Origin of the sequence: Streptomyces cyaneofuscatus, assembly GCF_042718795.1 — a bacterium.
GTDB lineage: Bacteria > Actinomycetota > Actinomycetes > Streptomycetales > Streptomycetaceae > Streptomyces > Streptomyces cyaneofuscatus_A.
Genome location: NZ_JBHXOX010000033.1, coordinates 1 through 55908, shown reverse-complemented (window position 1 = coordinate 55908; position 55908 = coordinate 1). Strand labels below are relative to the sequence as shown.

Sequence of the window (55908 nt, the reverse complement as noted above, 5' to 3'; positions counted from 1 at the left end):
AGCGGAAACGCGGACCGGGCGGGCACCCCCGACTGCCTCGGAGCGGTCCTCTCGGAGGAAGTGCCTGGCCTGGTGGATCACGCGCAGATCGGCGTACGGGATGCGTCCGGCGAGCGTCTCGCCGTCGTCGCGGTCAGGACGGCCCGGTGGCCGGCGCACCGCACTCGAGTTCTGAACGCTCCGAGCCTGACAGCCGTCTGTTTTTCGAGGCGGCGGCTGCGTGAGCAGCACCCACGGGCTACCGTGAGTATCGGCTCCGCGCATCGCTCCACAGCTTCCTGGGGGAAAAATGATCAAGCTGGGTCTACGTGTGGCGCATGCGGGGGTGTGGGCGTTAGGGAGCCTGTTCGCCGTGGTGGGTTGTTCAACGCCGGAAGCCGAGCAGACGGCAGCGAAGCCCTCCCCGTCACCCAGCCGTACGGTGCAGGCATGTTCTCTGCTCGACGTCGAGTTCGTCGGAGAAACCTTCATCCAGACCTACGAGCCTTTTGTCGGTACTCCTTTGGAGGAGGAGGTCGGCAAGCGGCCGTGGGGGTGCACCTGGGGCAGCCGCCTGAACTACGCCGCCGTCAGGGAAGTCGATCAGTCGCTCTATCTCAGCGTGGTCAAGGACCCGAAGGCAGAGCTTGTGTCTCAAGGCATGGCCGAACAGGATTCATACGGGGTGTGGCCGAAGGACGAGGAACAGGACATGCGGTTCGCCTTCACGGTGAAGTCCCGCTACTTCCTCTTCGACGTCGTCCCCTCCCGAGACGGCGAATACCTCCGAAACGAACAGAACCGCATAGGCCAGGACCTCCTGCGTGTCCTCATTCCCGGCATGGAAGAGGCACTGTGACACCACAAGATCGCATTCGTGGCTGGGGTCCACACGGCCTCAGGGGGCGGGGACGACGCTCCTGGCCCAGGTCGGTACCACGCCCACCACCTGGCAGACCATCAGGAAGAGCGGGATCGGCGGGGTGTACGGGGTGAGGCCGTCCGGCGAGTGGATCAGGCGGGGGCGCACGGCGGGGACGTCGGCGCCGTGGGCGTACGTCACCTGCTCGGGCCAGTCCAGGTCCAGGTCGGAGCCGGCCGGGACGATCCACCACCAGCGGTCCGCGTCGGCGAACACACAGCCGGCGCGCGGGAGATGGGACATCAGCCGGAAGCCGTGGAGCGCGGGTACGCCGACCGCGTCGCAGCCCAGGCTGGCCGTCATCGACGGCGGCAGCGACAACCGGACCCGGCCGCCCCGCGATTCCTCGGCGGCCTGCGGGCGCGGCGTGCCGAGCAGCCGGGACAGCGCGTTCCTCAGCATGGCTGCTCCACGCCGTGCGGGAGCTCCGCCCACACGATGCGCCCCGAGTCGTCCCCGGCGTCATGGGAGCCCCACGCGCTGCTCATCGTGTCCACCAGCAGCAGGCCACGCCCGTGCTCGTCGTCGGAACAGCGGCGCAGCCGGGGGCCGCCGGGCTGGTGCCCCTGGTCCTGCACGGCTATCCGCAGCCTTCTGCCGAGACAGCGCAGCTCACACACCACACGGGTGCTCGCGGTGTGCACGACCGCGTTGGTGACCAGCTCGGACACGATGAGAACGGCCGCGTCGTACACATCGCCGCCCAGCTTCCAGCTCTCCAGCCGAGCCCGGGTGAGCTGCCGCGCGCCGGCCACCGACTCGGGGTGCGCGGGCAGCGCGAAGCAGTAACGGAGCGCTTCCGTCCCGGGGCTGAGGTCCGTGAGCCGGGGGATGAGCGCACTGCCAGGTGCCACGACCGATTCCTCACAGTGGGGGCTGCGTCACGCTTCGTTCCCCGGTGTGCGAGGGAGCGGTCATGACTGAGCGAACTGGATCGACACCCAACTCTCCCCCTGACGGGGACACTTGGCAAGGGGCACTCTGAAATTTTCAGAGTGACTGTGTCGTTGGGGGCGCACGCGTGGCACACTGCTCGCAAAACAGCGCATGGGGAGGTCTGAAGTGAGCGAACCGCGGTCCGCCCCGACCGTGGGCCAGGTCGTGCTCGGCAAGCGCCTGCAGGATCTGCGGGAGCGCGTCGGCCTGACCCGCGACCAGGCGGCGAAGGTGCTCAGGGTCGCTCCCGCGACGATACGGAGGATGGAGACGGCCGAGGTCGGCCTCAAGATCCCCTACGTCCAACTGCTGCTGAAGGCCTACGGCATCGCCGACGACGAGGCCGAGGCCTTCGTCGACCTGGCCGAGGAGGCGAACAAGCCCGGCTGGTGGCAGCGGTTCCACGACGTCCTGCCCGACTGGTTCAGCATGTACGTCAGCCTGGAGGGCGCCGCGAGCCTCCTGCGCATGTACGAGCCGCACTTCGTCCCCGGGCTGCTCCAGACCGAGGACTACGCGCGCTCCGTGATGCGCACCGGAGCCGTCGGCCAGACCCGGCCCGAGGACATCGAACGCCATGTGGCCCTGCGCATGGAGCGCCAGTCGCTGCTCACCAAGGACGGCGCCCCCCGGCTCTGGGTGATCATGGACGAGACCGTCCTGCGGCGGCCGGTGGGCAGCCCCCAGGTGATGCGCGACCAGATCGACAAGCTGCTCGCATCCACCGAGCTGCCCCATGTCACCGTGCAGATCGCGGAGTTCGCGAGCGGCCACCACCCGGGCACCTACGGCCCCTTCGTCCTCTTCCGGTTCGCCGTACCCGAACTTCCGGACATGGTCTTCAGCGAGTACCTCACCGGAGCGGTCTACTTCGACGCCCGGCCCGAGGTGGCCTCGTACCTCGAAGTCATGGACCGTATGGCGGCTCAGGCCGCGACTGCACCACGCACGAAGGAAATCCTCCGGGACTTCCGCAAGGAGCTGTGATGAACCACATATACAACGGCATGCCGGCCGCCGACCTCGGCTCCGAAGGCTGGTACAAGCCCTGGAGCGGTGGCAACGGGGGCAACTGCATCGAGGCCATGAAGCTCGCGGACGGCCGGGTCGCGGTGCGCCAGTCCGCCGATCCGGACGGCCCCGCGCTCATCTACTCCAACGGCGAGATCGCCGCGTTCATCCAGGGTGCCAAGGCGGGCCAGGCGGATTTCCTTCTCACCTGAAGCAGCCACCTGGCGAAGCCACCTGAAGCAGCCACCTGGCAAAGCCATCTGACGCGCCACCACTTATCCTGTCCGACCCCAATCCATGGAGTGCGCCATGACCGGGCTAGACCCCCAGGCCATCGAGATCGACACGAGCAAGCCGCATCCCGCCCGGATGTACGACTGGTTCCTGGGCGGCAAGGACAACTACCCGGTCGACGAGCAGATGGCCCGCCAGCTTCTCCAACTGGACGCCCGGGGGCGGGACATGGCCCGGGTCAACCGCGCCTTCATGCACCGGGCCACCCGCTGGCTCGCCGAGAGGGGCGTACGCCAGTTCCTGGACATCGGCACCGGCATACCCACCGAGCCGAACCTCCACCAGGTCGCCCAGCAGACCGCCCCCGACGCGCGGATCGTCTACTGCGACAACGACCCGATCGTCCTCGCCCACGCGGCGGCCCTGCTGCGCTCCACCCCCGAGGGCGCCACCGAGTACATCCAGGCCGACGCCCGCAAGCCCGAGACCATCCTGGCCGAGGCCGGCAAGGTCCTGGACTTCGAGAAGCCGATCGCGCTCTCCCTGCTGGCCCTGCTGCACTTCATCGACGACGAGGACGGCGCGGCCGAGCTGGTCGACAAGCTCGTCGGCCAGCTCCCCTCCGGCAGCTACCTGGTGCTCTCGCACACCACCGGCGACTTCAACCCGGAGGGCGCCGCGCAGGCACGGGCCATGTACAAGGAGCGCGGGATGACCCTGCGCCCCCGCTCGCGCGCCGAGCTCACCGCCTTCTTCGACGGCCTGGAGCTCGTGGAGCCGGGCGTCTCGCTCTCCGCCGACTGGCGGCCGGAGCTCGGCGAGGTCATCGACGTACCGGGTGACGAGCCGATCCCGGGCTACGCGGGAGTGGCGCGCAAGCCCTGACCGCCCACCGGGCCGACACGCCCGTCAAGGGCGGCTGACGGACCGGGTGACGCCCGCGGCGATCGTCGTCGCGAGCAGCCACCCGGTCACGATCAGCAGATACGCCAGCCACTGGTACCACCCCTGCGGGTTGAACGCCTTCTCCTGGCCGAAGTCGACGATGGGCAGCAGCAGGTCCAGCGTGTAGAACAAGGGGCTGAATCCGGGAGCCTCGTCGTCCTTCAACGGGGCGGGGTGGTGCGCCGCGTATGCCACCGTCCCCACGAGCAGCAGCGAGAGCAGCCAGCCCGCCGCCCGCACCGGCCGGAAGCCGTAGCCCACGGCCGCGTCCTGGAGGTGCCCCCAGAGCCGGGCATAGGCCGGCAGGGTGCCGCGCCGCCTGCGCTCCTTGGCCAGGAGCACCGTACGGGCCGCGTCGTCGTCACCGATCCGCCGGTACGCCGCTGTCAACTGCTCGTACGCGAACGGCACATAGCCCTCCTCCTCCCGCTCCAGGAGCGGCAGCCGCCGGGCGGCGGGCAGATGGGGGAGGAGCGAGGTGTAGGTGAGCCCCTCCAGCCGGACCACCGACGGCCAGACCGACGGATCGGCGTGCAGGACGTCGATCTGCGAACGCCGCAGGTTCACCACGCCCTCGACCGGGGCCGCCTCCCGCAGCCACAGCTCACCCACGGTCATGCCGCTCGCCCGCAGGGCGATCCCGCCCGGGTGCGAGAGGCGGGCGTAGGCGAAGTTGAGCTGGCCCGGTATCCGGCAGCCCCGCAGGTTCACCCGTCCCCGTACCCGGACGCGCATGGCGTGCAGGTCCGAGCCGACCGTGAGGTTCTCCGCCTGGAGCGCGGTGCCGCCGGGGTTCCCCAGCGCGGAGTCGTCCAGCCGGATCTGCCCGGTGACGGCTGCCCCGTCGAGCCTGGTCTCGCCGTGCACCACCAGCCGGGGCCACCACAGGTCGTCCTCGACCACCGCGTGGTTCAGCCGCAGGACCGGCTCGTCCCGCTCGCCGGCCCCTCCGTCCTCGGGCACCCCGATCCGGGCGCCCTCCAGGACCAGGGCACCGGCGATCCGCGCGCCGCCGAGCCGCACCGGTCCGGCGATCCGGCAGCCGGCCAGCCGTACCGCCCCGTCGACCCGGACCGCCGTCGCGTCCAGCCCGGGGAGCACCGAACCGCTCAGGTCGAGCTGGCGCAACTGCGCCCCGTACAGGTCGGGCGTCTCGTCGAAGTGGCAGCCGGTCAGCAGCACCGCGCACTCCGCCACCGCGTAGCGCCCTCGGAGCGTCCCGGTGATCCGCGCCCCCGTCACCCGTAACGCCGCGACCTCGCCCGGCGTCCGCTCCTCGCCGAGCAGCAGGGAGCGCAGCACCTCGGCCCGTACCGTCCGCCCGGCGCCCCAGCCGGCGACGTTCTCGGGGTCGTCCGCCGATCCCGTACGGAAGTCGACGGGGGCGCCGCTCGCGAAGGCCTCCCGGACCCGGCGTTCGGCGGGTGTCAGCTCGTTGATCTCCACCGCCGGACCTTCACCCGTGGCCCCGAGGGGTGTCAACCCCCACCGTGAGCGGCCGTGTGGGGCCGGTGACGCGGGTCCCCGCCGACGCACGAGCGGGCCCGCCGCGGGGTCGAGGGGTGCGGGCCACCCGCCGACCGGGCCCCAGGCCACAATGGACCCATGTCACGACGCCCCTCCCGCCCCCGGCAGCCCGCCGCCCCGCAGGCCCCGCGCATCACCCCCGCCTCGCCCTGCCCCTGCGGCCTGACCGCGACGTACGGGGAGTGCTGCGGCCGCTTCCACTCCGGCAGCGCCGCCGCCCCGACCTGCGAGGCCCTGATGCGCTCCCGGTACGCGGCCTTCGTCGTCCAGGACGCGGCGTATCTCCTGCGCACCTGGCACCCCGAGACCCGGCCGCCGGGCGTCGACTTCGACCCCGCGATGCGCTGGATGGGGCTGGAGATCCTGGAGACCACCGAGGGCACCGCCTTCCACACCACGGGGACCGTCACCTTCCGCGCCCACTACACCGACGACGGGCGCCCCGACTCCCTCCGCGAGCACAGCCGCTTCGTCCGCCACGAGGGCGCCTGGGTCTACGCGACGGCGGTCTTCGTCGACTGAGACCGGGCGGCCGGCACGACCCCGTAAACCCTTTCCCACCAGGGCGGACGGTCTCGTACGATCCGCGCATGAACGACGACGAAGCGGCGGCGCCGTACGCCGTGCGGGAACGGTTCTGGCGCGGCGAGCACCTGGCCTTCACCCCCATGGAGCCGGACGACGCAGAGCTGATCCAGCACTGGCGCGCCGACCCGGTCGCCGCCCAGGGGATCGGGGTCTGGCCCGGACCGCTCCACGATCTCCGCGAACGGCTCGTCTCCTACATCGAGGACCGGGACCGCGACGACTTCCTCATCCTGCTCCCGGACGACACCCCCATCGGCCACGTAGCCCTCACCGACGAGGACTTCGTCGACGGCACCGCCGAGGCCTACCTCCTGCTCGCCCCCGAGCACCGCGGTCAGGGCCTCGGCGCCGACGCGCTCACCGCCCTCACCGACCTGGCCTTCGGCGAGCTGCCCCTGCACCGCGTGGAAGCCGTCACCCACACCGGCAACGCCGCCTCCCTCGCCACCTTGAAGAAGGCGGGGTTCACGCAGGAGGGCGTACGCCGGTCCTCCTGCCTGCACCGGGGCCGCCGTCACGACAACGCGCTCCTCGGCCTGCTCCGTACGGAGTGGGAGGCGCAGACCCGCCCCCGGGCCTGGGACCACGTCTGACCCGAGGGATCAGGCCGGTGCCCCCACCCGGGCGGAGCCGCCCGGGTGCGGGGCCGGAGACAGCTCCTGGGCCAGGTCCTCCGCCAGGAGCCGCTTCGCGATCATGTCCACGGCGATGCGGAGCTGGGCGTCGTCGGGCCGGGCTCCGTCCTCCGCGAGCCGCTCGTTGAGCCAGCGGCCCCAGGCGTCGGAGATCACGGCCGCCTCGCGCCGGCCCGCCGCCGTATGGGAGAAGATCCGGCCGTCCCCCGACAGATAGCCCTCCTCGATCATCCGGTCGAAGACGGGCACCAGCACCTCCGGCGGGATGCGGTGCCGGGCCGCGATGAGCCGGAGCCCCGCGTGGCCGACCAGCCGGGTGAAGAGGTCCACCTGCATAACCGCCCACGCCCCCGCCATGTCCAGCCGGGTGTCGGAACCGGCGGTGATCCGCCGGGCCGTGTCCGGACCGGCGCCGTGCAGGATCTGGGCCACCGCGATCTCCAGGAGCTTCTCCGAGTCGCCGCTGCCGGGCTGGGCGAAGCCGTCACCCATGTCCGTGGAGGCGAGCCGGGCCGAGTCCCGCAGCTTCACCTCCTTGAGGAACAGCGCGACGACGAAGCCGATCAGCGCCACCGGCACCGTCCACAGGAACACGGTGTGCAGCGTCTGCGCGTACGCCTGGGCCAGCGGCTCCACCTGGGCGGCCGGCAGCGCGTGCAGGGCCTGCGGGCTCTCCGAGGCCCGGGCCAGGACCGCCGGGTCGCCGCCCGCCGCCACCGCCTGGCCGACCCCGTCGGCGAGGTTGGGCTTGAGGGCGTTGGCGTAGATCGTCCCGAACACGGCCGTGCCGAAGGCGCTGCCGAGCGTACGGAAGAACGTCACGCCCGAGGTCGCCGTACCCAGGTCCGCGTAGTCGACGGTGTTCTGCACGGCGATCGTCAGCACCTGCATGGCCAGCCCGATCCCGAGCCCCAGCACCACCATGTAGAGCGACTCCACCCACACCCCGCTCTCCGGCCCCATCCGGGACAGCAGGAACAGCCCGGCCGCCATGACCAGCGTCCCGACGATGGGGAAGACGCGGTAGCGGCCCGTCCTGCTGACCACGGTCCCGCTGAAGATCGAGGCGACCAGCAGGGCGGCGACCAGCGGCAGGGTCCGCACGCCCGAGAGCGTCGCCGAGTCCCCGTCCACGTACTGGAGGTAGGTCGGCAGGAAGATCATCGAACCCAGCATCGCGAAGCCCACGATGAAGCTGAGGATGGAGCAGACGGTGAAGACCGGGTTCCGGAACAGCCGCATCGGCAGCATCGGTTCCTTCGACCGCGTCTCCACCCGGCAGAACAGCGCCAGGGCGATGATCCCGGCGAGGAACAGGCCGATGATCATGGGCGAGCCCCAGGCGTACTCGTTCCCGCCCCAGCTCGTCGCGAGGATCAGCGCGCTCGCCCCGACGGCGACCAGCGCGATACCGGAGTAGTCGATGACCGGCCGTCCGGCGGCCTTCACCGACGGGATGTTACGGGCGGCGGCGATCACCACCACGATGGCGATCGGTACGTTGACGTAGAACGCCCACCGCCAGGTCAGATGGTCGGTGAAGAGCCCGCCGAGCAGCGGCCCGATCACCGTCGAGATCCCGAAGACCGCCCCGATCGCGCCCTGGTACTTGCCGCGCTCGCGCAGCGGGATCACATCGGCGATCAGCGCCATTGACGTGACCATGAGGCCGCCGGCGCCGATGCCCTGCATCCCGCGCCAGATGATCAGCAGCAGCATGTCCGAGGCGAGGCCGCAGAGGAACGAGCCGGTGATGAAGACGACCGCCGAAACCTGGAAGACCAGCTTCCGCCCGAACAGGTCACCGAACTTGCCGACCAGCACGGTGGCGACCGTCTCGGCGAGCAGATACGCGGTGACCACCCACGACATGTGCTCGGCCCCGCCCAGGTCCGAGACGATCGTCGGCAGGGCCGTGCCGACGATCGTCTGGTCCAGCGCCGCCAGCAGCATGCCGAGCACGATCGTGGCGAAGACGATGTTGCGCCGCCGCCGGTCGAGGACGGGCGGCGGCGCGGCGGCACTCTGCGCGGCGGGGGCTTGCTCGCTGGCAGTGGTCACCTCTGCACCCTCACACCGCCGTCCGCCGCCCGCATGCGGGGACCGTCCGGACGGGCGTCAGCCGATCAGCGAGGCGACCGACGCCTTCAGCCGCGCCACGAACGCCTCCCGGACCTCCGCGTCCACCCGGTCGAGCGAGAGGTAGGGGTTGAGGTCCTCCAGTTCCACGAGGAGCAGCTCACCCTCCTCCGTACGGCAGGCATCGACCCGCTGGATGCCGTGGTCGAGCGCGTTCCACTCGATGAAGCGCCGTGCGAACGCCAGGTCCTCGGCGCTCGCCGCGTACGGCTCCAGCACCCACCGCCGCTCGGGGTCCGGCGCGTACAGCGCGTACTGGAAGTCGGCGTCCACGAAGTAGAAGGACACCTCGTAGCGGAAGTCGATCCGGGGCTGCACGAGCAGCACCCCCTCGCCCTCCCCCTCCAGCTCGCCCGCGACCTCCTCCCCGCCGACGAACCGCAGCCCCACCGAGTCCGCCCCCAGCCTCGGCTTGACCGCGTACGCCCCGGCCTCGGGCAGCAGCCCCAGATCCGCCGCCCGGTCCACCGTCGGGATCACCGGGAACCCGGCCGAGCTCAGCTCCACCAGATACCCCTTGCCCGCCATGTCCCCGCGCCCGTCCAGCGGGTTGTGGACCGGCACCCCCAGCTCCAGCGCCCGCGCGCGGAACGCGTCGTACGCCTCCCGGTAGTGCAGGACGGGCCCGCTGTTGCGTACGAGGGCGAGGTCGAAGCGGTCCAGCAGCGCGGCCGCGTCCCGGGGGTGGCAGAGCGCGACGTCGAACGCCTCGCGCAGCCGGGACGCCAGGAAGATGTCCTCGTCGCAGTAGCGCCGGCCGCGCGCCTCGTAGCCGAGGTCGGTGACGAGGAGGACGGCGGGGCGGCGGGCGCCGGCGGGGGCGGTCATGGCTTCTCCGGGGTGAGCGCTGGGACGGACGCCCACTATCCCCGACGCCTGTCCACGGGCCGCCGCCGGGCTACGAGAACGACCCCGGCCCCACCGCCAGCCGCGGGTGGTGAGCGGCCAGGACCTTGTTGGCGCGGGCCAGCTCGGCGAGGGCCTGCTCGCGGTCGGCCTGGTCCTCGATGCCCAGCCGGGGTCCCCGGAACCTGCGGACCTCACGGGCCGCGCAGTCGGCCTCGAACTCCGTCTCCAGGATGTGCGGCGGGATGCACGAGCCGATCAGCGCGGCGACCCGGTCCGGGATCGGCACGGGGACGAGGAGGTGCGAGGCGGTCATACGGTGTTCCCTCTCGGATGGTCTGCCAGGAGGCGGTACGTGGGTGCTGCCGCCGGATGAGCGGCAGACCCCTCCTTGTGTACGGGACGCGGTTCCGGGTTTCTCGTCGGAGACGTCTCCGTGTCGCAACCGTTTGGGACTGACCGTCTATTTCGCCTTACGCGCGAGTAAGTTGACCTGTCGCGCCGAACATGATCCGGATCAGGAGGATGAGTCGGCCGAGCGCGTGCGCAGCCGTAACGCACGCAGCACGGCCTCGGTCGCGAAACGGCTTTCCGGGTCGACGAGTTGATCACCGAAGATGGTCTCCAGGCTGCGCATGCGGTAGCGCACGGTCTGCGGGTGCACATCGAGCAGTTCGCCCATCTGGGCCGCCGTGCCCCGGGTGTCCAGCCAGATCCGCAGCGTCTCGATCAGCCGCTCACGGCGGGTGGTGCTGATGCCCGCCACGGCAGCCAACTCCCGCTGGGCGAGCTGGTCGAGCAGGGCGGGGTCGGAGAGCAGCCACAGGGTGATGAGGTGGTCCTCGCAGCGGATCAGCGGGGCGTCGTCGATCACGCCGGAGTCGACGAGCTCCAGCACCCGGCGGGCCCAGCGGATCGAGTCGCAGGCCAGGGCGGTCGGGACGGTCAGCCCGATCGCCGCGCGGGCGGCCGGGAGGGCCTGTTCCAGCATGGATCTTCGGGCGTCGTTCAGGGGGCCGGGCACGAGTAAGTGCGGCTGGGGGTCGCTGAGATCGAGGAGGAGGTCCCGGTCGGCGCCGAGCCGGTCGAGGGCGGCCGGGGCACGGAGGGCGACCAGGGTGACCTCGTCGGGCAGCGTCCAGCCGGTCTGCTCGCAGAGGTCGGCGATGGCGCTGCGGGGGGCGGGGCGCCCGGCGAGGATGAGGTGGAGCAGGCGCCGGCGCAGCGCCTCGCCCTGCTCCCCGGACTGCGACTGGACCTCCAGGAAGCCCTCGCGGGACAGCGATTCCAGTTCGTCGACATAGGCGAAGAGCGCGTCGGCGAAGCTGAGCATCAGGGTGGGGGAGAGGTGGTAGCTCTGCCCCACCTTCTTGGCCCGCCGCAGCGCCACCCGCGCGCCGAGCCGGTAGGCGCCCTGGAGGGTGTCCATCGTCCGCCCCTCGTACGCCTCGAACCGCCCGAACCGCCGGCACATGTCGTCCCGCAGGGTGGTGGAGGCGGTGGGCTCGGCCACCAGGTCGACGAAGGAGGCGAGGCTCTGCTCGACGCCCACCCGGATGGCCTGGCCGTTGGGGCCGTCCAGCAGCCGGGCGTATTCCGGATAGGCGCGGGTGACCTCCACACCGATTTCCTTGATGAGGCTGGGGAGTTCGGGCCGCATGATCGCGGCGAATTCCTGGGGGAGCGGCCCCAGGGGGTCATCGGTGTCCAACGGCTGTATGAGGTGTGCCATGCCAGGTCCCCTCTGCTCTCGGCGCCCGGTGGTAGGGGTGAGACGGCGAGGGAAAGCGCTCCCACGAACCGACAGGTGTGTACCAAGTCCGCGACGAAGATAGACCACGGAACAGGCACTGCACACCACTTGGACAAGATCGGGGTGCAGGGGGCACGCATCGTGTCGACGCGGTGGGACTGACGCGCAGGTCGGACGGTACTGCGCGCTTTCGGACAATGAATTTCGGCCGCATGCTCCGGCGGTGACAAGAGCCGCGACCAGGGTCATCGCGTCGGCCGGGGCCGCTCCCGACGGGCACGGGGGGCCGGGTTCCGGTGGCCGATCCGTATTTCGGCGCCCGCGGATGCGCATTCCTTGATAAAGGGGTGACCCTCGGTTACTCACTTACGGATCAAAAGCAGGGCCACGCAAAAATTCTTGGCCGGACGGATTGTGTGGCTGTGTTTCCCGCGAGTAACATCACGCTTCGTTCAATTCGGACATGAAATCTGCCCGAAATTTGACGCTCAGATCTTCCTCCCCCGGATCCACCCCGCGGCTCCATCACCGCCGACGAATGCGTCGTGGTGCGGGCAGGCGTCGGAGAACCGGTCAACTTCGCGCACGAGGCCGCAACCCGGCGGCCCAAAGAGGGGACGACATGAGATCCGTTTCCAACCGCACCCGCATAGGGCTGCTCGCGGCATTCACCGCCTTCAGCGCCGTGCTCTCCACCGGTTCGGCCGCCGCGGCGACCGAACTCAACGGCGACTGGGCGCCGTTCGACCGCTGCCCGGTGGACGCGCCCGCCATGCTCGCGGCGGACGGCATCACGAATATCGCCACCTGTATCTCGTCCAGCTCGGTCACCGGCTCCATCACGCTGGGCAAGAGCCAGGTCCCCACCGGCAACAGCGATCTGCAGCTCGGCGTCATCCAGCACAGCAACGGCACCACCACCCTGGTGGCGCCCCCTGAGGGCGCGCTCACCGCCGACCCGGCCGTGGTCCCCGGGGGGCTGCTCGGGCTGATGTGCCCGAGCGCCATCCCCTTCGTCTCCGCGATCTGCCGCCAGTTGACGGACAACAACCTCAACCGGATCACGGCCACGATCGAACCGGCCGGTGCGCCGAGGGACTTCAACATGGTGGCGGCCTTCTCCACCGGTGAGCCCATCCTCACCCTGCCGGTCCGCATCCACCTGAGGAACCCGTTCCTCGGCGACAAGTGCTACATCGGCACCACCGCCAACCCCGTGCTCCTGAAGCCGCAGAACCTCAACGCGCCGACCCTCTCCCTCCAGCGGTTCGCGGCCGACGGAACCCCGGACGAGGAGGGCGAGATGGGCCGTTACACCTTCGCCGGCGCCGACCAGGGCGATGCCACGTTCGCCGTCCCGGGGGCGAGCGGCTGCGGAGCCGGACTCCTGGACTGGGCGGTGAACCTCAAGACCGGTATCCCCTCGGCCGCCGGGAAGAACGGCGTGAAGCTCAACGACACCTCGACCTACTTCGGCAGCCCCTACGACCCGGCCGGCCTGGCGCCGAACGAGGGCAGGAAGCTGTCGGAATTCTGGCACTCCGCGAAGCGGTAGCGGCCGACGCCCTCCATTACCCCGAGGGCCTTGCGGAAACGGCAGAAGGAGGTGGTGAGACAGCCGCCCGACCGCTCCTCGGCGAAGGCGGGAAAGAAGGAGCCGCGCCTTCTCCAGTCCAGTTCGAAGCGTGCCGCCCGGATTTCCCGGGCGCGCGTCCACTCGTATCCCCAACGGGACAAGAAAAGGGAGTCATTCCATGATCAAGCGATCCGGTGTACTGACCGCCATAGGTGCCGCCGTGGCATCCGTCGCGCTTGCCGCTCCGTCGGCCATCGCCGCCCCGACGAGCTGGACCATCACGCCGACCGGTGCCTTCACCGGCAGCGCCGGCGTGACCGTCCTGACCGACAACAACGGCAACAAGATCCAGTGTGCGACCTCCGCCGCGTCGGGCTCGGCCCCCACGTCCCCGGTGGCCGGCTCCCCGGCGCAGCTCGCGTCCATCTCGGCGATCTCGTTCAACTCGCCCTGCACCGGGCCGTTCAGCTCGACGTGGACCGTGACCACCACGGTCCCGTGGCAGATCTGGGGTCTCGACTACGCGGCGGGTGCCGGCACCAACTCCACCGGCCAGGTGACCGGTGAGATCAGGGCGATCAAGGCGAAGGTGACCGGGAGCAGCCTGCTGGGCCCGTGCACCTTCGACGTCACCGGCAAGGTGGCGGCCAAGTACAACAACCCGAGCGCCGGCGGGAGCAACGGCACGCTGAACACGGCGGGCGGCGGTCTCACGCTGGCCATCGCCAACAAGGTCGGCGGTGGCTGCGGCATCGTCGGCGCCACCGCCAGCTTCCAGGGCCTCTACACCATCAAGAACACGGCCACCGGCAAGTCCCCGGTCATCAGCGGCTGATCCACCGCCCCTGATGCGCAGTACGTGAGCGTGGTGCCCGGCCGTGCGCCCTCGGCGGCCGGGCACCTCCGTGCTTTTCCACTCACTCGCCGACAACGCCGCGGCCCGGAATTTATCATCACCTGCCAAGAACCGTGCCCGGGTGAAATCTTGGAATTCCCGGCTCTTCCCAGGCGGCCGATCACGTGCGTACCGTACCGGTCGGTAGGAGGATCATTCCGCGTCCGCCCGAAAGGCCGTTGTCGAGAAGTGGACCCCATGTGGCGGCCATCGAACCGATGGGCCCGCGCGCGCCGGAAGGACACCATCCGCATGACCGTCGATGTACGCGCCGCGGCGAGACGACCTCTCCATCTCGCCGTGGGCGGGGCGCTCGTCGTCGCCACCGCGCTCATTCCGAGCGCCGAATCGGTGGCGGCCGATCAGACCTCCGAGGTCACCCTTCCCTATACCTGTCCATTCCCTTCCGGCCCGGAGAAGGTGGAGGTCGCCGTCAAGGCGGTCCTCCCCGTCTCGGCCCGGACGGAGGAGACGATCCGTCCCGGTGACGTCTCCGTCGACGTGAGCCTGGCGCGATCGGCGCTGACCCAGTTCACCGCACTGGAGGCCGCCACCCTGTCGGCCGTCGCCGAGCTGACCGTACGCAACACCGTCGGCGAGCACACCGCCGACGCCTCCTGGCAGCAGCTCGAAGCGCCCGCGGTCACCCTGCCGTCGGAAGGCTCGGAAGGCTCGGAAGGTTCGGAAGGTTCGGAAGGCTCGGAAGATTCGGAGGGTGAGGACGAGGACGGCGTGGTGCTCGCCGCCACCGGAGACGTCCCCACCGTCGCGTTCGGCAGCCCCGGACGCGCGACGATCACACCGGCCGCGCTCAGCCTCACCCTCGCCTCCTTCACCGAGGACGGCGCCCCGACCACGCCCCCGGAGCTCACCGTCCTCTGCGAGAGGGCCGACGACGAGGAGCGGCCTCTCGCCGAGATCACCGTCCGCGACAGCGTCGGCCCGACGGCCCCCTCGCCCGGCCCGACCGGTCCCGTGCCCGGGAAGGAGGCGCCGACCGAACCGCCCGAGCAGCCGTCCCCGCCGGCCCCCGGCCTCGACCCGGACGCCCACCGTAAGATCGACGACCTCACCGAGGAGCGGCTCGACGCCCTCGACGACGCGGACCCCGGAAGCTGCCCGATCGAGATCCCGCCCGAGTGGGTGATGACCACCGCGGAGACGTACGCCGCCGGGTACGCCAACGCCGTGAAGCTGGACGGGGCGGCGGCGCTCGGGCCCGCGTTCATGAAGGTCGTCCTGAACAAGCGGTACATCAACGACTCCTGCGCCTCGACCGTGGACGTCACCTCCGAGGTGGAGTTCGCATACGAGGGCAAACGGCAGCTCCCGCCCACGCAGGCGACCTTCCTCAGTTACGGGTTCATGCCGACGACCGCCACGATGGTCCTTGAGCAGGTGGGGCCACCCGCCGTCGTCCAGACCCACACGGTCACCAACACCCCGACCTACCCCGAGGAATCGACGGTCACCGCCCAGCTCTCCATGCGCCTGTACGACGTGAAGGTGAACGGCGTACCGCTGGACGTCGGCCCGAACTGCCGCACGGAACGCTCCTTCGAGCAGGTCCTCAAGGGGTACGGCCAGAGCTATCCGCCGGCCGGCTACCTCGTGGCGACCGGCGGGAATCTGACCGGTTACGCGCACATCCCGCCGTTCAAGGGGTGCGGTGTCGGCGAGAACCTCGACCCGCTCTTCACCTCGGCCATCTCCAGCGTCGGCAAGAAGGCCGACAACTACACCAAGATGACGCAGGCCCCGCTCTGCGTGGCGACCAACCCGGACGGGCCCGACTGCCCGCCGAAGGTGCCCAAGCCCGAGCGGTGAGACGTACCGCCGGTGAGACGTACCGCCGGTGATCTGAGCCGACCCCCGCAGCCCTTCCGGTTCTCACCCGGCCGGAAGGGCTGTTCGGCACGGAATGATGCCGTCCGTCGCGCGGAGAACTCATCACCGATTAATAGGTTTGGCACCCGGACCACTCACTCGGAAACAAGTAATCCGGACACCGCGATCACGCCGGAGAAAGTTTCGTATCCAGTATTGCGAACTAAGGTTACCGAGCCGTAGCGTCCCGGGTGAGCGGCCCGAAACCCCTCCGTACCTGCTTGTTTTCCGACCGTCGGAGCGCTGACAGATGACAGAAGTCACCACCACTTCGAAGGAGGGCCGATGGGAATCGAAGTAGTCGTCGAGGGCCTGACGAAGTCCTTCGGCAAGCAGAACATCTGGCAGGACGTCAGCCTCACCCTGCCCGCCGGTGAAGTGAGTGTCATGCTCGGCCCTTCCGGCACCGGAAAGACCGTGTTCCTGAAATCCATCATCGGACTGCTGAAGCCGGAACAGGGCCGCGTCCTCATCAACGGCGTGGACATGGTGAACAGCTCCGAGCGCGACATCATGGAGACACGGAAGCTGTTCGGCCTCATGTTCCAGGACGGGGCCCTCTTCGGTTCGATGTCCCTCTTCGACAACATCGCCTTCCCGCTGCGCGAGCACACCCGCAAGAAGGAATCCGAGATCCGCCGCATCGTCATGGAGCGGATCGACATCGTCGGACTGCTCGGCGCCGAGGGGAAGCTCCCCGGCGAGATATCCGGCGGCATGCGCAAACGCGCCGGCCTCGCCCGCGCCCTCGTCCTGGACCCGCAGATCATCCTCTGCGACGAACCGGACTCCGGACTCGACCCGGTGCGCACCGCGTACCTCTCGCAGCTCCTCATCGACCTGAACGCGCAGATCGACGCGACGATGCTGATCGTCACCCACAACCTCGACATCGCGGCGACCGTCCCCGACAACATGGGGATGCTGTTCTGCCGCAACCTCGTCACCTTCGGGCCGCGCGAGGTGCTCCTCACCAGCGACACCCCGGTCGTCTCGCAGTTCCTCGCCGGACGCCGCGAGGGACCCATCGGGATGTCCGAGGAGAAGGACGCCGCCACCCTCGCGGCCGAGCAGCAACGTAGCGACTCCCTCGGCACCACGGCCACGATCGCCGCACCCCGCACCGTCGTCCCGCAGTTGGAGCCCTCGCCCGGCATGCCGGTACGCCAGGGGGCGCTGCGCCGCCGTGAGCGGGTCATGGCGATGATGGGCCAACTGCCGGAGGCCGCCCGTACGGCCATCCTCAACAGCTACGCCCCGGCCGCAGGGGGTGCGCGAGCGTGACCGCCCCGATGCCGGTGCGGCCGCCCGAGCCGCCGGAGAAGACCCCACCGACTCCCAGGGTTCCGGAGCAGCGGCGCCCCAGCCGGCTGCTCGCCCCGCTCCGGGAGACCGGGAAGCTGTTCGCGCTCGGCATCGCGGTGGGCCGCGCCATCTTCCGCAGGCCCTTCCAGTTACGCGAGTTCATCGAGCAGTTCTGGTTCGTCGCCAGCGTCACGATCCTGCCCGCCGCCCTCGTCTCCATCCCGTTCGGCGCGGTCATCGCCCTCCAGGTCGGCTCGCTCACCCAGCAGCTCGGCGCCCAGTCCTTCACCGGCGGCGCCAGCGTCCTCGCCGTGATCCAGCAGGCCAGCCCGATCATCGTGGCGCTGCTCATCTCCGGCGCCGCGGGCTCCGCGATCTGCGCCGACCTCGGCTCCCGCAAGATCCGCGAGGAGCTCGACGCGATGGAGGTCATGGGCGTCTCGCCCATCCAGCGCCTCGTCGTCCCCCGGGTCCTCGCCACCATGCTCGTCGCCGTCCTGCTCAACGGCCTGATCTCCGTGGTCGGCACGCTCGGCGGCTACTTCTTCAACGTGATCATGCAGGACGGCACCCCGGGCGCCTACCTCGCCAGCTTCTCCGCCCTCGCCCAACTGCCCGACCTGTACGTGAGCGAGCTCAAGGCCCTCATCTTCGGCTTCATCGCGGGCATCGTCGCCGCCCACCGCGGCCTCAACCCGCGCGGCGGCCCCAAGGGAGTCGGCGACGCGGTCAACCAGTCCGTCGTCATCACCTTCATGCTCCTGTTCTTCGTGAACATGGTCCTCACGGCGATCTACCTCCAGATCGTCCCCGCGAAGGGCGGCTGAGACAGATGGCGATGCTCAGCTGGCTCGACCGATCGGGTGACCAACTCACCTTCTACATCAGGGCCCTGGTCTGGATCCCACGCACCCTGCGCCGCTACCTCAAGGAGGTGCAGCGGCTGCTGGCCGAGGTCGCCTTCGGCAGCGGCGGACTCGGCGTCATCGGCGGCACCATCGGCGTGATGGTCGCGATGACGCTCTTCACCGGCACGGTCGTCGGCCTCCAGGGGTACGCGGCGCTCGACCAGATCGGCACCTCGGCGTTCACCGGGTTCATCTCCGCCTACTTCAACACCCGCGAGATCGCGCCTCTGGTCGCCGGGCTCGCCCTCTCCGCCACCGTCGGCGCGGGCTTCACCGCCCAGCTCGGCGCGATGCGCATCAACGAGGAGGTCGACGCCCTGGAGGCGATGGGCGTGCGCTCGATGCCCTACCTCGTCACCACCCGGATCATCGCCGGGGTCGTCGCGATCATCCCGCTGTACGCGATCGGGCTGCTCTCCTCGTACATCGCCTCCCGCTACATCACCATCCTCTTCAACGGCCAGTCGGCGGGCACCTACGACCACTACTTCAACCTCTTCCTCTCCCCGGACGACGTGCTGCTGTCCGTGCTCAAGGTGCTGATCTTCAGCGTGCTGGTGATCCTCGCCCATTGCTACTACGGCTTCCACGCCACCGGCGGCCCCGCCGGGGTGGGGGTGGCGGTCGGCCGGTCGGTGCGCAACGCGATCGTGCTCATCAGCGTCACCGACTTCTTCCTCTCCCTCGCCATCTGGGGCGCCACGACGACGGTGAAGGTGGCCGGCTGATGAGTCCACGTGGCACGCGAACCGTCCGCCGCAGAGCCGCCGGAGTCGCCTTCCTGCTGGTCCCCGCCCTCCTGGTGTGGGTCTCGGTATCCGTGTACGACAAGGACTTCACCGACGACGCCACCGTCACCGTCCGCACGGGCCCGGTCGGCAACGAGATGCACGACAACGCCGATGTGAAGCTGCGCGGAGTCGTCATCGGGCAGGTCAGGTCCATCGCCACCGACGCCGAAGGCGCCCGCCTCACCCTGGCCATCGACCCGGACAAGCTGGACCGCATCCCCGCCGACGTCACCGCGCAGATGCTGCCCACCACCCTCTTCGGCCAGCGGTTCGTCGCCCTCGTCCCGCCCCGCACCCCCTCCACCCGCACCCTGAGCGCCGGCGCGGTGATCCCGCAGGACCGCTCCAGCAACGCCATCGAGCTGGAGGAGGTGCTGAACAACGTCCTGCCGCTGCTCACCGCCGTGAAGCCGGAGAAGCTCTCCGCCACCCTGAGCGCTGTCTCCACGGCGCTCGAAGGGCGCGGCGAGAAGCTCGGCGAGACGCTGACCACGCTGGACGCCCACCTGAAGAAGTTCAACCCCCAACTCCCCACGCTCAACGAGGACATCAAGCAGCTCGTCAAGGTCAGCACGCTCTACGCGGAAGCGGCCCCGGACGTCCTCGACGCCCTCACCGACGCCACCACCACGAGCGGCACCCTCGCCGAACAGGAGTCCCAGCTAGCCGCGTTGTACGGAACGACCACCGCTTCCGCGCGCGATGTCACCTCCTTCCTGCGGGAGAACAAGGAGAACCTCATCCGGATCTCCTCCTCCGGCCGCCCCACGCTCGAACTCCTCGCCCGGTACGCCGACTCGTTCCCCTGCACGCTGCGTACGGTCGCCGGCTTCGTGCCCGCCATGGACAAGGCGCTCGGCAAGGGCACGAACGAGCCAGGCCTGCACGTGAGCGTCAAGTCCGTTCCCTCGCAAGGGAAGTACGTCCCCGGGAAGGACACTCCGGTCTACAACGCCACCGGCGGCCCGCGCTGCTACTCGGTGCCGTACGTCGGCAAGGGCGGCGCCCCGACCGCCGACAACCGCCGGGCCACCGACGTCACCGCACCGCCCCCGGCCGCCCAGGACCCCGCGCTCGGCCTGCCCAACTCGCCCCAGGAGTCCCAGCTCGTCAACGAGTTGGTCGCCCCGTCACTGAAAGTCCAGCCGCAGACCCTGCCCGACTGGAGCAGCGTGCTCATCGGTCCGGCCTTCCGCGGTGCGGAGGTGAAGCTCAAGTGAAACGCCGCTCTCTCGCGGGACCGCTCACCAAGTCCCTCGTCTTCGTCCTGGTGACCGTCCTCGCCACCACCGTCCTCGGGCTCTCCATCGCCAACACGGGCGTCGGCGACACCACCACGTACAAGGCGCGGTTCACCGACGCCACCGGGCTCATCCCCGGCGACAGCGTCCGCGTCGCCGGGGTGAAGGTCGGCCAGGTCGAGTCCGTACGGGTCGCGGACCGCAGGGTCGCCGAGGTCACCTTCGGCGTACGGAAGGGGCGTACGCTCCCCGCCTCGGTGACGGCCTCCATCAAGTACCTCAACATGGTCGGCCAGCGCTATGTCGACCTGGACCGGGGCGCCGGGCCGGTCGGCCGGACCTTCGCGGCCGGGGCCACCATCCCGCTCGACCGCACCACCCCGGCCCTCGACCTCACCCAGCTCTTCAACGGCTTCCAGCCGCTCTTCGAGGGCCTGTCCCCTCCGGACGTCAACCAGCTCGCCGGCTCCATCGTCCAGGTCCTCCAGGGCGAGGGCGGCACGGTGGACTCCATCCTGCGCCACGTCGGCTCGCTCACCAGCACCGTCGCCGCGAAGGACAAGGTGATCGGCGAGGTGATCAAGAACCTCAACACGGTCCTCAGGACGGTCAACGACCGGGAGGCCGGGTTCGACGACCTCGTCGTCACCCTGGAGAAGCTGGTGTCCGGCTTCTCCGGCGACCGCAAACCGCTCGGTGAGGCCGTGACGGCGATGGGCGCCCTCACCACGGTCACCGCGGACCTCTTCCAGGACGGCAGGAAGCCCCTCAAGGAGAACATCCGCCAACTGGGTCGACTGAGCGACCAGTTGGACAAGGGGACACCCCAGATCGAGAACTTCCTCGACAAGACCCCGGCCAAGATGGAGGCGATCAGCCGCCTCACCTCCTACGGCTCCTGGCTCAACCTCTACCTCTGCGAGGCCACGGTCGGCGGGGTGGCCACCGACGACGGCTCCACGCCCCCCACCGGCATCGCCATCACCCAGCCGAGGTGCCTCGCATGAGCCGCACCCCCATCCGGGAACGCAACCCGGTCGCCGTCGCCCTCGTCGGACTCCTCGTCCTCACGCTGCTGGCCCTCGCCGCCTGGCGCGCCGACTCCCTGCCCTTCATCGGCGGCGGCACGACGTACAGCGCCGACTTCACCGAATCCGCCGGGCTCTCCGACGGCGACGAGGTGCGCATCGCCGGAGTGAAGGTCGGCGAGGTCACCGGGGTCTCGCTCGACGGGCCCCGTGTGAAGGTCGACTTCAAGGTCGAGGACGCCTGGATCGGCAACGCCTCCACCGTGGGCATCGCCATCAAGACCCTGCTCGGCGAGAAGTACCTCGCCGTCGACCCGCTCGGCAACGCCCCGCAGGACCCCGGCTCCCGCATCGCCGCGAGCCGCACGACCTCCCCGTACGACGTCACCCAGGCGTTCGACGGGCTCGGCGAGACCATCGAGGAGATCGACACCGAGCAGCTCGCCAAGAGCTTCGAGACCATCTCCGCGACCTTCAAGGACTCCCCGCCGCACGTCCGCAGCGCGGCGGAGGGGCTCTCCGCCCTCTCCCGTACGGTCTCCCAGCGCGATGCCCAACTGGCAACCCTCCTCCAGGGCAGCAAGCGCCTCACGAAGACCCTCGCGGGCAGGAAGAGCAGTTTCGAGACCCTTCTGGAGGACGGGAACCTGTTGCTCGGCGAACTCCAGGCCCGCCGCGACGCCATCCACCTCCTGCTCACCGGCACCCGCAGCCTCGGCACCCAGCTCACCGGCCTCGTCGAGGACAACGACCGGCAGCTCGGGCCGACGCTGGCCTCCCTCGGCCGGGTCACCGCCGTCCTCGCGAAGAACCGGAAGAGTCTGGACAAGGTGCTCGCCATGACCGGCACCTACAGCCGGCTCGTCGGCAACACCCTGGGCAACGGCCGCTGGTTCGACACGTACGCCTGCGGAGTCGTGCCCCGGAACTACCTCCCCGCCGGTACGCCACCGACCACCGGATGCATGCCACCGAAGCAAGGCGGCCGCTGACATGAGACGCACACGCATCATCGGCATCGGCGCCGGACTCGCGGTGGTCGCCGTCGCCGCCACCACCGGGGTCAGCGCCGTGCAGGAGGACTCCCGGACCACCGTCACCGCCTACTTCGAGCGGGCGACGGGCGTCTACGCCGGGTCCGACCTGCGCGTCCTCGGCGTCCGGGTCGGCACGGTCGAGTCCGTCACGCCCGCGGGCCGGGAGGTGAAGGTCGTCCTCCGCCTGGACCAGGGCGTCAAGGTGCCCGAAGACGCCCACGCGGTCGTCGTCGCCCCCAGCCTCGTCGCCGACCGGTACGTCCAGCTCGCCCCCGCCTACGACGGCGGACCCCTCCTCGCGGACGGCGCCCAGCTCCCCGCCGCCCGCAACGCGACCCCCGTGGAGGTCGACCAGCTGTACGCCTCCATCACCGAGATCACCACGGCGCTCGGCCCGAACGGGGCCAACGCGGACGGGGCGCTGGCCCGGCTGCTGGAGACCGGGGCGAAGAACATGGACGGCAACGGAAAGGCCATCGGGGACTCCGTCGAACAGTTCGGCAAGGCCGCCAAGACGCTGGACAGGAGCAGCGGCGACCTGTTCGACACCCTCGCCTACCTCCAGTCCTTCACCACCATGCTCAAGGAGAACGACAGCGAGGTCCGCACCGCCGAGCAGCAGCTCAACTCGGTCACCTCGTTCCTCGCGGACGACAAGAAGAACCTCAGCGCGGCACTCAAGGAGCTCGGCGCCGCACTCGGCCAGGTCAAGACGTTCATCGCCAAGAACCGGGGCGCCCTGAAGAAGAATGTGGACGCCCTGGTCCCCATCACCCAGGCCCTGGTCGACCAACGTGCCTCGCTGGCCGAGGCGATGGACACCCTGCCGCTGGCGGCGGGCAACGTCCTGAACGCGTACGACCCGGCCAACCGCACCCTGAACGGCCGGGCCAACCTCAACGAGCTCTCCATGGGCGGCCCCCTCGTCGACCCGGACGCCGCCTCCGGCCCGCCGCCCGGGCTGGCGCCCGTCGACGCGAACCGCCGGAAGGCGCTGCCGGTCCTGCCGCTGCCGGAGGTCGGGACGGTCTTCGGGACCCCGGAGAAACAGCCGGCGAAGCGGAAGCCGGACGACAGGAAGGGGGCGGAAAGATGAGCGGCTCCACGAGCACCACCGGCCCGCGCACCACCGGCCCGCGCACCACCGGCCCGCGCACCACCGGCCCGCGCACGACCGGCACGCGCACCGCCGTCCGGGCGGCCACCGGGGCCGTGGCCCTGCTGGCCACCGGCGCCCTGATCGCCCTCGTCGTGGTCCGTACCGACGGCCCGGTCTTCACCGGCATCGAGCAGATCCCGCTGCCCGGCGGCGCCGACCTCGGCGAGGACCCGTACGAGATCACCGCCGAGTTCGGCGACGTCCTCAGCCTGGCCCCGCAGTCCTCGGTCAAGGTCAACGACGTCTCCGTCGGACGCGTCACCAAGATCGACCTCGCCGCCGACGGCTGGAGCGCCAAGGTCACCATGCGGGTCAACGGGGACATCGCCCTCCCCGCCAACGCCTACGCCCGCCTCGAACAGTCCAGCCTCCTCGGCGAGAAGTTCATCCAGCTCACCCCGCCCGCCGAGGGCACCGCGCGCGGCTCCCTGGCGGAGAGCGGCCGCATCCCGCTCACCCGGACGAACCGCAACCCGGAGGTCGAAGAGGTCTTCGGAGCCCTCTCCCTGCTGCTCAACGGAGGCGGGATCAACCAGCTCAAGACCATCACCACCGAACTGAACAAGGCCCTCACCGGCCAGGAACCGCAGATCCGCTCCATGCTGAACCGGGTCGACACCCTCGTCACCAACCTGGACAGCAACAAGGGCGACATCACCCGGGCCCTGGACGGCGTCAACCGGCTCGCCGCCACCCTCGCCACCCGCAAACAGGACGTCGGAACGGTCCTTACCGGGCTCAGCCCCGGGCTGAAGGTCCTGGAGAAACAGCGCGGCTCGCTGCTCACCATGCTGCGCAGCCTGGACACCCTCTCCACCGTGGCCGTCGACACGATCAACCGGAGCAAGGCGGACATGATCGCCGACCTGAAGGCGCTCGCCCCGACCCTGAAGGCGCTCGCCGACTCCGGCAAAAACCTTCCCGACGCGCTCCAGGCCTCGCTGACCTACCCGTTCACGGACGAGGTGCTGCGCGGGGTGAAGGGCGACTACCTGAACGTCTACCTGGACGTGACGGCCGCGCCCGGCACCCGGATCATCCCGGCGCTCACCCCGGACGACCCGACGCTGCCCCCGCCGCCGCACGAGCCGCCCGGCGAGGACGGCGGAGACACCGGGGATGGCGGAGACGGTACGGAGGGCGCGGCGCCGGCCCGTGACGCGCTGCCGCTCCCGCTCCCGCTGCCGGCCGTGACAGGGACCTCGCAGCCCGAACAGGGGGGCACCCCGTGATCACTCCCGCCATCCGGCTCAAGAACATCGCCTTCCTCGTGATCGCCGTGCTGGTCCTCGGCTACCTCGGCGTGCGGTACGCCGGCCTCGGCCACTACGTCGGCCTGCGCAGCTACTACACGGTCACCGTCCAACTCCCGCAGACGGGCGGCCTCTACACCCACTCCAACGTCACCTACCGGGGCGTCTCGGTCGGCCGGGTCGGCCCCATCGAGCTGACCGACGACGGGGTGGAGGCCGAGCTGCGGATCGAGAAGGACGCCCCGCCCATCCCGGACGGCCTGAAGGCCGTCGTCGCCAACCTCTCGGCGGTCGGCGAGCAGTACGTCGACCTGCGCCCGTCCCGCTCGCACGGCCCCTACCTGGGCAACGGTTCGGTGATCGACGCGGCCGACACCACCCTCCCGGCCCCGCCGACCGAAGTCCTCACCAGCGTCAACGACTTCGCGAGCTCGGTCGACCTGGAGCATCTGCGCACGGTCGTCGAGGAGTTCGGCACCGCCTTCGAAGGACGCGGCGACGACCTCCAGGTGCTGCTGGACAGCGGCGGCGAGTTCATCGACGCGGCCGACCGGGCCCTCCCGACGACCACCCGGCTGATGGCCGACGGCGAGATTGTGCTGCGCACCCAGGCCGAACAGGGCGCGGCACTCAAGGGGTTCGCCTCCGGAGCCAAGGAGCTGGCCGCCGAACTCAAGGGCTCCGACGGCGACCTGAGGCGGCTGATCGCGACCACTCCGGACGCCGCCGTGCAGATCAGCGGGCTGCTGCGTGACCTCGACCCCGCCTTCGGTGTCGTCGTCGCCAACCTGCTCACCACGTCGGAGGTCGCCGTCACCCGCCAACGAGGCCTGGAGGAACTGCTGGTGAAGCTTCCGGCGGTGGTGGCGGCCGGAGCGAGCGCGGTCGACGAGGGCGGGGCCCGGTTCGGGATGTCGGTCACCTTCTTCGAACCGCTGCCCTGCACCTCCGGGTACGGCGCCACGACGTACCGCAACGGACTCGACACCTCGCCCGCGCCTGCCCTCAACTCCGCTGCCCGGTGCGCCTCTTCGCCCGGTACGGGGATCAACGTCCGGGGCAGCGCCAACGCCCCGAAGGGCGGCCCGGTCCCGGCGCCCGCCCAGCCCGGCTCGATGCTGCTGGGCGACGGCGACGGCGACGGCGACGGCGACGGCGCCGGCGCCGGCACCGGCACCGGCACCGGCGCGGACGCGGACGCCGACATGAAGGACCGGCTCCCCGGCGCGCTCGGCACCGCACCCCGGACCGCGCCGCCCGCCCCCGGCATGGCCGGACTCCTGGGCCTGGGAGGCGGTGGCTCATGACGCTCCGTACCCGACGCCTCGGCGGCTGGGCCGTCCTGCTGGCCGCCGCCCTCGTCTGCGGACTCGGCACCTGGTCGTACGCCCAGGCGCGCGGCGACCGCACCCTCGCCTACGCCAAGGCCCGCGATACGGCCCTGGCCCAGGGCAAGCGCCACCTCGCCACCCTGAACAGCCTGGACGGCAAGGACGCCACCAGCGTCGCCGCCGGGCTGCGGGCGTGGCGCGAATCCGCGACCGGTCCGCTCCACGACCAGTTGAAGCGGACGTCGGCGGCCGACGCGAAGACGCTCACGACGGCGGGCGACACCGCCGACTCCAAGGTGACCTCGGCCGCGCTCACCGCCCTGGACGACCGCACCGGCACGGCGGAGCTGATCGCCACCGTGGACGTCGAGGTCACCCCGCGCACGGGCGCCCCTGGCACCCAGCGCAAACGCTTCACGGCGACGCTCGCCCGTACGGGCGACGGCTGGAAGGTCAAGGCGCTCACGGCGATGGCGGCGGGAGACGGCGGATGAGCGGGCGAACAGCGTTGGCGGAAACGGAAACGGAAACGGAAATCGGGAACGCGGAACCCATCGACGGCACCGAACCTGACCGCACCGACGATCCCGGCCGCCGCCCCCGGTGGCCCCGCGTCCTCGGTGCCCTCCTGGCCGTCGTCCTGCTCGCGACCGGCGGCCTCCTCTTCGCCGAGGGCCGGGAGCTGCGCGACACCCCGGCCACCGGCAACCTCGCCCTCACGGACGCCGAGGCCACCACCCGGGTCACCGGCGACGTCAGCAACGCGCTCGGCAGGATCTTCTCGTACGGCCCCGACGCCACCGCCCTTGCCAAGGACGCGGCGCAGGAAGTCCTCGCGGGCAAGGCTCTCCAGCAGTACGCGGCACTGTTCGGCCAGGTCGAGAAGCAGGCCGCCGACCAGAAGCTGACGCTGACCACTCACGTCGTACGGGCCGGAGTCACCCGGCTGACCGCTACCGGCGCCCACCTCCTGGTCTTCCTCGACCAGGTCTACGAACGCCGTGGCCGGCCCGCCACCACCGCCTCCGCCCAGCTCTCCGTCACCGCCGAACTGCGGGGCGAACGCTGGCGGATCGTCGAGATCAGCTCCATATGACGGCAGGGGAGAGGCAGCACATGGCACGCGCAGGGAAGACGAGGAACCCCCTGGTCATCGCGGCGACGGCGCTCGCGGTCGTCGCGGCCGGGGCGGCGGGATGGGGCGGCTGGCAGCGCTACGACGCCGCCCATGACGACGCGGCCTCCTACGCGCAGGCGCGGGACGACGCACTGGCGGCGGGGGAGCAGGCGGTGCAGAACATGAACACCCTGGACCACCGCACGCTGGAGAAGGGCCTCGACAGCTGGGAGGAGTCCACCACCGGCGATCTGCACCGCCAACTCGTGGACGGCCGGGACGCGTTCGCGAAGCAGATCGTGGCGGCGAAGACCGTCAGTACGGCGAAGGTCCTCTCCGGAGCGGTGACCGAACTCGACGAACGGGCGGGCCGGGCCGGGGTCATGGTGGCGCTACGGGTCACGGTCGCCGCACCCAAGGGTGACCCGGCGGTGAAGGAGAGCCGGATGCTCGGCACCCTCACCCGGACCTCCGAGGGGTGGAAGCTCAGCGCGCTCGGCCAGGCCCCCGTCGGCTCCACGGCCGGCTGAACCCGCGCCCCGAACCCGCTGCCGACGCCCCGCCCCACCCCGCCCCGCATCCGAGAGGCCCCCCATGTCGACGACCCGCCACCTGGTCAACCGCCGCCGCAGACTGGCCACGTCACCGTCGCGCGCGGCGGTGGCCCCGGTCCCGGATGAGGGTCCCACGGAGGAGGCCACCGCACCACCGGGCCTGCGAAAGCCGGAAGCAGAGCCGGAATCAGAGCCGGAAGCAGAGCCGGAGACAGAGCCGGAAACAGAGCTGGGAACAGAGCCGGAGCAGGGCCGGGAGCCCGCACCTGAGTCGGATGTGACCACACCCCCACGGCGGCGTCTCCGGCCCCGCCTCCCCGCCCTCCTCTGCGCCCTCACCGTCCTCCTCGGAGCCTTCGCCGCCTGGGCGTTCACCTCGGCCGCGAGCCTGCGCGAGGAGCCCGCGCGGCAGAACACCGCGCTCACCGACATCGCCGCGACCAGCGAGGTGAAGGGGCGGATCAGCGAGGCGGTCGGCGCGGTGTTCTCGTACGACTACGCCTCGCCCGCCCGCTCCGACCGCGCCGCGAAGACCCATCTGACCGGCAGGGCCGTGGAGCAGCACCAGGACATGCTCGCGGAGGTCCGGGCCCAGGCGCCGCAGCAGAAGCTCGTCCTCACCACGACCGTCACCGCGAGCGGCGTGGAGTATCTGGACGGCGACCGCGCCCGGCTGCTGATCTTCGCCGACCAGAGCAACACCCGTACCGGCAAGGACGAGGAGACCACCTACGCGGCGGCCATGTTCGCCGTGGACGCCGTCCGTAACGGGGACACCTGGCGGATCGCCGCCATCGACACGTTCACCCGCTGAACCGCCAGGCCCGGACAGCCGGGGAGAGGGGACCAGCTATGAAGTTCCACGGCACGGTACGCCGTCAGTTCACCGGCACGGTCACGGCGGTCGCCGCGATGGCCGCGCTCACCGCGTCCCAGGCGCCCGGCTTCGGGGACGCGGTGGCGGTGTCGCGCGAGGAGCGGGCCGCCGCGGGCGCGGAGGACGTGGTGTGGAGCGAGGTGGAGGGCGACGACGCGTACCACACCGAACTGCCGCCGCTGGAGAGCCCGCGGCCGCCCGCGCCGCTGAAGCCGCCACGGGCCACGGTGGAACCCTCGATTCCGCTGTTGGCCCGCGCCCGGTCCGAGGCCGGTATCCCGGCGACCGTGCTCGCCGCGTACCGGAACGCCGAGCGGTCCCTACGCCGCAGCGACTCCGGCTGCCGGCTGCCGTGGCAACTGCTCGCGGCGATCGGCAAGGTGGAGTCCGGGCAGGCGGCGGGCGGCCGGGTCGACGCGCGGGGGACCACGCTCACCCCGATCCTGGGGCCGGCCCTCGACGGGGTGGGCTTCGCGCTGATCCGGGACACCGACAACGGGGTGCACGACGGCGACCGTACGTACGACCGGGCCGTCGGGCCGATGCAGTTCATCCCGTCCACCTGGGCGAACTGGGCCATGGACGGCAACGGCGACGGCCGCAAGGACCCGGACAACATCTACGACGCCGCCCTCGCCGCCGGGCACTACCTCTGTGCCGGGGGCCGTGACCTGGGCGTCCGCGCCGACCTGGACCGGGCGATCCTCAGCTACAACCGGTCCGACGTCTATCTGCGTACGGTGCTGTCCTGGCTGGAGTTCTACCGCCAGGGCACCCACCCGGTTGCCGACGGCCAGGGGGTCATCCCCGTCAGCCCCGGACCGGGGGGCACCGACCGCGCCAAGGCACCCGTCGGCTCCGGCCCCGCCGAGAAGCCCGGCAAGGGAGGCGGCGGCATCGTCATCGGCCCGCAGCCCCCACGCCCGCCCGGCCCGGGGCCCACACCCGGCCCCTCGAAGCCCGGCTCCCCGAGCCCGAGCCCCTCCGAGCCGGGCACCCCGAGCCCGACCCCGACCGACCCGACCCCGACGCCCGGCCCGACGGATCCCCAGCCCGGCCCGACCGACCCCGGCCCCACACCCACCGACCCGACCCCCACCGACCCGACCCCCACAGATCCCGGTCCCGGTCCCGATCCCACGGACCCAGGTCCCACGGACCCAGGTCCCACGGACCCAGGTCCCACGGACCCAGGTCCCACGGACCCCGATCCCACCGACCCAGGCCCGACCGATCCCACCCCCACCGAAACCCCCACCCCCACCGAAACCCCCGACCCCACCGACCCCGGAACCACCGATCCCACCCCCACCGACCCGTCCACGACCTGAGCCGGCGATGTGTGAAGGCCTCGAAAGAGTGACGTGACCGTCCTGTGTTCTCAAGGGCCCGCACGGTGGACAGGCGCGGGACCGGGTTGATATTTCGGGCGCCCTTCGAGATCTTTGCCCGAGGGAAACAGTTCGTTCCGACCGGAAGGTGGTGCGACTCGCCACAGGCGGGTCCCCCCTCATGGGTTCACCCAAGACAGAGACCGGCACGTCCACGAAGGAGCGGTTCGACCCGGCCGACTGGGGCCGGCCGCCGTACGCCGTGATCCTCGTGGACCGGGCCGGGACGGCCGTACGCACCGAGGGGGAGACGCGTCTGCTCCCGGGCGTGGAGCAGGGCGTTCCGCTGCCGGAGGGCCTCTCCTGGCTGGCCGGGGCCACCGCCCTGGTGGCCGACGACGCCGTCCACCAGGGCGGCTCGCCGCGGCCCGCCGTCGAGGGGGAGTTCGCGGGGCACCGCTTCGAGGCCCACCCGACCCGGCGTGCGGACGGCGAGGTGGTGTGGTGGCTGGTCGACCAGACGGCCCGGTACGCCGCCGAGGAGGCCCTGACCGCCGAGCGCGAGCGCACCACGTTCCTCGCCGAGGCGTCCAACGTCCTGCTGTCCTCGCTGAACTTCGAGCGGTGCATGGACTCCACCGCCCGGCTGGCCGCCGGATTCCTGGCCGACGCGGCCGTCGTGGTGGCCCCGGCGGCGGGCCGCCGGCTGCCCGTGACCCGTGCCGTGAAGGGCCAGGGCGTCACGCAGGAGCTGATCGTGGCCGACCCCTCCGACGTACCGGGTCTCGCCGAGGCGCTGCGGGGCTTCCCGCCCGTCCCGTCCCGGTGGATCGACCCGACGTCCCTGCCCGAGTGGCTGGTGCCCGACGGCTTCGGTACGACGGTCGGCTCGGTCGTCGTCACCCCACTGCCCGGGCACGGTGTTCCGGCCGGGGCGCTGATCCTGCTCCGCGCGGACAGGTGCAAGGGGTTCAGCGAGACCGAGGAGACGTTCCCCCGGCTCTTCGCCGCCCGTGCCGGAGCCGCCCTCTCCGCGGCCCGCCTGTACGCGGAACAGCACAGCATCACCCGGACCCTGATGCGCGATCTGCTGCCGCCCCGTCTCCACCGGGTGCACGGGGTGGAGTTCGCCGGCGGTTACCGCCCCTCCAGCTCCCACGAGCGGGTCGGCGGCGACTTCTACGACGTCCACGCCGGGCCCACGCCACGTGACCCGTCCCTCGTGGTGCTCGGGGACGTCTGCGGCAAGGGGCTGGACGCGGCGGTCCTCACCGGCAAGATCCGCAACACCCTCCAGGCGCTGATGCCGATGGCCGACGACCACGAGCGGGTGCTGCAACTCCTCAACGGGGCCCTGCTGAACGCGGACAACACCCGGTTCGCGACCCTGGTCCTGGCGTCCGTCCTGCGCACCGAGAACCAGGTGCACCTGAGGCTCACCTCGGCCGGCCACCCCGCGCCCATCGTGGTGCGCGACGACGGCCGGGTCGAGGAGGTCCCCACCCGCGGCAGTCTGGTCGGGGCCCTGGACCAGGTGTCGGCCCGCACCGTCGAGACCTCCCTGCTCCCCGGCGACACCTGCCTGCTCTACACCGACGGGATCACCGAGGCGCGCGGCGGCCCGCTCGGCGGTGAACTCTTCGGCGAGGAGCGGCTGAAGCGGGCCCTGGCCGAGTGCGGCGGCATGCCCGGCGACGCGGTGGTGGAGCACATCCGGATGCTCACCGCGCAGTGGCTGGGCGACGGCGGCCACGACGATCTGGCGGTCGTCGCCATCACCGCACCGCGCACCACCCATCTGAGTGCGGTGGACGGGCACACACGGGGCAGGTACACCGCATGACCACCACTGTCGAAGCTCCCGGTCTCGACATACTGCGCAGCGATCTGTGGACCGCGGTGACCGGCCGGGAGGAGTACCGGGCCGCGGACATCGTGCTCCGGGCCCTGGACGCCGGGACACCCGCCGAATCGGTCCTGCTGGACGTGATCGCCCCCGTCCAGGCCCGGGTCGGCCACGCCTGGCAGGCCGACCGGCTGACCGTCGCCCAGGAGCACGCCGCGACCGCGATCGCCGAACGGGTGATCGCCGCGCTCGCCCACCACCCCGCGCACCGGCCCGCCCCCTACGGCGGCCGGATCACCGTCGCCTGCGTGGACCAGGAGTGGCACGCCCTGCCGGCCCGGCTGCTCGCCGAGGTCCTCACCCTGCGGGGCTGGCGGGTCGACTTCCTCGGCGCGCAGGTGCCCACCCCGCACCTGGTGACCCACCTGCACAACACCGGGGCGGACGCGGTGGCCCTCTCCTCGTCCATCGCCACCCGGCTGCCCACGGCCCACACCGCGATCACCGCGTGCCAGGCCGTGGGCGTGCCCGTGCTGGCGGGCGGTGCCGCGTTCGGCCCGGACGGCCGGTACGCCCGGCTGCTCGGCGCCGACGCCTGGGCCCCCGACGCGCGCGCCGCGGCCCGGCGGCTGGCCGACGGCATACCGCCCCCCGACCTCGCGGTGGGCCGGCCGATCGAGGAGGGCCTGGCGCACCTCACCGACCAGGAGTACACCCTCGTCGTACGGGCCAGGGCCCGGCTCGTCCGGGTGGTGCTGGCGGACCTGGAGCGGAACTACCCGGCGATGGCCGGCTACTCCGCCCCGCAGCGTGAGCGCACGGCCGAGGACATCGCCCACATCGTGGAGTTCCTCGGCGTCGCCCTCTACACCGACAGCGACGACCTCTTCACCGACTTCATCCGGTGGACCGCCGCCGTCCTGACCGCCCGCGACGTCCCCGCCGCCTCCCTGCGCCCCGCGCTGGACGCCCTGGGCACCGAGCTCAAGGACTTCCCGCGGGCCAGCCGCATGCTCGACCGAGCCCGCCTCCACCTCGACGAGGCCGTGCCCATCACCGACCAGCCACCCGGAGCCTCCGCATGACCGCCCTGCCCACTCCCCTCCTCACCGTCACCGCCGAGGAGGGCCGGGGCTGGGTCCGGCTGCGCCTCACCGGTGACCTGGACTTCGACACCAGCCACGAGCTGGTGGTGCGGGCGGGGGACTGGCTGGCCGTCCGGCCCGACCTGCGCGACCTCCGCCTGAGCTGCGCGGAGCTGGAGCTGTGCGACTCCATGGGTGTCTCCGCCCTGCTCCAGATCCACCGCGACGCGGCGGCCCAGGGCGTGATCCTGCACGTGGAGGACGCACCGCCCTTCCTGGACCGGATCATGCGGATCACCGGGATCGACCACCTCTTCGCCCGCCAGGAGGCCCGCCGGCCCGCCCGGGGCGCCGGTGAGGCGGCACCGCCCCCCGACCAGCGCCCGTCGCCCTGACTCCCCGAGCCGTCACGTCACCGGCCGGCGCGGCGGCTCAGAACAGCGACACCACGGCGACGATGCGCTTGCCGCCCTCGTGCGAGGTCACGGAGACCTGCCGGGTGAGCCGGTGCACCAGCGACCAGCCGTAACCGCCCTCGCCGACCGACCCGGGCGGCGGGTCCTGGAGCACCGGATGCCGGGGGTCCGCGTCGTCGACGACGAGGCGGAGCCCGGCGTCGGTGATCCGGGCCGAGAAGCCGGTGAGGCCCCCGCCGTGCCGCAGTGCGTTGGTCACGATCTCCGAGGTGACCAGCAGGGCGTCCGCCACGACCACGTTCGAGAGGATCTCGTCCGACAGCTCGTCGAACTCCGCCGCCAGCAGCCGGGTCACGACATCGCGCGCCTCGCCCGCGGTCCGCGGCATGTCCGCGGACGCGCCGCCCGCGTGACGTACGGGAGGGGTGCTGTACACGCCGGTACCTCCTTCCGTGCCGTCGATCTCTTCCATTCCGGTAGAAGCCACCGCATTCCCCCTCTCGCCACCTCCACACCTGGCGCACCCCGATGGCCCGCCCGGCCGTCCCGTCGTCAGGTCTGCTCCGGGTGGTCGCCGGGGCCGTGGGGCCGGGTGGCCAGCGGGGTGGGGGACAGGTCCGTCCGTTCCTCACCCGGCTCCAGCAGCGTGTCCGCCGGGCCGATGATCAGCGGGTCGGGAGTGCCGACGGCCTTGTCGTCCTTGCTGTCGTAGTCGAACCGCCACAGCAGACTGCGCATCGCCTCCAGCCGGCCGCGCTTCTTGTCGTTGCTCTTCACCACGGTCCACGGGGCGTGTTCGGTGTCGGTGGCCCGGAACATGTCGACCTTCGCCGCGGTGTACTCGTCCCAGAGGTCGAGCGAGGCAAGGTCGGTCGGCGACAGCTTCCACTGGCGTACCGGGTCGACCTGCCGGATCGCGAACCGGGTGCGCTGCTCGTTGCGGGAGACCGAGAACCAGAACTTCACCAGCAGCACGCCGTCGTCGACGAGCATCTCCTCGAACTGCGGTGCCTGCTTCAGGAAATGGTCGTACTGCTCCGGCGTACAGAACTCCATCACCCGCTCCACCCCGGCCCGGTTGTACCAGGAGCGGTCGAAGAAGACGATCTCGCCGGCGGTCGGCAGGTGGGACACGTACCGCTGGAAGTACCACTGCCCGCTCTCGCGCTCGGTCGGCTTCTCCAGGGCCACCACACGTGCCCCACGCGGATTGAGACGCTCCGTGAACCGCTGGATCGTCCCCCCCTTGCCCGCCGCGTCGCGGCCCTCGCACAGGACCACCAGCCGCTGCCCGCTCTCCCGGACCCAGCGCTGGAGCTTCAGCAGCTCGATCTGGAGGATGCGCTTCTCCTTCTCGTACTCCCTGCGCCGCATCCGCCGGTCGTACGGGTAGTTCTCCCGCCAGGTATCCAGCGGGCGGCCGTGCTCGTCCAGCAGCACCGGCTGTTCGGGCCGCCGTCCGTCGACGGTCAGCCCTTTCAGCAGCTCCGCCGGGTCGCTCTTAGCGCCATCGGCCATCTTCGTTCCCCGTTCTCATCGGTACGCCCCCGCCCGCAGCCTGATTCCCCCGTCGCCGCCGCTCATGTACGCGCGGGCGGTCCCACCCGTTCAGCCGCCCGCGAACACCTGTGCCAGGTCGTAGGAGACGACCTCCTCCAGTTGCGCGTAGGTGCAGCCGTCCGGGGTCCGGTCCGGGCGCCACCGCCGGAACTGCGTCGTGTGGCGGAACCGGTCGCCCTCCATGTGGTCGTACGCCACCTCGCAGACCCGCTCCGGCCGCAGCGGCACCCACGACTGGTCCTTCTTCCCCGACCAGCGGTTCTGCGTCCCCGGCAGCCGGGACGCCTCGTGCGCCGCCGCCTGCGCCCACGCCCCCCACGGGTGGTCGGCGAACGCACACCGCAGCGGTGCCAGCTCCTCCGCCAGTTCGGCGCGCCGCTTCATCGGGAAGGCCGCGCAGACGCCGACGTGCTGGAGCACGCCATCGGAGTCGTACAGGCCGAGCAGGAGCGAGCCGACGACGGGGCCGCTCTTGTGCTCGCGGTACCCCGCCACCACGACGTCGGCGGTCCGCTCGTGCTTGATCTTGTACATCGCCCGGGTGTCGGGCCGGTACGGCAGATCCAGCGGCTTGGCCACGATCCCGTCGAGCCCCGCCCCCTCGTACCGGTCGAACCACTCCCGGGCCAGCTCGATGTCCGTGGTGGACGGAGCGAGGAGTACGGGCCCGGAGGCGCCGGAGAGGGCCGCCGCCAGGACGGCCCGCCGGTCCGCCTGCGGGGTGCTCAGGAGCGAGGTGTCGTCGACCGCGAGGATGTCGAAGGCGATCAGGCTCGCCGGCGTCCGCTCGGCCAGCATCCGCACCCGGGAGTCCGCCGGATGGATGCGCTCGCTGAGCCGGTCGAAGTCGAGCCGCCCCCCGTGCGCGATGACGAGCTCCCCGTCGATGACGCAGCGCGGTGGCAGGTTCTCCCGTACGGCGTCGGCCATCTCGGGGAAGTATCGGGTCAGCGACTTGCCCGTACGGCTGCCGATCTCCACCTCGTCGCCGTCCCGGTAGACGATCGCCCGGAAGCCGTCCCACTTCGCCTCGTAGCTCATGCCCGGCGGGATCTTGGACACCGACTTGGCGAGCATCGGCTTCACGGGCGGCATCACCGGCAGGTCCATGGACCGATTCTGGACCGGCCCCCTGACCGTGTCTCCCGATATGCGGCATATGTGCGACCGGCCTACCGTGACCGTCATGGGAGCTGCGGTGGAGCTGGACGCGGGCGGACGAGCGGTGAGGCTGTCCAACCCGGACAAGGTGTACTTCCCGGCGAAGGGCTACACCAAGAGGGACGTGGCCGAGTACTTCCTGGCCGTGGGCCCCGGGATCACCCGTGCCCTCAACCACCGGCCGACCACGCTCCAGCGCTTCGTGGACGGGGTGGAGGGCGACTTCTTCTACCAGAAGCGCGCCCCGAAGAACCTTCCCGAGTGGATCCCCACCGCCCGCATCGCCTTCCCCAGCGGCCGTCCCGCCGACGAGCTCTGCCCCACCGAGCTCGCCGCCGTGATCTGGGCCGCCAACCTCGGCACCCTCACCTTCCACCCCTGGCCGGTCCGGGCCGGGGACACCGACCACCCGGACGAACTCCGCATCGACCTGGACCCTCAGCCCGGCACCGACTACGCCGACGCGGTCACCGCCGCCCACGAGCTGCGCTCCGTCCTGGAGGACCACGGCGTACGCGGCTGGCCCAAGACCTCCGGCGGGCGCGGGATGCACGTCTTCGTCCCCATCGAGCCCGCCTGGACGTTCACCGAGGTCCGGCGGGCCGCCATCGCCGCCGGGCGCGAGCTGGAGCGGCGGATGCCGGAGCGGGTGACCACGGCCTGGTGGAAGGAGGAGCGCGGCGAGCGCATCTTCGTCGACTTCAACCAGACCGCCCGTGACCGCACGATCGCCTCCGCCTACTCCGTACGCCCCTTCCCGCACGCCCCGGTCTCGGCGCCCCTGCGCTGGGCGGAGATCGACGACGCCGAACCGCGCGACTTCGACATCGTCACGCTCCCGGTGCGGTACGCCGAGGTCGGCGACGTCCACGCGGACATGGACCAGGAGGCGTTCTCGCTGGACGGGCTGCTGGAGCTGGCCGACCGGGACGCGAAGGAGCGCGGGCTCGGCGACATGCCGTACCCGCCGGAGTACCCGAAGATGCCCGGCGAACCGAAGCGGGTGCAGCCCAGCCGCGCCCGGCACGACGACGACGGTGACCCGGCGTGAGGGGAAGCAGCGAGAGGCACGGCGCCCACGGCCGGCCGCTGACGTTGCGCGAGCGGTGGGAGGCGTACAAGAACAGCCCGTTCCTCCCCGCGACCGTCCTGGTGCTCATCGTCGCCGCCGCGGCCGGTCTCTTCGCCGGCTCCTACACCTACGCGATGGCCAACCCCACCCCGCATCGCATCCCGGCGGCCCTGGTCACCCAGCCGGAGGTGGAGCGCGGGGAGGCGTTCGTCGCCGGGATGGAGAAGGCGCTGGACGCCTCACTCGAACTGCGCGAGTATCCGGACGTCGCCGACGCCCGCCGCGCCCTGGACGAGCAGAAGGTCTTCGCGATCGTGCGCGCCGCCGACAACGGGGTGGCGCTGGATGTGGCCGGTGCGTCGGGGGCGTCGGTGGCCGAGTTGCTCGGCAAGGCGGGGATCGAGGTCGGCGACGCCACCGGGGTCGAGGTCACCGTCCGGGACGTCAAGCCGCTCCAGCGAGGCGACCCGCGCGGACTCGCGCTGTTCTACATCTCGCTGGCCGCCGTCATCATGGGCTTCCTCGGCGCGATCCAGCTCAGCGTCCACGCTCACGGCCTCAACCCGGCGGAACGCATCGCGTTCACCGCCGCGTACGCCCTCCTCGGCGGGTTCGCCATCGCGGCGGCCGTCGACTGGTGGCTCGGGGCGGTGAACCTGCCGTTCGTCCAGTCGTGGCTGATCCTGGCGTTCACGATGTTCACGTCCGGCATGGTCTTCACCATGTTCAACACCCTGATGGGCCGCTGGGCGATGATCCCGACCTGGGGGGTGATGGTGCTGCTCGGCAACCCGTCCTCCGGCGGGGCCGTCTCCTGGCCGCTGCTGCCCTCCGCCCTCGGCCACATCGGCCGCTGGCTGCCGCCGGGCGCCTCCGTCAACGCCCAGCACACCGCCGTCTACTACCAGGGCCACCAGTTCCTCTTCCCGTACCTGGTCCTGGCCGCCTGGGCGCTGGTCTCCTGCACGGTCTTCTGGGTGTGGCGCCACCGGCACCCAGGAGGCCGCGCCCGCACGCCTGAGCATGCGGCCACGGCCTCCTGATTCCCTACCTACGGCTTACGGCTTCCCGTACGGCTTACAGCTCCTTGATCCGGATGTCGCGGTACGAGATGACGTCCGTGACCCCGTGGACCTGGAGCCCGATGTGACCGGAGGCGAACCGCCGGCCGTCGGTGCCCGGGTCGTCGCCGCGCGGCGGCTCGAAGAGCTGGCCGCCGGTGTTGTCGAACTCGTTGATCAGGACACCGTTGCGGTAGATCTCGTAGTGCTGGCCGACCACCTTGATCTCGTAGTCGTTCCAGGTGCCCTTGGGCGTGACCCCGGCGCCGCCGAGGCCTACGCGGTCGAATCCGTAGACGGACCCGGTCTTGTACATGTCGCCGTCCGGCCGGTCGTTGACCTGGATCTCATGGCCGTACTTGATGGCGACCCACTCCGGACGCGACTCCTCCGGGTGGTCGTGGACCTTCGGGAAGCGGACGAAGACCCCGCCGTTGGCGTTGCCCGAGCCCGGGGCGTCGTCGCGCCACTGGAGCTTCAGCGAGAAGTCCCCGTACGCACGGGTCGGGAACCAGAGCATCCCCATGCCGCCCACCGTGGTGGAGCTGGTGATCGAGCCCTCCTCCTCGTTCAGCCCGAACTGGCCGCCGCCCACGTGGCTCCACTTGGCGAGGGAGGCCGCCGTGCCGTCGAAGAGCTTGGTGTACCCCTCGGACTGGCCCGGCTTGCCGATGCCCGACTGCTTGGCGGCCTGGTTGATCGCCTTGCGCTCGCGCTGGTCGATGACGCCGTCGGTCCTCAGCTTGTCCAGGACCGTCGTCACGTGCTTGAGGAACAGGGCGTGGGAGGACCAGTCCTTCTCGTCCTCGATCAGCTCGTTGATCGTGCAGCGGTTACGGGTGATCCGGTTCGGGACGCCCGTGTCGACCGTGCCGACGAAGACGGTGTGCCGCTCGTCGAACTCCGCGCAGTTCGGCGCCGGGACCCCGCCGCCCTGGGCGATGGTGAACGACACCTTCTTCGCCTCGGAGGTGTTGCCCGCCTTGTCCGTGGCCCGGTGGGCGACGGTGTGGTGGCCGACCCGGTCGACGATCACGGGGGTGGTGTACGCGAGGTAGGGGCCGCCGTCGAGCGAGTACTCGACCTTGTCCACGCCCGAGTCGTCGTCGGTCGCGGTGACGGTGGCCTTGGCGCCGGTGATGAACGCGCCGTCGGAGTTCTTGTTCCCCTCCAGCTTCACCGAGGTCTCCGGCGCCGTCTTGTCCTGCGACGGCGGCTCGATGACGGTGAACGCGACGGTCTTCTCGGCCGCGACGTTCCCCGACCGGTCGGTGGCCCGGTAGCGGACGGTGTGCTCGCCCACCTCGTGGACCATCACCGGTGCGGTGTACGGCTTCCACTCGCCGGCCGCGCCGAGCGCGTACTCGATGGTGTTGACGCCGGACCCGGTGTCGGACGCGGTCACGGTGACCGTGGCCATGCCGAGGTACGCGCCCGCGTCGTCCTTCTCGCCCGAGACGGTCGCCGAGGTCTCCGGCGGGGTCTCGTCGTCCGTCGGCGGTGCGGCGACCGCGAAGTCGACGGATTTCTCGGCCGCGACGTTCCCCGCCTTGTCGGTGGCCCGGTAGCGGACCGTGTGGTCGCCGACCTCGTTCACCACGACGGGCGCGGTGTACGGCTTCCACTCGCCGGCCGCGCCGAGCGCGTACTCCACGGTGTCCACGCCGGAACCCTCGTCGGTCGCCGCGACGGTGACGGTGGCCTGGCCGATGTACGCGCCGTCGGCGTTCTGGTCGCCGTCGACCTTCGCCGAGGTCGTGGGCGCGTCGGTGTCCTCGCCGCTGCCCTCGGTGACAGTCAGGATGCCCTGCATCTGGCCGTGACCGGGGATCGTGCAGTGGTAGAAGTACCGGCCGGGCGACAGCGTGACCTCCACGCTGTGCTTGCCGCCCTCGGAGTCACCCGGGTTGGCCAGGATGTTCAGCTGGACGTCGTTGTTGAACTCCGGGTCCGACACGCTGAACGTCAGCGTGTGCGGCATGCTCGTCGTGTTGCCGGTGGCCGTGCTGTTCTCGAAGACGATGGTCGCCTTGCCGGCCACCGCCGTCTGCGGAGCGGTGAGATAGCGGTCGATCGGGTCGCCCGCGGTCCAGGTCAGCACCTGGTCGGCGGCCTTGGCGGCGGGAGCGTCGTCGCCCTTGCCGTACGCGGCCGTCGAGGTCAGCCCGAGGACCATCAGCAGGGAGGCCATCAGGGCCACCCAGAAGCTGGGCGGCCGATGCCGCCGCCGGGCGAGGTACAGGGGTTGTCTCACTGCGCTGCCGCCTTTCCAACCAGGTCCTTGGCGGCCGGAGTCGCCGCGCCGCCCTTGTAGGTCACGCGCCACAGCGCGGACTTGGAGTCCGAGGTGAAGAAGCCGCGCCCGTAGTCCAGGACGTAGAGCGAGCCGTCCGGGGCGAACTTCCAGTCCATGAGGTTGCGGATACCGTCCGCGCCGACCGGGATGATCTTCTTCAACGACTCGGCGTGCGTGGGCAGTCCGCCCTTCCCGACCGTCTTCGGGTCGGTGATCACCGCGTGGCGCGGCTGGGTGTCGTCGTAGAAGTCACCGACGAACCACTTGCCGTCCCAGTACGCCGGCCACTTGGCCGCCGAACCGCTCTGCGCGTCGTAGCGGTAGACCGGGCCGTTCATGGTCGCCTGGCCGCCGCCCTTGAGCCAGGGCAGCAGCTCCTTCTGCTCCTCGGCCTTGTAGCTCGGCACACCGTTGGCGTCGCGCGGGTAGTCGACCCCGCCGCCCTGCGGTGAGTACCAGATGGTGTTCGGGGTCACCGGCGGCAGCTTGACCAGGCCGTCGTTGTTCGGCGACTCGTTCTTGGGGGCCTTGCAGTCGTACCAGCCCAGCGGCTTGCTCGGGTCGGGCAGATTGCGGTCCCGGTAGGGCTGGTTGTTGCCCATGCAGTACGGCCAGCCGTGGTTGCCCGCCTTGGTGATCGCGGCGAACGTGTCGTACTTCGCCGGGCCCCAGGTGGTGGAGGCCGAGCCCGCGTCGGGGCCGACCCAGCCGGCGTACAGCGTGTCGGTGGCGGGGTCGACGGAGATCCGGGCCGGGTTGCGTACGCCCATCACATAGATCTCGCCCCGGGTCTTCCCGCCGCCCTCGTCCGGCTCCTTGCCGGTGAAGAGGTTGCCGGACGGGAGGGTGTAGGTGCCGTCGTCCTCGGGGTGGATCCGCAGGATCTTGCCGTTGAGGTTGTTGGTGTTGCCGGAGGTGCGGCGGGCGTCGGCGAAGGAGACGCCCTTGTAGTTCGGCTCCGGGTTGTTGCCGGAGTAACCGCTGCTGAAACCGGAGGAGTTGTTGTCACCGGTCGCGATGTACAGGTTGTCCTTCGAGTCCCATGCCAGGCCACCGCCCGCGTGGCAGCAGCTGTGGATCTGCACCGGCCAGCCGAGCAGCACCTTCTCCGAGGCCAGGTCCAGCTTGTTCGCCGCCGAGTCGAAGGTGAAGCGGGAGACCTGACGGGTCGCCATGCGCTTGTCGCGGTCGATCTTCGCGTGCGGGGTGTAGTGGAGGTAGACCCAGCCATTGGAGGCGAAGTCCGGGTCCAGCTCGATGCCGAGCAGCCCCTCCTCCACCTTCACCAGCTCGTCGCCGCCGCCCTTGTTCCCGAAGACGTCCAGCGCACCGGCGAGGGTGACCTTCTTGGTCTTCGGGTCGTAGACGTGGATCTCGCCCTTGCCCTTGCCGATGTTCGGGTTGTTCCAGTCGGTGACGACCGGGACACCGCTCGCGGCGCCGCCGCGCCCGATGTAGAAGACCTTGCCGTCCGGAGCGGTGACGAGCCCGTGCGGCTCACCGATCTGGTCGTTCTGGCCCGGCTGGTTGGGCTGGGTGAGGCGCTCGGCCGTGTAGTTGGAGGTGATGGTCGCCTTGCAGTCGGCCTGCGAGGTCCGGTTCGTCCAGGCGAGGGCGCCGCGCAGATGGTCGCGGAAGTCGGTCTCGGCGAAGCTGTCCGCCGTACCGCCCATCGCCGTGTAGAAGGACCGGCCACCGTCGTAGTCGCGGCACCAGGAGACCGGGTGGTCCCAGCCGTTGGCGCCCGTACCCGGCTTGTACGTCAACTCCCGTACGCGGGCCACGGTGTGGACCTCACCGGACGGGTTCTTCGCCCAGTTCAGCCACTTGTCGGGGCGCTTCCACTCCAGCGGCAGGCTCTTGGTCGCCGGGTGGACCCGGTCACCGATCTCGACGGTGGCCCGCTGTACGGCAGTCGGGCTGCCGGCCGCCGGGCGGGCGCCCACCAGGCCGGTGAACCAGTCCGAGTACGGCTCGGTGCGCGCCGCGTCGTGGATGCCGAGGAAGCCGCCGCCCGCCTCCATGTACGCCTCCAGGCCCGCCTCCTGCTCCGGGTCCAGGACGTCGCCGCCGCCGGTCAGGAAGACCACCGCGTGGAAGGAGCCGAGCCGCTTGCCGTTGGTGAAGACCTTCGGGTCGGCGGTGGCCACGGTCGTGAACCGCCCGGCCTCCGGGCCGCTCTGCCCGATCTTCTCGATCGCCGCGATCCCGGCGTCCGTGTACGGCGCCTCGTCGGCCGCCGACGTGTGGAAGACCAGCACCTTCACCTGGTTCTTGGCACCCGGCGGGGACGGCAGGGACAACGTTGTCGCCATCTTCTCGACCAGGTCCCGGTCAGGCGACGTACCCGCGTTGGCCGGACCGCTCGCGCTCAGCAAGGACACGGTCAGTGCGCCGGCCGCCACGGCCGCCGCGAGGCCGCGTCGGTGTCGTGATCTGGACCGGTGATGCGATGCGCCGTGCATGTGGGTCACCCAACCCTTCTGTGGTCACTGGAGCGTTGACTGCGACAGCGCACGAAGCTAGACCTCTTTTCGTGGCTCGCCAATAGCTATGGCAGCAATCGCACAAACTTTGTCCTGAGTGTGGATAAACGCTCGGCCCCCGGCTACGGTGTGGCCCGTTCCGGTAGCTCCGGGGCCTCCGTCTCCGCCAGTTTCCTTATCCCAGTGGGGAGTTCGACATGGACCGAAGGACCTTCAGCCGGCGGATGCTGATCGGCGGCGCGGCCGCCGCGGCCACCGGCGTGACATCGTTGTCGCTCGGCGCGGTGGAGGCAAGCTCCGCCGAGAACCCGCCGCGCACGGCCCCGGACGGGGGAGCGGTGCGCCGGATCACGATGTACGCCGAGAAGCTGCCCAACGGCGAGCTGGGCTACGGCTTCGAGAAGGGCAAGGCGTCGATCCCCGGCCCGCTCATCGAGCTGAACGAGGGCGACACCCTGCACATCGACTTCCAGAACCTCACCGACGTGGACGCCAGCCTCCATGTCCACGGCGTCGACTACGACATCGCCAACGACGGCACCCGGATGAACAAGAGCCACGTCGCGCCCGGCGCCACCCGTACGTACACCTGGCGCACGCACAAGCCGGGCCGCCGGAAGGACGGAACGTACGAGCCGGGCAGCGCGGGCTACTGGCACTACCACGACCACGTCGTCGGTACGGACCACGGCACCGGCGGTATCCGCAAGGGGCTGTACGGGCCGCTCGTGGTGCGCAGGAAGGGCGACCTGCTGCCCGACCAGACGTGCACGGTCGTCTTCAACGACATGATGATCAACAACAAGACGGCCCACAACAGCGTCAACTTCGAGGCCACGGTGGGGGACCGGCTCGAATTCGTGATGATCACGCACGGCGAGTACTACCACACGTTCCACATCCACGGTCACCGCTGGGCGGACAACCGGACCGGCATGCTCACCGGTCCCGACGACCCGAGCCGGGTCATCGACAACAAGATCTGCGGGCCCGCCGACTCCTTCGGCCTCCAGATCATCGCGGGCGAACGCGTGGGCGCGGGCGCCTGGATGTACCACTGCCATGTGCAGAGCCACTCGGACATGGGGATGGCCGGACTGCTGCTGATCAAGAAACCGGACGGCACGATCCCGGGGTACGAGCCGCACCATGTGGCGGGCGGGGCGGAGAAGAAGAAGGGCGCCGAGGGGAAGAGCGAGGACAAGTCCACGGCGGAACACCAGCACTGATCACCCGTCACTCCGACGGGCGGGCCAGTCGCTGCTGCTCCTCCTCGACGATCCGCCGGGCCAGCGCGCCGTCGGACACGTCGACGGCGTCCGGCGCGGCCTCCGCGAGGTCGCTGCGCCGGGCGTACGTGTCGAAGAGCCGGTCCTTGCGGGCCAGCAGCTCCACCATGCGCTGGTCGACGCTGTCCGCCGCCAGCAGCCGGTGCACCTGGACCGTGCGCACCTGCCCCATCCGGTGGGCGCGGGCCACGGCCTGGTGCTCCAGCGTCGGCTTGATCTGCGGCTCGCACAGGATGACCACCGACGCGGCCTGCATGTTGAGCCCGGTGCCCCCGGCCTGGATCTGGCTCAGCAGCACCGCGTGTCCCTCGGCGGCGGAGAAGGCGTCGACCAGCTCCTGCCGCCGGGCGGCGGGCAGGCTCCCCGAGATCGGCCCGTACGCGCCCGGCCCCAGCGCCTCGCCGACGGTGGCCAGCACCTCGCGGAAGTAGGAGAAGACGACGACCTTCAGCCCGTTGTCCCGTGCCTCGTCGACCAGTTCGCGCAGCCGCTCCAGCTTGGCCGAGGCGGCGGGGTCGGCGTACGCGGCCCGGCGCATCCGCATGAACTGCCCCGACGCCACCGCGTCCCGGTACGCCACCAGATCCCCGGCGCTGAACTCCTCCCACTCGTCCACGTGCACCAGCGCCGGGAGTTCGGCGAGGACGTCCACCTGGTTGCGGCGCAGATAGGCGGGGGCGACCGCGCGCCGGAAGGCCTGCGAACCGGCGGCGCCGTGCGTCGTACGGACCGCATCGGCCAGCTCCGGGCGGAGCTGACGCACCAGGCTCCGGAACTCCTCCACCCGGTTCTCCATCGGCGTCCCGGTGAGGAACAGCACGTGGTCCGCGCGCTCCGCCCGGACGGCGACGGCCTGCGCCCGCCGGGTGGCGGGGTTCTTCACGAAGTGCGCCTCGTCCACGACGAGCATCGCCAGGTCGATGCCGGCCTCGGGAAGGGTGCGCAGCGCGTCGAACGTGGTGAGCGCGACCCCGCCGCCCGTCACCCACTCCGCGTACGCCTCCAGCCGCTCCGCCCCGTGCACCGGCAGGACGCGCAGGGTGGAGCGGGCCCGGATCTCCCGGCTCCAGTTGATCAGCACGCTGGCCGGGCACACCACCAGGAAGTGGCTCTCGCCCCGCGCCGCGAGATGGGCGAGGGCGGCGATGGCCTGCACGGTCTTGCCGAGCCCCATCTCGTCCCCGATGACCACCCGCTTCTGTGCCAGGGCGAAGCGCGCGCCGAACGACTGGTAGCCGCGCAGGGAGACCCGTAGCCGCGAGTCGTCGAGCCGGAGCGCCCGCACCCGGTCCGCGATCCCGGCGGGCAGGAACCCCTCGGCGGCGTCCCGGTCCGGGCCGCTGCCCGACAGCTCGGCGAGGAGGCTGTAGTACTCGGCGGACCGCAGCTCGAAGTCCACCCACGCGCCGGGCGCCGACTCCGGCTCCCGCAGCAGGTCGACCGAGACCTGGCCGAACAGCATCGGCAGCTCCTGCTCCACCGCCTCCGCGAGCGCCGTACCCAGGGCGGCCACGGCGTCCAGCGCCCGGGTCCGTGCCTCCCTGCCGGTGAACAGCATCCGCAGCCGGCTCCCGGCCGGGGCGGCGGCGGTCACCAGGGGATCGAGCCGCTCGGCCAGCCGCCCCGCCGCCTCCACCGCCCGCCGTGCGTCGGGACCGGCCTCGACCAGTCGGTGCAGGGCGATGACCAGGGAGGTCGTCGTGTCGTCCGGGGCGTCCAGGTCGATCCGTACGGAGACGGTCTCGCGCACCGCGTCGGCGATCTGCCCGGCCGCCGCCAGCGCCTGATCGGCGGTGTGTGCCCCGACCCCGGGGATCAGCCGGAGCTCGTAGCGCGCCGTGCCGTGGACCTGCCCGACGGTCGTGAACCCGGCCTGTTCGAGAGCGCCCAGGCGCAGCCGGCCCTCCGTGACGTCCTTCAGCCGGGCGACCGGGATGGCGGCCAGCTCCCGCCCGGTCAGGGAGGCCAGGAGCGGGTCGAGGACGGCCCGCACGGCGTCGACGGCGCGGGCGTGGTCCTCCCGCACGGCACGGGCCCGGCCCAGCAGAGCCGCCGCCTCGGCCAGCAGCTCCTGGACGGCCCGGCCCGTGGTCGCCGGGCGGGCGGTCCTGGCCCCGGTGTCGCTCATCGTCGCTCTCCCCGCCGTGCGCCGCGACCGGCAGGTGATGGTCCGTTCGCTGTACGTGGCCATCGTCCCACGGCCCACCGACAGCCCCTGGCGCACCGGCGGCTCCTGGTCCACCGACAGCCCGCCGCACGACGGCCGCCCGCGGGTCCCGCTACCGGGCGGGCGGCCGCCGTTCCGCCGGGGAGAGCAGGAGCACCTCCAGGGCCCGCGCGCAGGACCGGGCCTCGGTGAGCAGCCCCTCGGTGCGCTCGGCGGTGATCAGGGACGGGGTTGCCCGTACGGCGAGGGCGAAGCGCGCGTACCCCGCGCCGTCCAGGACCGGCACGGCCAGCGTCCGTACCCCGTGCGCCGACTCACCGTCGTTGAGCGCGTACGCCTCGGCCCGTACCCGGACCAACTCCGCCTCCAGTGCAGCCGGTTCGACGATCGTCCGGTCGGTGAACGCGGGCAGCGGCGGCAGCGACGCGGGGCCGCCCTCGCCCGGCCGGGCCCAGGCGAGGAGCACCTTGCCCAGCGCGGTGGAGTGCAGCGGCCGGCGCAGCCCCACCTTCGGCGTCACCGAACCGCCCGCCACGATCACCGCGTGCGGCCCGCTGCGCAGCGCCAGGTCCGCCGTCGCGCCCGTCCGCTCGGCCAGGTCCGCCAGCTCCGGCGCGGCCAGGTGCAGCCCGCGCTGGTGGTAGGAGAGCCGGCCCAGCTCGGTCACGGCGGGGCCGAGGCGGTAGCGGGCGGTACGCGGGTCCTGCTCCAGGAACCCCGCGCAGAGCAGCGTGCGCGCCAGCCGGTGGGCCGTGGACACCGAGAGCTCCAGTCGCCGGGCGAGGTCGGAGGCGCTGAGGTCGGGCCCGTTGTCGTGGAAGCAGTGCAGGACGTCCAGCGCGCGCCGGACGGCCTGGGCGCCGCCTGGCGCGCGTGCTGTCACGGCCTCGGTCATCTCGCTTCACTCTCCACTCGTCGAGGGGATCTGAGGGCTGCGTTCGCTTGCCACATTACGGGATTTGGATGAGCACCCCATCGGGACGAGAAACACTCTGTTCACATGTGATCCCACATCATGGGAAGAGAGTTGTCCCGGCCCGCACCGCCGTGGCAGGCTGCGGCCATCACCGGCGACGAGCGGGAAGGAGCAGCGAACCATGGTCCGACGTACCACCGTGCACGCGCCCTCCACGCCGGGCGATCCCGTACCGCTCGCCCTCACCGTGCGCCGCCACATCGACCTGGCGCGCGTCTCCAGCGCAGCCTGTCGCTGACCTCTCCGGACACCCTCCCGGCCATCCCTCCCGGCCATCCTTCCCGGCCTCTCCTCGCATCGACGTGTACCCGCTGCGCCACCGCTGGGCCTCTGCTGATCCGCGCGAGGGGCACGGCGGGATGCGGCGGGCCCCTGGAGGGCTGAGCCGTCCTCCCGTGCGCCGTGCCGTATGCGTCGACCCGTCCCCGTCCCCGTCTCCGCGTCGACCGGGCACCGCGGGCGGGAGCCCGTCACCTGCATCCCCTGCGCCTCACCCACCTCACACACCCCACCGACCCCTGTGGAGACCCACCCCCATGACGTCTGCCCCCGCCCTGCCCGCGACGCTCTGGTTCACCCGCTGTCCCGTGCCCACCGCCACCGGGATCGCGGCCGACCGGCAGTGGCTCACCGACGAGTTCGCCCCGGACGGCATCACGGTCCGCTCCCTCCAGGACGCCGAACCGGACGCGGACCGGGAGGCCCACTTCACCCACGCCCTCCCGGGTCTCTTCCGCGAGGGCGGCAACGTGCCCGCCCTGTGGGCCCGTTCAGGCGGTGAGCGGACCCGGCTGATCGGCCTGACCTGGATCGAGGAGCGCCAGGTCGTCCTGGTCGCTCCCGGCTCCGGCATCCGGTCGGCCGCTGACCTGCGAGGGCGGCGGATCGCCCTGCCGGCGCACCCCATCGCCATCGACTTCTGGCGGGCCATGGCGCTGCGCGGCTTCGAGGGCGCCCTCGCCTCGGCAGGCCTCGGCCTGACGGACACCGTCCCGGTCGACGTACCGGCGGACGGCCACCCGGGGCAGTGGGCCGCCGAACTGGCCGCCCTGCGCCGGGGCGACGTCGACGCGGTGTACGTCAAGGGCGCGCTCGCGGTCGAAGCGGCCCGCAGGGCCGGGGCCGAGGTCGCGGTGGCCCTCGACGACCTGCCGGACCGCCGCTTCCGGATCAACAACGGGACCCCGCGCCCCATCACCGTCCACCAGGACCTCCTGGACGAACACCCCGCGCTGGTCGACCGCTTCCTCGCCGTGCTGCTCCGGGCCGCCGACTGGGCGGCTCAGAGCCCGGCGGAGGTCGACCGGATCCTCGGCGCCGAGACCGGGGCCGGAGCCGAAGGGGTCGCGGGAGCCTACCGCGCCGGCACCCACCTCACCCTCCACCCCGACCTCTCCCCGGAGCGCCTCGCCCTGCTCGCCGCGCAGGAGAGCGCCCTGCGCGCCCACGGCTTCCTGTCCGAGCCCGTCCAGGTCACCGCCTGGGCCGACCCCGAACCGCTCCGCCGAGCCGCCGCGCTGAACGCCGCCCACCCGAAATCCCCCCAGCCCGTCGCCCCTTGAGCCCGAGGACCGCCACCATGAACAGCACCCGACCACGTCTCCGTACGACCGTCCCGACCGCCCTCCTCGCGGCCGCCGCCCTCCTCGCCCTCTCCGCCTGCTCCACCTCGGATGACGGCAACGGCAGTGCGCCTGCCGGTAGTTCGGGCAAGACGGTCAATGTCCGCATCCCCGACCCCGGCAACTCCGGTGTCCTCGCCCTCGCCAAGAAGGACGGCAGCCTCGACAAGGCGCTCGGCAAGGTCGGCGCCCGGGTGAAGTGGACCGGCAGCGCGGGGCCGTTCGCCCCGGCCGCCCAGGCGATGAACGCCGACCAGCTCGACGTCGCCACCGGCTCCATCACCTCCGGCATCACCTCCCTCTCCCAGCGCCCCGGCTTCCAGTTCTTCACCGCCGTCGACCCCGACGCCAAGGGCGAGGGCATCCTCGTCCGCGACGGCTCCGGCATCGAATCCGTCGCCGACCTGGTGGGGAAGAAGGTCGCCGTCAACCAGGGCGGCACCGGTGAGTACCTGCTGCTCAAGGCGCTGGCCGAGGAGAAGATCCCGGCCGACCAGGTGGAGCGGGTCTATCTGCGCCCCGACCAGACCGCCGCCGTCTTCAACGCCGGGCAGGTCGACGCCTGGGCCGTCTGGGCCACCTACGCGGTCGCGGAGATCGGCAGCGGCAAGGCCCACTTCCTCGCCGACGGAGAGGCGATCGGCTCGGACAACTACAGCCTCAACGCCGTCCGTACGGGCTTCGCCGAGCAGCACCCGGCCGTCGTCAAGGCCCTCTACGACTACCTCCACGCGGCCAGCGCCAAGGAGAAGAAGGACCCGGCCGCCTATCTCAATGTCTTCACCGACGTCGGCCCGACCGCCGTCACCGGCAAGGCCAAGGAGGTCCAGACCGAGATCACCGCGGAGTCCGGCACCGTGGACCCGATCGGCCCCGAGGACATCGCCCGCTTCGAGTCCGTCGCCGCCTTCTACGCCGAGCAGAAGGTCACCAAGGAGAGGGTGGACATCGCCGCGCACCTCCTCGACGTCGAGAAGCTGACATGAGCAACACCCGTGTGAAGGCCATCGACTCCCCGCCGCCCCCGGGGCTCGTCACCCCGCGCCCCCAGCTCCGCAAACCCCGCAGCCGACCCTACGCCCTGACCGTCCGCGCCCTCGGCCCCTTCGTCCTGCTGGGCCTGTGGTGGGCCGCGTCCGCCACCGGCCTGCTCACCCCGGATGTCCTCGCCTCTCCCGCAGAAGTCCTCAAGGCAGTAGGGGAGTTGTGGGGCAACGGCCAGTTGCCCGACGCGCTCACCACCTCCCTGACCCGCTCCGGGCTCGGGCTGCTCATCGGCCTCGCCGCCGGACTGACCCTCGGCATCACCACCGGGTTCACGCGCCTCGGCGACGAGCTGCTCGACTCCTCCCTCCAGACCCTGCGCACCATCCCGTTCCTCTCCCTGGTCCCGCTGTTCATGGTCTGGTTCGGCATCAACGAGACCGCGAAGATCCTCCTCATCGCGGTCGCCACCACCTTCCCCATGTACGTCTCCGCCTCCAGCGGCGTCCGCAACACCGACCCCAAACTCGTCGAGGCCATGCGCTCCTTCGGCATGAGCCGCCTCGCCATCGTCCGCGAGGTCGTCCTGCCCGGCGCACTGCCCTCGCTCCTGGCCGGGCTGCGGCTCTCGATGACGCTCAGCGTCATCGCCCTCATCGCGGCCGAGGAGATCAATGCCACCGCCGGCATCGGCTACCTGATGTCCCAGGCCCAGAGTTACGCCCGCACCGACATCCTCGCCGTCTGCATCCTCGTGTACGGGCTCCTCGGCCTCACCGCCGACGTCCTGGTACGGCTGCTGGAACGCTTCGTGATGCCGTGGCGCACCCCGCAGGGAGCCCCCCGATGACCGAGAACGCCCACCGTCAGGCAGCTGTACGGGTACGGGGCCTGCGCCGGGTCTTCGGCGCCCGCACCGTCCTCGACGGCCTCGAACTGGACATCGCGCGCGGCGAGTTCGTCGCCCTGCTCGGCGCGAGCGGGAGCGGCAAGACGACCCTGCTGCGGATCCTCGGCGCGCTCGACGGCGCCGACGGGGGAGAGGTGCTCGTCCCCGAGGCCCGCACCGTCGTCTTCCAGGAACCCCGCCTCGTACCCTCCAAGAAGGTCCTCGCCAACGTCACCGTCGCCCTGCCGCGCGGCCGGCGCGACGACGGGCTGCGGGCGCTCGCCGAAGTGGGCCTGGAGCGGCACGCCGACGCCTGGCCCGCCACCCTCTCCGGCGGCGAGGCCCAACGGGTGGCCCTGGCCCGGGCACTCGTACGGGAGCCCGAACTCCTGCTGCTGGACGAACCGTTCGCCGCACTGGACGCCCTGACCCGGCTGAAGATGCAGGACCTGGTGGACGAGCTGTGCCACAAACACCGGCCCGCCGTCCTGCTGGTGACCCATGACGTCGAGGAGGCCGTACGTCTCGCCGACCGGGTCGCCGTCCTGCGCGACGGGCGGCTCGTCACCGACGAGCAGGTCACCGTCGCCCGCCCCCGCGACCCCGGCGATCCCGCCTTCGCCGCCCTGCGCCGCCGCCTCCTCGACGACCTCGGCGTCCCGGCCGCTTCCCACCCCGTGAAAACCCCCGAACTCGACCGTGTCGGAGTGATCTGAATGACCATCACCATCGGTGTCCACGCCAGCAACCCGTCCCTCTTCCACCTCTACCACCTGACCCGGCTCGGCTTCGCCCAGCAGGAGCTGGAACCGCTCGGCGAGACCGTCGCCTTCCACCCGTACAGCAACGGCGTCCGCACCGGCGAACTCCTCACCCAGGGCGTCATCGACTTCGGCGGCACCGGCTCCACCCCGCCCGTCACCGCCCAGTCCGCCGGCCACGACCTCGTCTACACCGCCGTCTCCGCACCGCGCCCCGAGCACGGCGCCCTGCTCGTCCCCGAGGACAGCCCGGTCCGTACCGTTGCCGACCTCAAGGGCACCACCGTCCACCTGGCGATCGGCTCGTGGCAGACCCACCTCGTCGCCAAGGCCCTCGACGACGCGGGCCTCTCCTACGGCACCGACATCACCGCCGTACGCTCCTCCGAGGAGAGCGAGCAGCTCCTGCGCACCGGGACCATCGCCGCCTGGGTCGCCCAGGGACCCCAGCTCGCCGCCGCCCGCCGCACCGGCGGACTGCGCACCCTGATCCGTACCGGCGACGTCATCAGCGACCGGTCGGTGTTCTTCACCCGCCGCGAACTCGCCGAGCGGCGGCCCGAGATCGTCGCAGCGCTGACCCGCGCCCTGCAACGCGCCGACGACTGGGCCGCCGCCCACCCCCGCGAGGCCGCCCATTTGGCCGCCGCCGACCTCGGCGGCGCGGCCGACGACTGGGAGGCCGCGCTGACCGCCCTGCCCTGGCGGATCGAGCCGGTGAGCGAGGAGTTCCTCGCCGAGCAGCAGGAGGCGGCCGACATCTTCCACCGCACCGGCTTGATCGAGCACCCGGTCACCGTGGCCCGCGCCGTCGCCGACGCCCCCGCTGCGGCCCCTTCGGCCGCGAAGGCGGTCTGAGCGGACATGGCCCCCGAAGTCCTCTGGTACATCATCCCGCGCGAGGGCGCCTACCCGTGGGAGCCGGCCGGTCGCCGTCCCACCGACCTCGGCTACCTCACCCGGCTCGCCGGAACGGTCGAACAGCTCGGCTACAGCGGGGCGTTGCTCGCCACCGACCTGCACGACGTCTGGCCGCTGGGCAGCGCGCTGTCCGCCGCCACCAGTACCCGGTTCAAGCCGCTGCTCGCCGTCCACCCCGGCTTGATCGCGCCGACCCTGCTCGCGAAGATGGCGCTCACCTTCGACAACCTCTTCGGCGGACGGCTGCGCTTCAACGTCGTCAACGGCTCCACCAAGTCCCTCCAGGAGTACGGGCTCCATGTGGAGCACGACGAGCGGTACGAGCTGAGCGCCGAGTACTGGTCCCTCGTCAAACGGCTCACCGCGGGCGAGGTCTTCGACCACCAGGGCCGGTTCTACGACCTGAAGAACGCGGGCGCCTCCTTCCGCGAGCTGAAGCCCGTCCAGGACCCGCACATCCCGCTCTGGTTCGGCGGCTCCTCCGCACCCGGCATCGAGATGGCCGCCCAGCACGTCGACGTCTTCCTCACCTGGGGCGAGCCCCCGCACCTGCTGAAGGAGAAGCTGGCACAGGTCCGCGCCCGGGCCGCCGCCCACGGACGCACCCTGCGCATCGGGCTCCGCCTCCACCTCATCGTCCGCGACACCGAGGACGAGGCGTGGGCGGCGGCCGACCGGCTGCTGGACGTCACCAGCGAGGCGACGTACGCCCGGCAGCTCGGCGACCGGGCGGGGGAGGACGGCGTCGGCTGGCAGCGCCAGTTCCGCCAGCACGGCGGCCGAGTGCCGGCCCGCGCCCGCGAGCTGGAGACCCACCCCAACCTGTGGCCTGGCATGAGCCTCTTCCGCCCGGGCCCCGGCACCGCCGTCGTCGGCTCGACGGCCCAGGTGACCGAGCGGCTGAAGGAGTACGAGGAGCTGGGCGTCGACACTTTCATCCTCTCCGGCAACCCGCTCCTGGAGGAGGCCTACCGCGTCGCCGAGACGGTCCTCCCGGCCCTGGGGGTGCGACGCTGACCTGTGGAGAGGCGGGGTGGCGGCCCCAATCGGCCCCGCGCGGACTGCGGTGGCGGGCGGCCGGTGCGAGACTCGACGGGACAGGGAACAGCCCCGCCCCGCCGGAGTGAGGTGGGACAGGCAACAGCCCCGCCCCGCCGCGCGCGAGCGGGGCCACGGGATCCGCTGAAGGAGCACGCCATGCTCAACCCCGCCTTCCCCGACGGAGCACCCAACTGGGTCGACCTCGGCACGCCCGACGTCGACGGGGCCGCCGCCTTCTACGGCGGTCTCCTCGGCTGGGAGCACGTCCCCGGCGGCCCGGAGGTCGGCGGGTACGGGATGTTCACCCTGGACGGCCACACCGTCGGCGGTGTCATGGCGGTCCCCGAGGAGCAGTCCTCCAGCGCCTGGTCCCTCTACTTCCAGTCGCCCGACATCTACGCCACCGCCGAGCTGGTGAACCGGGCCGGCGGCCGCTCCGCCTTCGATCCGATGGACGTCCTCGACTACGGCCGGATGGGCGGCTTCACGGACCCGGGCGGAGCCTACTTCGGCGTATGGCAGCCGCGGCAGAACCCCGGCCTCGGCGTCATCCAGCAGCCGGGCTCGCTCCTGTGGGCCGAGCTGTACACCCCGGATGTCCCGGCGGCGGCCAAGTTCTTCGACGACGTCTTCGGCTGGAAGACCGACGCGCTGAAGGTGGAGGGCACCGAGTACGTCTACACCACGGTCCACCCCGCCGGCACCGGCCCGGAGCTGTCGTTCGGCGGCCTGGTCACGATGGGCGACGTCCCGGCCGAGGCGGCGCGCGGCCCGCACTGGATGCCGTACTTCGCGGTCGAGGACGTGGCTGCGACGGTGGATGCGGCCAAGCGGCTCGGCGGGGCGGAGGCGCTGCCGGCGATGGAGGTGCCGGGCGTCGGCACCATGGCCAACGTCACCGATCCGTTCGGAGCGGTCTTCGCGGTGATGAAGCCCCAGCCGAGGCGATAGGGCCGGGGGAAGGGGGCGCGCCGGACGATTGATGGATCGTTGATCAGTCGTTTATCGCACCCGTGCACCGTAGGTCCCATGCTGATCAATACGGTGACCGAGGACGCGCTCGACTGGCAGGAGACCGCGTTGTGCGCGCAGGCCGGACCCGAGTTCTTCTTCCCGGCCCCCGGCAGTTCGACGCGCGAGGCCAAGCAGCTCTGCGGAGCCTGCGAGGGACGCGTGGCCTGCCTGGAGTACGCACTTGCCAACGACGAGCGGTTCGGCGTCTGGGGCGGACTTTCCGAGAAGGAGCGCGAACGGCTGCGCCGGGAAGAGCGCAAGCAGGGCTGAACCGCCTCCGCACGTGCCGGAATGCCACGCCATGACGCGGGCTGCCCGCTGCCCGCTGCCTCATCCCGGTCTGACCGGGAAATGGCGGGGCAGGAGACCCTGGGCCGGCAGGGAAGCTCCCCCGGCGACGACGAGAGGGAGAAACGCACCGATGTCTCCGGTTACCGAAGAGTGGGGCGAGGTCCTGCGCACGCATCTGGCTCTCGGCGAGAAGGGCTCGCCCGTCCTGGCAGCCGCCGCGTTCTCCGCCGAGGCCGGCTTCTTCGCCGTCGTGGGGCGGGGCGACGAGGACGGCCGGCCGTACTTCCGCTCGATGCCGTACGACGCCGAAAGCGTGGTCCCGGATGATGTCGAGGCCCTGTGCACGGTGTGCGAGGAGGCCGTCCACCCCCGGGGCCTCCGCATCGCGGGCACGCTCTGGCGACGTGAGAGCCGTGAGGTGATCAGCGATGTCGTCACCGGGAGTGAGCTGGAGCTCGCTCTGCTGCGGGACGGCGACCGCGCCATGTGGGTCGTCCGGGCGGCCCAGGGCATCTGCACGTTCGTGCTGGTGGACGGTGACAGCGGAGCCCACGTCTCCGAGGCCCGGTCCCTGGCGCTGGACTTCGACTCCTTCCTGGTCGGCCAGGGGTACTGATCACGTATCTGATCGGCCCGGGGCTGCCGGTCCGATACCTGATCGGCCGGTGCCATCGGGTCAGAGGTAGCGGCGGATCGGTACGACGGCCGCTTCCCGCACCCGCTGGACGACATCGCGCCGCTTCCACCGGCCCCGCTCGATCAGCACGCTCTTGTCGCGGTCCTCGTCGAAGTGGGCGTCGAGCGCGTCGGTGAAGTCGCAGTCCATGACCGCGAGCATGACCTCCTCGTCATGTTCGAGGGAGCGCCGGTTGAAGTTGGTGGAGCCGATCAGCGCGGCGACCCGGTCGATCGTGAGTACTTTGGCGTGCATCATCGTCGGCTGGTACTGGTAGATCTTCACCCCGCACGCCGTCAGCTCCTCGTAGTGGCGCTGTCCGGCGAGCTGGCAGACCCGCTTGTCGGTGTGCGGGCCCGGCAGCAGGATCTCGACCTCCACCCCGCGCCGGGCGGCGGCGCAGAGCAGCCCGGTGAAGTAGTCGTCGGGGGCGAAGTAGGCGGTGGTGAGGCGGATGCGTTCCTCGGCGGATTCGAGGACGACCCGCAT

At 71.3% G+C, this 55908-nt stretch carries 54 protein-coding genes; 39 read left to right on the top strand and 15 right to left on the bottom strand.

Annotated features, from left to right (window positions below; all coding sequences use genetic code 11):
- Positions 1-289: 289 nt before the first annotated feature.
- Positions 290-838, top strand: coding sequence for a hypothetical protein (locus ACFWRT_RS31535; RefSeq protein WP_380954637.1), 549 nt, complete (start codon positions 290-292; stop codon positions 836-838).
- Between the two features lie 39 nt (positions 839-877).
- Here the strand turns inward: ACFWRT_RS31535 and ACFWRT_RS31530 are convergent, their stop codons facing one another.
- Positions 878-1303, bottom strand: coding sequence for a hypothetical protein (locus ACFWRT_RS31530; RefSeq protein WP_380954638.1), 426 nt, complete (start codon positions 1301-1303; stop codon positions 878-880).
- A complete protein-coding gene (locus ACFWRT_RS31525; protein WP_380954639.1) occupies positions 1297-1755 on the bottom strand; it encodes an ATP-binding protein in 459 nt (152 codons plus the stop codon). Before ACFWRT_RS31525 ends, ACFWRT_RS31530 begins: the two co-directional genes overlap by 7 nt.
- A 208-nt stretch (positions 1756-1963) precedes the next feature.
- Here ACFWRT_RS31525 and ACFWRT_RS31520 point away from each other — a divergent pair, with 208 nt between their 5' ends.
- The 3 genes from ACFWRT_RS31520 (at position 1964) to ACFWRT_RS31510 (ending at position 3967) form a co-directional block, all read left to right on the top strand.
- Positions 1964-2824 carry a helix-turn-helix domain-containing protein gene (locus tag ACFWRT_RS31520; protein ID WP_380954641.1) on the top strand — a complete coding sequence of 287 codons (861 nt, stop codon included), beginning with the start codon at positions 1964-1966 and terminating at the stop codon, positions 2822-2824.
- Complete coding sequence (locus ACFWRT_RS31515; protein WP_030573999.1) at positions 2824-3060, top strand: DUF397 domain-containing protein; 237 nt, start codon at positions 2824-2826, stop codon at positions 3058-3060. Before ACFWRT_RS31520 ends, ACFWRT_RS31515 begins: the two co-directional genes overlap by 1 nt.
- Positions 3061-3157: 97 nt before the next feature.
- Positions 3158-3967, top strand: coding sequence for an SAM-dependent methyltransferase (locus tag ACFWRT_RS31510; protein WP_380954643.1), 810 nt, complete (start codon positions 3158-3160; stop codon positions 3965-3967).
- A 24-nt stretch (positions 3968-3991) separates the two neighbouring features.
- Here ACFWRT_RS31510 and ACFWRT_RS31505 read toward each other — a convergent pair whose 3' ends face one another.
- Positions 3992-5473, bottom strand: coding sequence for a membrane-associated oxidoreductase (locus tag ACFWRT_RS31505; RefSeq protein WP_380954645.1), 1482 nt, complete (start codon positions 5471-5473; stop codon positions 3992-3994).
- Between the two features lie 159 nt (positions 5474-5632).
- Here ACFWRT_RS31505 and ACFWRT_RS31500 point away from each other — a divergent pair, with 159 nt between their 5' ends.
- The gene (locus tag ACFWRT_RS31500; protein WP_380954646.1) at positions 5633-6076 is read left to right on the top strand and encodes a YchJ family protein; all 444 of its coding nucleotides are present in this window, start codon (positions 5633-5635) and stop codon (positions 6074-6076) included.
- A 68-nt stretch (positions 6077-6144) separates the two neighbouring features.
- On the top strand, positions 6145-6735 hold the full coding sequence (locus tag ACFWRT_RS31495; RefSeq protein ID WP_380954647.1) for a GNAT family N-acetyltransferase: 591 nt from the start codon (positions 6145-6147) through the stop codon (positions 6733-6735).
- Positions 6736-6744: 9 nt separating this feature from the next.
- Here ACFWRT_RS31495 and ACFWRT_RS31490 read toward each other — a convergent pair whose 3' ends face one another.
- From ACFWRT_RS31490 to ACFWRT_RS31475, 4 genes are all read right to left on the bottom strand, one after another.
- Positions 6745-8838: an MDR family MFS transporter gene (locus ACFWRT_RS31490; RefSeq protein ID WP_380954649.1), complete on the bottom strand. Its 2094-nt coding sequence runs from the start codon at positions 8836-8838 to the stop codon at positions 6745-6747.
- Between the two features lie 57 nt (positions 8839-8895).
- Positions 8896-9744: a hypothetical protein gene (locus ACFWRT_RS31485; RefSeq protein ID WP_380954651.1), complete on the bottom strand. Its 849-nt coding sequence runs from the start codon at positions 9742-9744 to the stop codon at positions 8896-8898.
- Between the two features lie 70 nt (positions 9745-9814).
- Complete coding sequence (locus ACFWRT_RS31480) at positions 9815-10078, bottom strand: hypothetical protein (RefSeq protein WP_380954652.1); 264 nt, start codon at positions 10076-10078, stop codon at positions 9815-9817.
- A 201-nt stretch (positions 10079-10279) separates the two neighbouring features.
- Positions 10280-11494, bottom strand: a complete 1215-nt coding sequence (locus tag ACFWRT_RS31475) for a helix-turn-helix domain-containing protein (protein WP_380954653.1) — start codon at positions 11492-11494, stop codon at positions 10280-10282.
- 643 nt (positions 11495-12137) lie between these two features.
- Between ACFWRT_RS31475 and ACFWRT_RS31470 the strand changes: the two genes are divergently transcribed.
- From ACFWRT_RS31470 to ACFWRT_RS31375, 20 genes are all read left to right on the top strand, one after another.
- Complete coding sequence (locus ACFWRT_RS31470; RefSeq protein WP_380954655.1) at positions 12138-13070, top strand: hypothetical protein; 933 nt, start codon at positions 12138-12140, stop codon at positions 13068-13070.
- Between the two features lie 199 nt (positions 13071-13269).
- Positions 13270-13926: a hypothetical protein gene (locus ACFWRT_RS31465; protein ID WP_380954656.1), complete on the top strand. Its 657-nt coding sequence runs from the start codon at positions 13270-13272 to the stop codon at positions 13924-13926.
- Positions 13927-14238: 312 nt separating this feature from the next.
- Entirely contained in the window at positions 14239-15813 is a 1575-nt protein-coding gene (locus tag ACFWRT_RS31460) for a DUF6801 domain-containing protein (RefSeq protein ID WP_380954657.1), read from the top strand.
- A gap of 345 nt (positions 15814-16158) precedes the next feature.
- Entirely contained in the window at positions 16159-17157 is a 999-nt protein-coding gene (locus tag ACFWRT_RS31455) for an ABC transporter ATP-binding protein (protein WP_356070773.1), read from the top strand.
- Positions 17154-18005: an MlaE family ABC transporter permease gene (locus ACFWRT_RS31450; protein WP_380954658.1), complete on the top strand. Its 852-nt coding sequence runs from the start codon at positions 17154-17156 to the stop codon at positions 18003-18005. Before ACFWRT_RS31455 ends, ACFWRT_RS31450 begins: the two co-directional genes overlap by 4 nt.
- Positions 18006-18010: 5 nt before the next feature.
- A complete protein-coding gene (locus ACFWRT_RS31445) occupies positions 18011-18814 on the top strand; it encodes an MlaE family ABC transporter permease (RefSeq protein WP_380954660.1) in 804 nt (267 codons plus the stop codon).
- Positions 18814-20097, top strand: a complete 1284-nt coding sequence (locus tag ACFWRT_RS31440; RefSeq protein WP_380954662.1) for an MCE family protein — start codon at positions 18814-18816, stop codon at positions 20095-20097. The genes ACFWRT_RS31445 and ACFWRT_RS31440 overlap by 1 nt, the downstream gene beginning before the upstream one ends.
- Entirely contained in the window at positions 20094-21125 is a 1032-nt protein-coding gene (locus ACFWRT_RS31435) for an MCE family protein (protein WP_380954663.1), read from the top strand. The genes ACFWRT_RS31440 and ACFWRT_RS31435 overlap by 4 nt, the downstream gene beginning before the upstream one ends.
- Complete coding sequence (locus tag ACFWRT_RS31430; protein WP_380954664.1) at positions 21122-22138, top strand: MCE family protein; 1017 nt, start codon at positions 21122-21124, stop codon at positions 22136-22138. Before ACFWRT_RS31435 ends, ACFWRT_RS31430 begins: the two co-directional genes overlap by 4 nt.
- A 1-nt stretch (position 22139) precedes the next feature.
- Entirely contained in the window at positions 22140-23279 is a 1140-nt protein-coding gene (locus ACFWRT_RS31425) for an MCE family protein (RefSeq protein ID WP_380954665.1), read from the top strand.
- The gene (locus ACFWRT_RS31420; protein WP_380954667.1) at positions 23276-24574 is read left to right on the top strand and encodes an MCE family protein; all 1299 of its coding nucleotides are present in this window, start codon (positions 23276-23278) and stop codon (positions 24572-24574) included. Before ACFWRT_RS31425 ends, ACFWRT_RS31420 begins: the two co-directional genes overlap by 4 nt.
- The gene (locus tag ACFWRT_RS31415; RefSeq protein ID WP_380954669.1) at positions 24571-25902 is read left to right on the top strand and encodes an MCE family protein; all 1332 of its coding nucleotides are present in this window, start codon (positions 24571-24573) and stop codon (positions 25900-25902) included. Before ACFWRT_RS31420 ends, ACFWRT_RS31415 begins: the two co-directional genes overlap by 4 nt.
- Positions 25899-26420: a hypothetical protein gene (locus ACFWRT_RS31410; RefSeq protein ID WP_380954670.1), complete on the top strand. Its 522-nt coding sequence runs from the start codon at positions 25899-25901 to the stop codon at positions 26418-26420. The genes ACFWRT_RS31415 and ACFWRT_RS31410 overlap by 4 nt, the downstream gene beginning before the upstream one ends.
- Positions 26417-27022 carry a hypothetical protein gene (locus ACFWRT_RS31405; RefSeq protein ID WP_380954671.1) on the top strand — a complete coding sequence of 202 codons (606 nt, stop codon included), beginning with the start codon at positions 26417-26419 and terminating at the stop codon, positions 27020-27022. Before ACFWRT_RS31410 ends, ACFWRT_RS31405 begins: the two co-directional genes overlap by 4 nt.
- Positions 27023-27042: 20 nt before the next feature.
- A complete protein-coding gene (locus ACFWRT_RS31400) occupies positions 27043-27573 on the top strand; it encodes a hypothetical protein (RefSeq protein ID WP_380954672.1) in 531 nt (176 codons plus the stop codon).
- Between the two features lie 64 nt (positions 27574-27637).
- Positions 27638-28411, top strand: coding sequence for a hypothetical protein (locus ACFWRT_RS31395; RefSeq protein ID WP_380954673.1), 774 nt, complete (start codon positions 27638-27640; stop codon positions 28409-28411).
- A 38-nt stretch (positions 28412-28449) separates the two neighbouring features.
- Positions 28450-29805, top strand: coding sequence for a lytic transglycosylase domain-containing protein (locus tag ACFWRT_RS31390; protein WP_380954674.1), 1356 nt, complete (start codon positions 28450-28452; stop codon positions 29803-29805).
- Between the two features lie 181 nt (positions 29806-29986).
- Positions 29987-31648, top strand: coding sequence for a PP2C family protein-serine/threonine phosphatase (locus ACFWRT_RS31385; protein WP_380954675.1), 1662 nt, complete (start codon positions 29987-29989; stop codon positions 31646-31648).
- On the top strand, positions 31645-32736 hold the full coding sequence (locus ACFWRT_RS31380) for a cobalamin B12-binding domain-containing protein (RefSeq protein WP_380954677.1): 1092 nt from the start codon (positions 31645-31647) through the stop codon (positions 32734-32736). Before ACFWRT_RS31385 ends, ACFWRT_RS31380 begins: the two co-directional genes overlap by 4 nt.
- Positions 32733-33131: an STAS domain-containing protein gene (locus ACFWRT_RS31375; protein WP_380954678.1), complete on the top strand. Its 399-nt coding sequence runs from the start codon at positions 32733-32735 to the stop codon at positions 33129-33131. The genes ACFWRT_RS31380 and ACFWRT_RS31375 overlap by 4 nt, the downstream gene beginning before the upstream one ends.
- 37 nt (positions 33132-33168) lie before the next feature.
- On the opposite strand, the gene ACFWRT_RS31370 is transcribed toward ACFWRT_RS31375, so the two are convergent.
- From ACFWRT_RS31370 to ACFWRT_RS31360, 3 genes are all read right to left on the bottom strand, one after another.
- Positions 33169-33588: an ATP-binding protein gene (locus ACFWRT_RS31370; RefSeq protein ID WP_380954679.1), complete on the bottom strand. Its 420-nt coding sequence runs from the start codon at positions 33586-33588 to the stop codon at positions 33169-33171.
- Between the two features lie 116 nt (positions 33589-33704).
- On the bottom strand, positions 33705-34670 hold the full coding sequence (gene ppk2, locus ACFWRT_RS31365) for a polyphosphate kinase 2 (RefSeq protein ID WP_380954680.1): 966 nt from the start codon (positions 34668-34670) through the stop codon (positions 33705-33707).
- A gap of 90 nt (positions 34671-34760) precedes the next feature.
- A complete protein-coding gene (locus tag ACFWRT_RS31360) occupies positions 34761-35822 on the bottom strand; it encodes an ATP-dependent DNA ligase (RefSeq protein ID WP_380954681.1) in 1062 nt (353 codons plus the stop codon).
- Between the two features lie 76 nt (positions 35823-35898).
- Between ACFWRT_RS31360 and ligD the strand changes: the two genes are divergently transcribed.
- Complete coding sequence (gene ligD, locus ACFWRT_RS31355) at positions 35899-36924, top strand: non-homologous end-joining DNA ligase (protein ID WP_380954682.1); 1026 nt, start codon at positions 35899-35901, stop codon at positions 36922-36924.
- Entirely contained in the window at positions 36921-37988 is a 1068-nt protein-coding gene (locus tag ACFWRT_RS31350) for an ABC-2 transporter permease (protein WP_380954683.1), read from the top strand. Before ligD ends, ACFWRT_RS31350 begins: the two co-directional genes overlap by 4 nt.
- A gap of 34 nt (positions 37989-38022) precedes the next feature.
- Here the strand turns inward: ACFWRT_RS31350 and ACFWRT_RS31345 are convergent, their stop codons facing one another.
- Positions 38023-40260, bottom strand: a complete 2238-nt coding sequence (locus ACFWRT_RS31345) for an OmpL47-type beta-barrel domain-containing protein (RefSeq protein WP_380954684.1) — start codon at positions 40258-40260, stop codon at positions 38023-38025.
- Complete coding sequence (locus ACFWRT_RS31340; protein ID WP_380954701.1) at positions 40257-42767, bottom strand: ThuA domain-containing protein; 2511 nt, start codon at positions 42765-42767, stop codon at positions 40257-40259. The genes ACFWRT_RS31345 and ACFWRT_RS31340 overlap by 4 nt, the downstream gene beginning before the upstream one ends.
- A gap of 218 nt (positions 42768-42985) precedes the next feature.
- Between ACFWRT_RS31340 and ACFWRT_RS31335 the strand changes: the two genes are divergently transcribed.
- Positions 42986-44017 carry a multicopper oxidase domain-containing protein gene (locus tag ACFWRT_RS31335; RefSeq protein ID WP_380954685.1) on the top strand — a complete coding sequence of 344 codons (1032 nt, stop codon included), beginning with the start codon at positions 42986-42988 and terminating at the stop codon, positions 44015-44017.
- Between the two features lie 7 nt (positions 44018-44024).
- Here ACFWRT_RS31335 and ACFWRT_RS31330 read toward each other — a convergent pair whose 3' ends face one another.
- Together ACFWRT_RS31330 and ACFWRT_RS31325 are read right to left on the bottom strand one after the other, a co-directional pair.
- A complete protein-coding gene (locus ACFWRT_RS31330) occupies positions 44025-46205 on the bottom strand; it encodes a DEAD/DEAH box helicase (protein ID WP_380954687.1) in 2181 nt (726 codons plus the stop codon).
- A 151-nt stretch (positions 46206-46356) separates the two neighbouring features.
- Positions 46357-47139: an IclR family transcriptional regulator gene (locus ACFWRT_RS31325; protein ID WP_380954688.1), complete on the bottom strand. Its 783-nt coding sequence runs from the start codon at positions 47137-47139 to the stop codon at positions 46357-46359.
- 202 nt (positions 47140-47341) lie between these two features.
- Here ACFWRT_RS31325 and ACFWRT_RS31320 point away from each other — a divergent pair, with 202 nt between their 5' ends.
- The 10 genes from ACFWRT_RS31320 to ACFWRT_RS31275 all read left to right on the top strand — a co-directional run bounded on the left by ACFWRT_RS31320 (position 47342) and on the right by ACFWRT_RS31275 (position 55359).
- Complete coding sequence (locus tag ACFWRT_RS31320; protein WP_380954689.1) at positions 47342-47458, top strand: putative leader peptide; 117 nt, start codon at positions 47342-47344, stop codon at positions 47456-47458.
- A 298-nt stretch (positions 47459-47756) separates the two neighbouring features.
- Positions 47757-48782: an ABC transporter substrate-binding protein gene (locus ACFWRT_RS31315; RefSeq protein WP_380954690.1), complete on the top strand. Its 1026-nt coding sequence runs from the start codon at positions 47757-47759 to the stop codon at positions 48780-48782.
- A gap of 17 nt (positions 48783-48799) precedes the next feature.
- On the top strand, positions 48800-49828 hold the full coding sequence (locus ACFWRT_RS31310) for an NrtA/SsuA/CpmA family ABC transporter substrate-binding protein (RefSeq protein WP_380954691.1): 1029 nt from the start codon (positions 48800-48802) through the stop codon (positions 49826-49828).
- A complete protein-coding gene (locus ACFWRT_RS31305) occupies positions 49825-50676 on the top strand; it encodes an ABC transporter permease (protein ID WP_380954692.1) in 852 nt (283 codons plus the stop codon). The genes ACFWRT_RS31310 and ACFWRT_RS31305 overlap by 4 nt, the downstream gene beginning before the upstream one ends.
- Positions 50673-51431 carry an ABC transporter ATP-binding protein gene (locus tag ACFWRT_RS31300; RefSeq protein ID WP_380954693.1) on the top strand — a complete coding sequence of 253 codons (759 nt, stop codon included), beginning with the start codon at positions 50673-50675 and terminating at the stop codon, positions 51429-51431. The genes ACFWRT_RS31305 and ACFWRT_RS31300 overlap by 4 nt, the downstream gene beginning before the upstream one ends.
- The gene (locus ACFWRT_RS31295; RefSeq protein ID WP_380954694.1) at positions 51432-52334 is read left to right on the top strand and encodes an ABC transporter substrate-binding protein; all 903 of its coding nucleotides are present in this window, start codon (positions 51432-51434) and stop codon (positions 52332-52334) included.
- Between the two features lie 6 nt (positions 52335-52340).
- A complete protein-coding gene (locus ACFWRT_RS31290; protein ID WP_380954695.1) occupies positions 52341-53414 on the top strand; it encodes an LLM class flavin-dependent oxidoreductase in 1074 nt (357 codons plus the stop codon).
- A gap of 180 nt (positions 53415-53594) precedes the next feature.
- Positions 53595-54389 carry a VOC family protein gene (locus ACFWRT_RS31285; protein ID WP_380954696.1) on the top strand — a complete coding sequence of 265 codons (795 nt, stop codon included), beginning with the start codon at positions 53595-53597 and terminating at the stop codon, positions 54387-54389.
- A 78-nt stretch (positions 54390-54467) separates the two neighbouring features.
- The gene (locus tag ACFWRT_RS31280) at positions 54468-54722 is read left to right on the top strand and encodes a WhiB family transcriptional regulator (protein WP_380954697.1); all 255 of its coding nucleotides are present in this window, start codon (positions 54468-54470) and stop codon (positions 54720-54722) included.
- Between the two features lie 151 nt (positions 54723-54873).
- Entirely contained in the window at positions 54874-55359 is a 486-nt protein-coding gene (locus ACFWRT_RS31275; protein WP_380954698.1) for a hypothetical protein, read from the top strand.
- A 60-nt stretch (positions 55360-55419) separates the two neighbouring features.
- On the opposite strand, the gene ACFWRT_RS31270 is transcribed toward ACFWRT_RS31275, so the two are convergent.
- Positions 55420-55908, bottom strand: a 489-nt coding sequence (locus ACFWRT_RS31270) for a phospholipase D-like domain-containing protein (RefSeq protein WP_381121376.1), incomplete at its 5' end; no start/stop codon positions are given.

What these genes read in the sequence shown, in the direction of transcription:
- ACFWRT_RS31495 (WP_380954647.1), top strand. Translation starts at nt 6,145, where the DNA reads ATGAACGACGACGAAGCGGCGGCGCCGTACGCCGTGCGGGAACGGTTC.
- ACFWRT_RS31275 (WP_380954698.1), top strand. Translation starts at nt 54,874, where the DNA reads ATGTCTCCGGTTACCGAAGAGTGGGGCGAGGTCCTGCGCACGCATCTG.
- ACFWRT_RS31430 (WP_380954664.1), top strand. Translation starts at nt 21,122, where the DNA reads ATGAGCCGCACCCCCATCCGGGAACGCAACCCGGTCGCCGTCGCCCTC.
- ACFWRT_RS31410 (WP_380954670.1), top strand. Translation starts at nt 25,899, where the DNA reads ATGACGCTCCGTACCCGACGCCTCGGCGGCTGGGCCGTCCTGCTGGCC.
- ACFWRT_RS31390 (WP_380954674.1), top strand. Translation starts at nt 28,450, where the DNA reads ATGAAGTTCCACGGCACGGTACGCCGTCAGTTCACCGGCACGGTCACG.
- ACFWRT_RS31400 (WP_380954672.1), top strand. Translation starts at nt 27,043, where the DNA reads ATGGCACGCGCAGGGAAGACGAGGAACCCCCTGGTCATCGCGGCGACG.
- ACFWRT_RS31360 (WP_380954681.1), bottom strand. Translation starts at nt 35,822, where the DNA reads ATGGACCTGCCGGTGATGCCGCCCGTGAAGCCGATGCTCGCCAAGTCG.
- ACFWRT_RS31285 (WP_380954696.1), top strand. Translation starts at nt 53,595, where the DNA reads ATGCTCAACCCCGCCTTCCCCGACGGAGCACCCAACTGGGTCGACCTC.
- ACFWRT_RS31375 (WP_380954678.1), top strand. Translation starts at nt 32,733, where the DNA reads ATGACCGCCCTGCCCACTCCCCTCCTCACCGTCACCGCCGAGGAGGGC.
- ACFWRT_RS31405 (WP_380954671.1), top strand. Translation starts at nt 26,417, where the DNA reads ATGAGCGGGCGAACAGCGTTGGCGGAAACGGAAACGGAAACGGAAATC.
- ACFWRT_RS31530 (WP_380954638.1), bottom strand. Translation starts at nt 1,303, where the DNA reads ATGCTGAGGAACGCGCTGTCCCGGCTGCTCGGCACGCCGCGCCCGCAG.
- ACFWRT_RS31500 (WP_380954646.1), top strand. Translation starts at nt 5,633, where the DNA reads ATGTCACGACGCCCCTCCCGCCCCCGGCAGCCCGCCGCCCCGCAGGCC.
- ACFWRT_RS31515 (WP_030573999.1), top strand. Translation starts at nt 2,824, where the DNA reads ATGAACCACATATACAACGGCATGCCGGCCGCCGACCTCGGCTCCGAA.
- ACFWRT_RS31535 (WP_380954637.1), top strand. Translation starts at nt 290, where the DNA reads ATGATCAAGCTGGGTCTACGTGTGGCGCATGCGGGGGTGTGGGCGTTA.
- ACFWRT_RS31445 (WP_380954660.1), top strand. Translation starts at nt 18,011, where the DNA reads ATGGCGATGCTCAGCTGGCTCGACCGATCGGGTGACCAACTCACCTTC.
- ACFWRT_RS31330 (WP_380954687.1), bottom strand. Translation starts at nt 46,205, where the DNA reads ATGAGCGACACCGGGGCCAGGACCGCCCGCCCGGCGACCACGGGCCGG.
- ACFWRT_RS31510 (WP_380954643.1), top strand. Translation starts at nt 3,158, where the DNA reads ATGACCGGGCTAGACCCCCAGGCCATCGAGATCGACACGAGCAAGCCG.
- ppk2 (WP_380954680.1), bottom strand. Translation starts at nt 34,670, where the DNA reads ATGGCCGATGGCGCTAAGAGCGACCCGGCGGAGCTGCTGAAAGGGCTG.
- ACFWRT_RS31470 (WP_380954655.1), top strand. Translation starts at nt 12,138, where the DNA reads ATGAGATCCGTTTCCAACCGCACCCGCATAGGGCTGCTCGCGGCATTC.
- ACFWRT_RS31420 (WP_380954667.1), top strand. Translation starts at nt 23,276, where the DNA reads ATGAGCGGCTCCACGAGCACCACCGGCCCGCGCACCACCGGCCCGCGC.
- ACFWRT_RS31480 (WP_380954652.1), bottom strand. Translation starts at nt 10,078, where the DNA reads ATGACCGCCTCGCACCTCCTCGTCCCCGTGCCGATCCCGGACCGGGTC.
- ACFWRT_RS31295 (WP_380954694.1), top strand. Translation starts at nt 51,432, where the DNA reads ATGACCATCACCATCGGTGTCCACGCCAGCAACCCGTCCCTCTTCCAC.
- ACFWRT_RS31460 (WP_380954657.1), top strand. Translation starts at nt 14,239, where the DNA reads ATGACCGTCGATGTACGCGCCGCGGCGAGACGACCTCTCCATCTCGCC.
- ACFWRT_RS31485 (WP_380954651.1), bottom strand. Translation starts at nt 9,744, where the DNA reads ATGACCGCCCCCGCCGGCGCCCGCCGCCCCGCCGTCCTCCTCGTCACC.
- ACFWRT_RS31475 (WP_380954653.1), bottom strand. Translation starts at nt 11,494, where the DNA reads ATGGCACACCTCATACAGCCGTTGGACACCGATGACCCCCTGGGGCCG.
- ACFWRT_RS31315 (WP_380954690.1), top strand. Translation starts at nt 47,757, where the DNA reads ATGACGTCTGCCCCCGCCCTGCCCGCGACGCTCTGGTTCACCCGCTGT.
- ACFWRT_RS31465 (WP_380954656.1), top strand. Translation starts at nt 13,270, where the DNA reads ATGATCAAGCGATCCGGTGTACTGACCGCCATAGGTGCCGCCGTGGCA.
- ACFWRT_RS31340 (WP_380954701.1), bottom strand. Translation starts at nt 42,767, where the DNA reads ATGCACGGCGCATCGCATCACCGGTCCAGATCACGACACCGACGCGGC.
- ligD (WP_380954682.1), top strand. Translation starts at nt 35,899, where the DNA reads ATGGGAGCTGCGGTGGAGCTGGACGCGGGCGGACGAGCGGTGAGGCTG.
- ACFWRT_RS31455 (WP_356070773.1), top strand. Translation starts at nt 16,159, where the DNA reads ATGGGAATCGAAGTAGTCGTCGAGGGCCTGACGAAGTCCTTCGGCAAG.
- ACFWRT_RS31320 (WP_380954689.1), top strand. Translation starts at nt 47,342, where the DNA reads ATGGTCCGACGTACCACCGTGCACGCGCCCTCCACGCCGGGCGATCCC.
- ACFWRT_RS31335 (WP_380954685.1), top strand. Translation starts at nt 42,986, where the DNA reads ATGGACCGAAGGACCTTCAGCCGGCGGATGCTGATCGGCGGCGCGGCC.
- ACFWRT_RS31440 (WP_380954662.1), top strand. Translation starts at nt 18,814, where the DNA reads ATGAGTCCACGTGGCACGCGAACCGTCCGCCGCAGAGCCGCCGGAGTC.
- ACFWRT_RS31380 (WP_380954677.1), top strand. Translation starts at nt 31,645, where the DNA reads ATGACCACCACTGTCGAAGCTCCCGGTCTCGACATACTGCGCAGCGAT.
- ACFWRT_RS31300 (WP_380954693.1), top strand. Translation starts at nt 50,673, where the DNA reads ATGACCGAGAACGCCCACCGTCAGGCAGCTGTACGGGTACGGGGCCTG.
- ACFWRT_RS31385 (WP_380954675.1), top strand. Translation starts at nt 29,987, where the DNA reads ATGGGTTCACCCAAGACAGAGACCGGCACGTCCACGAAGGAGCGGTTC.
- ACFWRT_RS31310 (WP_380954691.1), top strand. Translation starts at nt 48,800, where the DNA reads ATGAACAGCACCCGACCACGTCTCCGTACGACCGTCCCGACCGCCCTC.
- ACFWRT_RS31395 (WP_380954673.1), top strand. Translation starts at nt 27,638, where the DNA reads ATGTCGACGACCCGCCACCTGGTCAACCGCCGCCGCAGACTGGCCACG.
- ACFWRT_RS31325 (WP_380954688.1), bottom strand. Translation starts at nt 47,139, where the DNA reads ATGACCGAGGCCGTGACAGCACGCGCGCCAGGCGGCGCCCAGGCCGTC.
- ACFWRT_RS31280 (WP_380954697.1), top strand. Translation starts at nt 54,468, where the DNA reads ATGCTGATCAATACGGTGACCGAGGACGCGCTCGACTGGCAGGAGACC.
- ACFWRT_RS31305 (WP_380954692.1), top strand. Translation starts at nt 49,825, where the DNA reads ATGAGCAACACCCGTGTGAAGGCCATCGACTCCCCGCCGCCCCCGGGG.
- ACFWRT_RS31425 (WP_380954665.1), top strand. Translation starts at nt 22,140, where the DNA reads ATGAGACGCACACGCATCATCGGCATCGGCGCCGGACTCGCGGTGGTC.
- ACFWRT_RS31290 (WP_380954695.1), top strand. Translation starts at nt 52,341, where the DNA reads ATGGCCCCCGAAGTCCTCTGGTACATCATCCCGCGCGAGGGCGCCTAC.